Annotated in this window: 37 protein-coding genes and 1 riboswitch (1 of these 38 running past the window's edge); of the genes, 20 read left to right on the plus strand and 17 right to left on the minus strand. The window is 62.5% G+C overall.

Features of this window, described 5'->3' with window-relative positions; all coding sequences use genetic code 11:
• From O3299_RS27675 to rpsL, 4 genes are all read right to left on the minus strand, one after another.
• Positions 1-120 (minus strand): GTP-binding protein (locus O3299_RS27675; RefSeq protein WP_017452634.1); only part of this gene is annotated, 120 nt, incomplete at its 3' end.
• Between the two features lie 72 nt (positions 121-192).
• On the minus strand, positions 193-2,298 hold the full coding sequence (fusA, locus tag O3299_RS27680) for an elongation factor G (protein ID WP_077398827.1): 2,106 nt from the start codon (positions 2,296-2,298) through the stop codon (positions 193-195).
• A 108-nt stretch (positions 2,299-2,406) separates the two neighbouring features.
• Positions 2,407-2,877, minus strand: coding sequence for a 30S ribosomal protein S7 (gene rpsG, locus O3299_RS27685; protein WP_010394377.1), 471 nt, complete (start codon positions 2,875-2,877; stop codon positions 2,407-2,409).
• A 152-nt stretch (positions 2,878-3,029) separates the two neighbouring features.
• Positions 3,030-3,413 carry a 30S ribosomal protein S12 gene (gene rpsL / locus O3299_RS27690; protein ID WP_010394376.1) on the minus strand — a complete coding sequence of 128 codons (384 nt, stop codon included), beginning with the start codon at positions 3,411-3,413 and terminating at the stop codon, positions 3,030-3,032.
• Positions 3,414-3,838: 425 nt separating this feature from the next.
• On the opposite strand from rpsL, the gene O3299_RS27695 reads away from it, so the two are divergent.
• Positions 3,839-5,764, plus strand: a complete 1,926-nt coding sequence (locus O3299_RS27695) for a phosphoethanolamine transferase (protein ID WP_305063655.1) — start codon at positions 3,839-3,841, stop codon at positions 5,762-5,764.
• A gap of 9 nt (positions 5,765-5,773) precedes the next feature.
• Here O3299_RS27695 and O3299_RS27700 read toward each other — a convergent pair whose 3' ends face one another.
• Positions 5,774-7,339 (minus strand): DNA mismatch repair protein MutS, encoded by a 1,566-nt coding sequence (locus tag O3299_RS27700; RefSeq protein ID WP_305063656.1) that lies wholly within the window; start codon positions 7,337-7,339, stop codon positions 5,774-5,776.
• Positions 7,340-7,546: 207 nt separating this feature from the next.
• Here O3299_RS27700 and O3299_RS27705 point away from each other — a divergent pair, with 207 nt between their 5' ends.
• The 8 genes from O3299_RS27705 (at position 7,547) to O3299_RS27740 (ending at position 16,462) form a co-directional block, all read left to right on the plus strand.
• Positions 7,547-8,812, plus strand: a complete 1,266-nt coding sequence (locus tag O3299_RS27705; protein ID WP_305063657.1) for an efflux RND transporter periplasmic adaptor subunit — start codon at positions 7,547-7,549, stop codon at positions 8,810-8,812.
• Between the two features lie 24 nt (positions 8,813-8,836).
• Entirely contained in the window at positions 8,837-9,550 is a 714-nt protein-coding gene (locus O3299_RS27710) for an ABC transporter ATP-binding protein (RefSeq protein ID WP_099665745.1), read from the plus strand.
• Between the two features lie 8 nt (positions 9,551-9,558).
• Positions 9,559-10,881, plus strand: coding sequence for an ABC transporter permease (locus tag O3299_RS27715; RefSeq protein ID WP_099665746.1), 1,323 nt, complete (start codon positions 9,559-9,561; stop codon positions 10,879-10,881).
• Positions 10,882-10,909: 28 nt separating this feature from the next.
• The gene (locus O3299_RS27720; protein WP_099665747.1) at positions 10,910-12,148 is read left to right on the plus strand and encodes an ABC transporter permease; all 1,239 of its coding nucleotides are present in this window, start codon (positions 10,910-10,912) and stop codon (positions 12,146-12,148) included.
• A 28-nt stretch (positions 12,149-12,176) separates the two neighbouring features.
• Positions 12,177-13,529, plus strand: coding sequence for a sigma-54 dependent transcriptional regulator (locus O3299_RS27725; protein WP_099665748.1), 1,353 nt, complete (start codon positions 12,177-12,179; stop codon positions 13,527-13,529).
• Positions 13,529-14,860 (plus strand): PAS domain-containing sensor histidine kinase, encoded by a 1,332-nt coding sequence (locus tag O3299_RS27730; RefSeq protein WP_369812303.1) that lies wholly within the window; start codon positions 13,529-13,531, stop codon positions 14,858-14,860. The genes O3299_RS27725 and O3299_RS27730 overlap by 1 nt, the downstream gene beginning before the upstream one ends.
• Before the next feature lie 238 nt (positions 14,861-15,098).
• Positions 15,099-15,623 carry an FxDxF family PEP-CTERM protein gene (locus O3299_RS27735; protein WP_099665750.1) on the plus strand — a complete coding sequence of 175 codons (525 nt, stop codon included), beginning with the start codon at positions 15,099-15,101 and terminating at the stop codon, positions 15,621-15,623.
• A 59-nt stretch (positions 15,624-15,682) separates the two neighbouring features.
• Positions 15,683-16,462 carry a spermidine synthase gene (locus O3299_RS27740; protein ID WP_099665751.1) on the plus strand — a complete coding sequence of 260 codons (780 nt, stop codon included), beginning with the start codon at positions 15,683-15,685 and terminating at the stop codon, positions 16,460-16,462.
• 10 nt (positions 16,463-16,472) lie between these two features.
• Here O3299_RS27740 and O3299_RS27745 read toward each other — a convergent pair whose 3' ends face one another.
• Entirely contained in the window at positions 16,473-17,945 is a 1,473-nt protein-coding gene (locus O3299_RS27745) for a PLP-dependent aminotransferase family protein (protein ID WP_099665752.1), read from the minus strand.
• A 109-nt stretch (positions 17,946-18,054) separates the two neighbouring features.
• Here O3299_RS27745 and O3299_RS27750 point away from each other — a divergent pair, with 109 nt between their 5' ends.
• Both O3299_RS27750 and O3299_RS27755 read left to right on the plus strand, forming a co-directional pair.
• Positions 18,055-18,714, plus strand: a complete 660-nt coding sequence (locus O3299_RS27750) for a pyridoxamine 5'-phosphate oxidase family protein (protein ID WP_305063658.1) — start codon at positions 18,055-18,057, stop codon at positions 18,712-18,714.
• Between the two features lie 88 nt (positions 18,715-18,802).
• Positions 18,803-19,630 carry a class I SAM-dependent methyltransferase gene (locus O3299_RS27755; protein ID WP_305063659.1) on the plus strand — a complete coding sequence of 276 codons (828 nt, stop codon included), beginning with the start codon at positions 18,803-18,805 and terminating at the stop codon, positions 19,628-19,630.
• Between the two features lie 35 nt (positions 19,631-19,665).
• Here O3299_RS27755 and O3299_RS27760 read toward each other — a convergent pair whose 3' ends face one another.
• The 3 genes from O3299_RS27760 to O3299_RS27770 all read right to left on the minus strand — a co-directional run bounded on the left by O3299_RS27760 (position 19,666) and on the right by O3299_RS27770 (position 25,697).
• Complete coding sequence (locus tag O3299_RS27760; protein WP_305063660.1) at positions 19,666-21,303, minus strand: serine hydrolase; 1,638 nt, start codon at positions 21,301-21,303, stop codon at positions 19,666-19,668.
• Positions 21,304-21,325: 22 nt separating this feature from the next.
• Positions 21,326-23,185 (minus strand): M1 family metallopeptidase, encoded by a 1,860-nt coding sequence (locus O3299_RS27765; protein WP_305063661.1) that lies wholly within the window; start codon positions 23,183-23,185, stop codon positions 21,326-21,328.
• Between the two features lie 118 nt (positions 23,186-23,303).
• Positions 23,304-25,697, minus strand: a complete 2,394-nt coding sequence (locus O3299_RS27770; protein ID WP_099668276.1) for a M1 family aminopeptidase — start codon at positions 25,695-25,697, stop codon at positions 23,304-23,306.
• A 145-nt stretch (positions 25,698-25,842) separates the two neighbouring features.
• Positions 25,843-26,024: riboswitch (yybP-ykoY riboswitch) on the plus strand.
• 9 nt (positions 26,025-26,033) lie between these two features.
• On the opposite strand from O3299_RS27770, the gene O3299_RS27775 reads away from it, so the two are divergent.
• Both O3299_RS27775 and O3299_RS27780 read left to right on the plus strand, forming a co-directional pair.
• The gene (locus O3299_RS27775) at positions 26,034-26,609 is read left to right on the plus strand and encodes a TMEM165/GDT1 family protein (protein WP_099665756.1); all 576 of its coding nucleotides are present in this window, start codon (positions 26,034-26,036) and stop codon (positions 26,607-26,609) included.
• Between the two features lie 113 nt (positions 26,610-26,722).
• Positions 26,723-26,938, plus strand: coding sequence for a hypothetical protein (locus O3299_RS27780; RefSeq protein ID WP_305053821.1), 216 nt, complete (start codon positions 26,723-26,725; stop codon positions 26,936-26,938).
• Here the strand turns inward: O3299_RS27780 and O3299_RS27785 are convergent.
• Both O3299_RS27785 and O3299_RS27790 read right to left on the minus strand, forming a co-directional pair.
• Positions 26,935-35,562: a GH36-type glycosyl hydrolase domain-containing protein gene (locus tag O3299_RS27785; protein ID WP_370385317.1), complete on the minus strand. Its 8,628-nt coding sequence runs from the start codon at positions 35,560-35,562 to the stop codon at positions 26,935-26,937. The genes O3299_RS27780 and O3299_RS27785 overlap by 4 nt on opposite strands.
• A gap of 405 nt (positions 35,563-35,967) precedes the next feature.
• The gene (locus tag O3299_RS27790; protein WP_305063662.1) at positions 35,968-37,995 is read right to left on the minus strand and encodes an aminotransferase class V-fold PLP-dependent enzyme; all 2,028 of its coding nucleotides are present in this window, start codon (positions 37,993-37,995) and stop codon (positions 35,968-35,970) included.
• Between the two features lie 154 nt (positions 37,996-38,149).
• On the opposite strand from O3299_RS27790, the gene O3299_RS27795 reads away from it, so the two are divergent.
• Entirely contained in the window at positions 38,150-38,647 is a 498-nt protein-coding gene (locus O3299_RS27795) for an Lrp/AsnC family transcriptional regulator (RefSeq protein WP_099665758.1), read from the plus strand.
• 197 nt (positions 38,648-38,844) lie between these two features.
• Positions 38,845-40,839, plus strand: a complete 1,995-nt coding sequence (locus O3299_RS27800; RefSeq protein ID WP_305063663.1) for a methyl-accepting chemotaxis protein — start codon at positions 38,845-38,847, stop codon at positions 40,837-40,839.
• 16 nt (positions 40,840-40,855) lie between these two features.
• On the opposite strand, the gene O3299_RS27805 is transcribed toward O3299_RS27800, so the two are convergent.
• Positions 40,856-41,368: a co-chaperone YbbN gene (locus tag O3299_RS27805; RefSeq protein WP_289905824.1), complete on the minus strand. Its 513-nt coding sequence runs from the start codon at positions 41,366-41,368 to the stop codon at positions 40,856-40,858.
• Between the two features lie 148 nt (positions 41,369-41,516).
• Here O3299_RS27805 and O3299_RS27810 point away from each other — a divergent pair, with 148 nt between their 5' ends.
• The 4 genes from O3299_RS27810 (at position 41,517) to O3299_RS27825 (ending at position 46,150) form a co-directional block, all read left to right on the plus strand.
• Complete coding sequence (locus O3299_RS27810) at positions 41,517-41,738, plus strand: DUF3349 domain-containing protein (RefSeq protein WP_251349418.1); 222 nt, start codon at positions 41,517-41,519, stop codon at positions 41,736-41,738.
• 79 nt (positions 41,739-41,817) lie between these two features.
• Positions 41,818-42,984, plus strand: coding sequence for an HPP family protein (locus O3299_RS27815; protein WP_305053818.1), 1,167 nt, complete (start codon positions 41,818-41,820; stop codon positions 42,982-42,984).
• Positions 42,981-44,078, plus strand: a complete 1,098-nt coding sequence (locus O3299_RS27820) for a M48 family metallopeptidase (RefSeq protein WP_305053817.1) — start codon at positions 42,981-42,983, stop codon at positions 44,076-44,078. Before O3299_RS27815 ends, O3299_RS27820 begins: the two co-directional genes overlap by 4 nt.
• Positions 44,079-44,338: 260 nt before the next feature.
• Positions 44,339-46,150: a DUF885 family protein gene (locus O3299_RS27825; protein ID WP_305063664.1), complete on the plus strand. Its 1,812-nt coding sequence runs from the start codon at positions 44,339-44,341 to the stop codon at positions 46,148-46,150.
• A 73-nt stretch (positions 46,151-46,223) separates the two neighbouring features.
• Here the strand turns inward: O3299_RS27825 and O3299_RS27830 are convergent, their stop codons facing one another.
• From O3299_RS27830 to O3299_RS27840, 3 genes are all read right to left on the minus strand, one after another.
• Positions 46,224-47,063, minus strand: coding sequence for an HDOD domain-containing protein (locus tag O3299_RS27830; RefSeq protein WP_099668278.1), 840 nt, complete (start codon positions 47,061-47,063; stop codon positions 46,224-46,226).
• Positions 47,064-47,139: 76 nt separating this feature from the next.
• Positions 47,140-47,841: an ArsR family transcriptional regulator gene (locus tag O3299_RS27835; protein ID WP_305063665.1), complete on the minus strand. Its 702-nt coding sequence runs from the start codon at positions 47,839-47,841 to the stop codon at positions 47,140-47,142.
• Between the two features lie 204 nt (positions 47,842-48,045).
• Positions 48,046-48,696: a TetR/AcrR family transcriptional regulator C-terminal domain-containing protein gene (locus tag O3299_RS27840; protein ID WP_289899545.1), complete on the minus strand. Its 651-nt coding sequence runs from the start codon at positions 48,694-48,696 to the stop codon at positions 48,046-48,048.
• A gap of 80 nt (positions 48,697-48,776) precedes the next feature.
• Here O3299_RS27840 and O3299_RS27845 point away from each other — a divergent pair, with 80 nt between their 5' ends.
• Positions 48,777-50,222 carry an FAD-dependent monooxygenase gene (locus O3299_RS27845; RefSeq protein ID WP_305053814.1) on the plus strand — a complete coding sequence of 482 codons (1,446 nt, stop codon included), beginning with the start codon at positions 48,777-48,779 and terminating at the stop codon, positions 50,220-50,222.
• Positions 50,223-50,289: 67 nt separating this feature from the next.
• Here the strand turns inward: O3299_RS27845 and rpoC are convergent, their stop codons facing one another.
• Entirely contained in the window at positions 50,290-54,531 is a 4,242-nt protein-coding gene (rpoC, locus tag O3299_RS27850; RefSeq protein ID WP_034753138.1) for a DNA-directed RNA polymerase subunit beta', read from the minus strand.
• Positions 54,532-54,640: 109 nt separating this feature from the next.
• A protein-coding gene (gene rpoB / locus O3299_RS27855) for a DNA-directed RNA polymerase subunit beta (RefSeq protein WP_077398780.1) crosses the window boundary here: on the minus strand, positions 54,641-57,671 show its 3' portion. Its footprint extends 1,076 nt past the window's final position; only the last 3,031 of its 4,107 coding nucleotides appear in the window; its start codon lies beyond the right edge, outside the window; its stop codon occupies positions 54,641-54,643.

Raw genomic sequence — 57,671 nt, forward strand, 5'->3', positions numbered from 1 at the left:
GAATTTCTTCGACAGAACCGTTGCGATTGCAGCGGTCAGCGTGGTTTTACCGTGGTCGACGTGGCCGATGGTGCCGACGTTGACGTGCGGCTTGGTCCGTTCGAATTTACCTTTTGCCATTTTATTCTTCCTTAGAACAATGATTTAAATGTAGGGACCGGCATTCTCGTGAAAGCCGGCCCGGAACTTCTATTACTTAGCTTTCGAGCTTACGATTGCTTCAGTCACATGCTTAGGTGCTTCAGCATAGTGCTTGAATTCCATCGTGTAAGTCGCACGACCTTGGGTCGACGAACGCAACGACGTAGCGTAGCCGAACATTTCCGACAGAGGCACTTCGGCCTTGATGATCTTGCCGCCACCGCCAGCAATTTCATCCATACCTTGCACCATGCCGCGACGCGACGACAGATCGCCCATCACGGTACCGGCGTAGTCTTCCGGCGTTTCCACTTCCACGGCCATCATCGGCTCCAGGATGACTGGCGATGCTTTGCGGCAGCCATCTTTGAATGCCATCGAAGCGGCCATGCGGAATGCATTTTCGTTCGAGTCAACATCATGGTACGAACCGAAGAACAGCGTGACTTTAACGTCAACGACTGGGTAGCCAGCCATCACGCCCGAAGTCAGCGTGTCGCGCACACCTTTTTCAACTGCAGGGATGTATTCGCGAGGAACGGTACCGCCCTTGATCGCGTCAACGAATTCAAAGCCCTTGCCCGGTTCTTGCGGTTCGATCTTCAGAACCACGTGACCGTATTGACCACGACCACCCGATTGCTTGACGAATTTGCCTTCCGACTCTTCGCACACTTTACGGATCGTTTCGCGGTAAGCCACTTGTGGCTTGCCGACGGTGGCTTCAACGTTGAATTCGCGCTTCATGCGGTCAACGATGATGTCCAGATGCAACTCGCCCATACCGGCGATGATGGTCTGGCCCGATTCTTCATCGGTACGCACGCGGAACGATGGATCTTCTGCTGCCAGACGGTTCAGCGCCAAGCCCATTTTTTCCTGATCGGCCTTGGTTTTTGGCTCAACCGCTTGCGAAATCACTGGCTCAGGGAAGACCATGCGCTCCAGAACCACGCTTGCCTTGTCGTCGCAAAGCGTATCGCCAGTGGTGGTGTCTTTCAGACCCACAACGGCGGCGATGTCGCCAGCGCGCATTTCCTTGATTTCTTCGCGTTCGTTCGCTTGCATCTGCACGATACGGCCGATACGCTCTTTCTTCTGCTTCACGGAGTTCAACACCGAGTCGCCCGAATTCAGGGTACCCGAGTAGCAACGGATGAAGCACAGCTGACCCACGAACGGATCGGTTGCGATCTTGAACGCCAGCGCCGAGAATTTCTCGTCGTCGTCAGCTTTACGCTCGACAGGCTGTTCATCTTCATCCAGACCAGGTACTGGCGGAATGTCGATTGGCGATGGCAGGTACTCGATGACCGCGTCCAACATGGCTTGTACGCCCTTGTTTTTAAAGGCGGTACCGCACAGCATTGGAACGATTTCGCTGGCAATGGTACGTTGACGCAGAGCAGCCTTGATCTCGGCTTCCGACAGGTCGCCTTCTTCCAGGTACTTGTTCATCAGGTCTTCCGACGCTTCAGCAGCGGCTTCAACCATGTTCTCGCGCCACTTGGCAGCATCAGCGGCCAGGTGTGCAGGGATGTCTTCGTATTCAAACTTCATGCCTTGCGAAGCGTCGTCCCAGATAACCGCTTTCATCTTGACCAGATCGATAACACCGGTGAAGACGTCTTCAGCGCCGATAGGCATCTGAATAGGTACTGGGTTGGCTTTCAGACGCGAACGCATCTGATCGTAGACCTTGAAGAAGTTGGCGCCGGTACGGTCCATCTTGTTCACGAAGGCCAGACGTGGCACTTTGTACTTGTTAGCCTGACGCCATACCGTTTCCGATTGTGGCTGCACGCCGCCGACTGCACAGTAAACCATGCAGGCGCCATCCAACACGCGCATCGAACGTTCCACTTCAATGGTGAAGTCAACGTGGCCTGGGGTGTCGATGATGTTGATGTGGTGAGCTGGGAAGTTGTTAGCCATGCCTTTCCAGAAGCACGTAACAGCAGCCGAGGTAATCGTGATACCGCGCTCTTGCTCTTGTGCCATCCAGTCGGTGGTGGCAGCGCCATCATGGACTTCGCCCAGCTTGTGGTTCACGCCTGTGTAGAACAGGACGCGCTCGGTCGTGGTCGTCTTACCTGCATCGATGTGAGCGGAGATACCGATATTACGATAGCGCTCAATGGGGGTCTTGCGGGCCATAATTAATCCTAAATGAATGGACAAAACCGAGCAGCATTTTTTTGCAAAAATGAGCCCGGCCTCGAACAACAGATGCTTGACAGCCGCCTTGCGGTAGCTGGCTTTATATTAGAAGCGGAAATGCGAGAACGCTTTGTTCGCTTCAGCCATACGATGGACTTCGTCGCGTTTTTTCATCGCGCCGCCGCGGCTTTCAGCCGCTTCCATCAGCTCACCGCCGAGGCGTTGTGGCATCGATTTTTCGCTGCGCTTGTTAGCAGCTTCACGCAACCAACGCATGGACAGAGCCATACGACGGACTGGGCGAACTTCGACCGGCACCTGGTAGTTTGCACCACCGACGCGACGGGATTTCACCTCAACCAACGGCTTGGCGTTGTTGATTGCGGTAGCAAAAACTTCGAGTGGATCTTTACCCGATTTTGCTGCGATGTGCTCGAAAGCACCGTAGATGATGTTTTCTGCAACCGATTTCTTACCGGACAGCATCAGCACGTTTACAAATTTAGCGACATCAGTGTTGCCGAATTTTGGATCTGGCAAAATTTCGCGCTTGGGTACTTCACGACGACGTGGCATATCAATTCCTTTCAATCTTCAGTTGAGCGCGCGTTCTTCGCACACTCGCGGACGACCATCATAGTCCTCCACTTACTCGACCAGATGCGGTCGACTACATTCACTTAGCTAGTTGCCACTGAGCGAAACTTGGGTTTGCTGCGTACAACCTATTACTTCTTGCCTGCTTTAGCGCGCTTGGTACCGTACTTCGAACGCGATTGCTTACGGTCTTTAACGCCTTGGGTATCCAGGGCACCGCGAACCATGTGGTAACGCACACCCGGCAAATCCTTAACGCGACCGCCGCGCAACAGCACAACACTATGCTCTTGCAGGTTATGGCCTTCACCGCCAATGTACGAAATGACTTCGAAACCATTGGTCAGACGAACTTTAGCGACTTTACGCAGAGCCGAGTTAGGCTTCTTTGGAGTCGTGGTGTAAACACGTGTGCAGACGCCACGTTTTTGCGGGCTGTTTTCCAGCGCCGGCGATTTGCTCTTCACGGTCAAAGCGACGCGTGGATTGCGAATCAATTGATTGATGGTTGGCATCGTTATAAATCCAACAAAAAACTACGATTAATAACCCGGGCAAGATGCCCGGCGACTAAAACCTCGTCCCGCTTTCATCTACTGCGCACCGGAGGCGCCCGCAGCCACTCGATAAGGAGCGGCCATGAAATGCCAAGCAATACGTAAACGATGAGCAGAATAAAATCGAGAACTCGCTAGTTTAGACCTTGTGTTACAGGGGGTCAATCAGTTTACCGCTTTTTGCTATAAAAAAAGGCAAAAAAGCGGCACTTTTGTGGCATTTTGACTAATCTTTGGGGGCGGCGCGCGGGCGCCGGCACCTCGCAGCGCTTGATGATTTGGCATTCTTTCTCTACAACCAAGCATCGGGGCCACACATTCTTGTATGACCGCAAGACAACAAAAGGATTGATAATAGCGGACATTTTTCGCTGCCCTCCTTTATGCGCCCCTTGCTTCGCCCCGCCAATCTGTTCCTGCTGCTGACCTACGCCTTGCTGACGGCCGTGCCCTTCATCCCCGCGCTGCTGGGACGTGCGCCCGAGCATCCCTGGCAGATGCTCACGTTCGAACTGCTGGCCTGGCTGGCCGTCTGGAGCGTGTTCAAGCGCCCCGCATATTTCCACTGGCTGCTGGTGCCCGCCTTCCTGGCCCTGCCGACGGAAATCTACCTGTTCATCTTCTATGGCCAGGGCATTTCCACGCACCACCTGGGTATCATCTTCGAAACCAGCCCCAAGGAAGCGATGGAATTCCTCGGGCAAAAAGTATGGCTGATGGGCGCCGTCATGCTGAGCGTGATCGCCTGGTGCGCTGCCAGTTGGTTTGCGGCCGCGCGCACGCGCGACCTCGACTGGCGCGGCAAGACGCGCCCGGCCGCCTTCGTGCTGTTGCTCCTGCTGGGCGGCTTCTGGTGGTATGGCTACGAATTCGGTTTCGACGCCAAAGTCCTGCACAGCGCCCCAGCATCGGCCAAGGCCGGCAACTCGGCGGCCAGCGGCAAGGCGGGCGCCTCCGGCTTCGGCGACGCCAGCTCGGCCGATGACGAAACGGCCGAGGAAGACGAGGAAAGCAGCAAGCCGGAGAACGCCAGCATCGCCGGCGCCGACGAGACGGGCCTGGGTTGGCCCAGCCTGCCTCACTGGGCGCGCCTGCCCTACGCCTTCGACACCGTCAGCAATTCCTGGCCCTTCGGCCTGGCCGCGCGCGGCTTCGATTTCTACAAGGAACGCAAATACCTGGCCGAACTGGGACAGAAAAGCAGCAGCTTCCGTTTCGGCGCGCACCAGCAACAGCCCGATCCCCATCCGGAAGTGGTGGTCATGGTGATCGGCGAATCGTCGCGCTACGACCGCTGGAGCCTGAACGGTTACGAGCGCGACACCAATCCCCTGCTGAAGCAGGAAGCCAACCTGGTGCCGCTGGCCGACGTCATCACGGCCGTTTCCGCCACGCGCCTGTCCGTGCCCGTCATCATCTCGCGCAAGCCGGCCACGCAAAGCCTCAAGGATGGCTTCTCGGAGAAATCCTTCCTCACCGCCTACAAGGAAGCGGGCTTCAAGACCTACTGGCTGTCGAACCAGATTTCGTTCGGCCAGTTCGACACGCCCGTGTCCGTCTTTGCCAAGGAAGCGGACGTAGTGCAATTCCTGAACCTGGGCGGCTTTACCAACAATTCAAACTTCGACCAGATCCTGTTCGACCCGTTCAAGAACGCGCTGGCCGACCCGGCGCCGAAAAAACTCATCGTGCTGCACACCCTGGGCAGCCACTGGAACTACAGCCAGCGCTATCCGAAAGCGTTCGACAAGTGGCAACCGTCGCTGTTCGGCGTCGACAAGCCCGTCTACACGGACACGGCCATCAAGCCGCAGCTGAACAACAGCTACGACAGTTCCATCCTGTACACGGACTGGTTCCTGTCGAACGTGATCGGCATGCTGAAGGACGATGGCCAGCGCACCGCCCTGCGCAGCTCTCTCGTCTATGTGGCCGACCATGGCCAGACCCTGTACGACGGCACCTGCCGCCTGGCCTTCCACGGCCACAACACACAGTTCGAATTCCACGTGCCCGCCTTCGTCTGGTACTCGCCGCAATTCCAGCGGCACTATCCGGACAAGGTGACACAGCTGCAGCGCCATCAAAAGGCGCGCCTGTCGACGGAAAACATGTTCCATACGCTGCTCGACCTGGGCGACATCCGCTTCGCCGGCGAACAGCCAGAGTGGAGCATCGCCAGCCCCCGCTTCAAGCAGCACAAGCGCTACGTCGACAGCTACGGCTGGACCAACTACGACAACGCCATCATCCGCGGCGATTGCCGCGAAGTGATCGACAAGAGCACGCCGGAAAAGCAGGACAAATAAGCGCGGCCATCAGGCCCGTTCGAGCACGCCGCCGCAATCGGCCGGCTGCGCCATGTGCGTGCTGAGCCAGTCGAAGACGCGCCCGGCCTTGTCTGCGATACCGGCGTCAAAGCCGCGCTGCGCCAGCAGGGCGATGCCATTCGTGGCCTGCAGCACGCCCGGCGCCAGCAGCAGCGCGCCGGCGTCATCGCGGCCCACGCACCACGGCGCCAGACAGTCTTCCAGCAGCGGCCCCAATACCAGATTGTGCGACGAGACGATCACCAGGTGGCGCGCGGCCAGGGAATGCAGCACGGCAGCGGCCGCCGCCACGGATTCGAGGTGGTTCGTGCCGCGGAAGATTTCATCGATCAGGAACAGCGCCGGCGCGCCCTCCCCGGCCAGCGCCAGCAATTCGCGCGCGCGCCGCAATTCGGCAATGTACAAACTTTCACCGCCATCGAGCGAGTCTTCATTCTGCATGCTCGAATACAGGGGCAGCATGGGCACCCGGGCCGCCTGCGCATAGCAAAAGCCGAAGGCGCGCGCACTGATCAGATTGAGCCCCACGCCACGCAGCAGGGTACTTTTGCCCACCGCATTCTGCCCCGAAATGAAGGCGCCGCGGCCATCGAGCCGCAGCGACAGCGGCTTGGCGCCGTCCAGCAGCGGATGCACCATCGCGTCGAGCGACAATTGGCGCGCATCGCTTTCCTGCGCCCAGCAAAACTGCGCGCGGCCGCGCAGGTGGCGCGCCAGGGCCAGGTCTGCTTCCAGCTGGGCCACCCGGGTAAAGCTGTCGCGCAAAAAGGGCAGCTGCTGCGCCACCAGCTGGCGCGTGCGGAAATAGCGCTTGACGTTTTTCAGCAGGAGCCAGTCGCCATATTCGACCAGCAGCGTATCGATGAAGGGCACGTAATGCAGCAGCGAGCGCTCGATGGCGCGCGTCAGCTTGGCCGCCTGCGCGCTGCCGGCAGCCAATGGCAAGGCTGCCGGTACATCGAGCCGCACCAGCGCGGCACGGGTTTTCAGCAGATGGCGCAAGGTATCGAGCGTGCGTTCCCATAGCTTGGCGCTTTCGTAAAAACGCACCTGCACGGTCATCAGCGCAACACAGGCGGCCAGCACGCCGAACAGGGCCGGCCACCCCATCAGCCAGGTAGCGGCGATGGCCAGCAACAAGGCCAGCGGCACCAGCCAGAGCCAGGCGCGCCACCAGGGCGCCGGCGCCAGCGCCGCACCAAACAGGGTTGCGCACACTTCCTTATCAGCCTGACGCAAGGGCAGGCAGGCGCGCTGCAGGCTGGCCGCCTGGGCCGGATCGTCCAGCAATCGCCGGACGCGCGCAATGGAGGCAGGATCAGCCTGGCCGCCGCTCAGACGCCGGTGCAGCTCCTGCTGGCCGAAGATACTGGTCTCGCGCGCCAACTGCGCCGCATACTGGTCGAGCAGCAGCTCGTTCCAGGTCTGCTCATCCAGCGCTGGCGCCTCGCCCGCCAGCCGCTGCAGCATTGCCACGTCGCTGCGCGCAAAAGGATAATCGAGCGCCGGCGCGAAGACACGGGCAGGGAAAAGTTGCTGGAGGAACGGATGCATGGCGCCTGTGGAGGAGTCTATGAAAGGTATGTTCCCGCAGATGCAGGCGATTGCCAATTTATCAAGTGCAACCTGCGCGGACGGACATGCTGGACAACGCGGACACGGCGGACAGCCGGACGCCAAATATTTTCCCCATTCAAATCAACGACTTAACAACTGGCACGGATCGTGCATTGAGAAAGGTATCCTTCACGAGACCTGACCATGATCCGCGATACTTCCTCCCAAGACGCCGTCCTGTCCGCCCCGCCGGGCCAGCGCCACAAGAAACGCGCCCTGCTGCTGGCCGCCGCCGCCGTCGTCATCGGCGCCGCCATCGCTGCCGTAGCCGGCTGGCGCAACAGCGAACATTCCGTCAATGCCGACCGCCTGCGCATCGCCGACGTCACGCGCGGCACCCTGATCCGCGACGCCGCCGTGAACGGACGCGTGGTGGCCGCCATCAGCCCCACGCTGTATTCGACCACCGTGGCCACCGTCACGCTGAAAGCGAAGGCCGGCGACACCGTCAAGAAGGGCGACATCCTGGCCGTGCTGGAGTCGCCCGACCTGTCGGACGCGCTGAAACGCGAGCAGTCGAGCGTGCAGCAGCTGGAAGCGGAAGTGGCGCGCCAGCAGATCCTGGCCAAGAAACAGAAACTGCTGGCCCGGCGCGAAGCGGACACGGCGGAAATCGAGCGCCTGTCCGCCCAGCGCACGCTGGAGCGCTATGAAAGCGTGGCGCAGGTGGGCATCATCGCCAAGATCGATTACCAGAAGGCCAAGGATGCCTTGAATTCCGCCGAGATCCGCAGCAAGCACGCTTCGCAGGCGGCGGGCCTGGAAGGCGAGGACGTGACCCTGGCGCTGAAGACCCGGGTCAACGAACTGGAACGCCAGCGCCTGAGCCGCGACAACGCCCAGCGCAGGGTCGACGAGCTGACCGTGCGCGCGCCCGTCAATGGCTTCATCGGCACGCTGTCGGTGGCCAACCGCAGCGTGGTGCAGGCCAACACGGCCCTGATGACCCTGGTCGACCTGTCGCAGCTGGAAGTGGAGCTGGAAGTACCGGAAACGTATGTGGCCGACATCGGCCTGGGCATGAGCGCCGAGATCGAAACGGGCGCCATCCGCGCCTCCGGCAAGCTGTCGGCGCTGTCGCCCGAAGTGGTCAAGAACCAGGTGCTGGCGCGCGTGCGCTTCAACGGCGAACAGCCGGCCGGCCTGCGCCAGAACCAGCGCGTCTCGGCACGCCTGTTGATCGACGAGCGGCCCAATGTGCTGATGCTGGCGCGCGGGTCCTTCGTCGAAGCCGAAGGCGGACGCTTTGCCTACGTGGTGCGCGATGGCGTGGCCGTGCGCACGCCCATCAAGCTGGGCGCCACCAGCATCTCGGCCGTCGAGATTCTGGGGGGCCTGAAGCTGGGCGACAAGGTGGTGGTCGCCGGTACGGAAAATTTCGCGAACGCGGCCCGCGTCGCACTCAATTAATTTCAGTCAACAAGGAGGCTTCCCATGCTGCGCATGCAAAACCTGAGCAAGATCTACCGCACCCACATGATCGAAACGCACGCGCTGCGCGGCTTCGAGATCCACGTTCGCCAGGGCGAATTCGTCACCGTCACGGGACCATCCGGCTCCGGCAAGACAAGCTTCCTGAACATCGCCGGGCTGCTCGAGGAATTCACCGATGGCGAATACATCCTCGACGGCGTCAACGTCAAGGGCATGGACGATAATGCCCGCTCGCGCCTGCGCAATGAAAAACTGGGCTTCATCTTCCAGGGTTTCAACCTGATTCCCGACCTGTCGCTGTTCGACAATGTCGACGTGCCGCTGCGCTACCGGGGCTTCAACAGCGCCGAGCGCCGCGAACGCATCGAGGATGCGCTGGCCAAGGTGGGACTGGCCTCGCGCATGAAGCATTATCCGGCCGAACTGTCGGGCGGGCAGCAACAACGCGTGGCGATCGCACGCGCGCTGGCCGGCTCGCCGAAACTGCTGCTGGCCGATGAACCGACGGGCAACCTGGACACGCAGATGGCGCGCGGCGTGATGGAACTGCTGGAGGACATCAACGCGCAAGGCACGACCATCCTGATGGTGACGCACGATCCGGAACTGGCGCTGCGTTCGCAACGCAACGTGCACATCATCGACGGCCAGGTGTCGGACCTGGTGCAGCATGGCGCCACGCTGTCGGCCAGGCCACAGCACGCGACCGCCTAGGAGCCGCCATGTTCCACTACTATTTCAAGCTGGGCCTGCGCAACCTGCGCCGCAATCCCGCCCTGACGGCATTGATGGTGCTGACCCTGGCTGTCGGCGTGGCCGCCAGCGTGGCCACCGTGACCATCCTGCACGCCATGTCGGGCGACCCCTTGCCGCACAAGAGCGACCGCATGTTCGTGCCGATGATCGACGTAGTTCCCTTGAAAGGCTATACGCCGGGCACCAAGCCCAGCTTCGGCCAGGCACAACTCGCCTATACCGATGCGAAGAACTTCATGGCCAGCAAGATAGGCATCCGCCGCAGCGTCATGTACGGCGTGGCCGGCCCCGTGGAACCGGCGCGCAGGGACCTCGGCGCCTTCCGGGCCCAGGGCCTGGCTCCCACACGCGATTTCTTTGCCATGTTTGAAGTGCCCTTCCTGTATGGCCAGCCATGGAGCGAAGCCGACGACGACAGCGGCGCCGACGTCATCGTCCTGAGCCGCGCCCTGGCGGAAAAGCTGCTGGGCACAGTCAATCCCGTGGGCCAGCGCGTGACGGTGCTGGGACGTCCCTATCTGGTCAGCGGCGTGCTCGCTCAGTGGGACCCCGTGCCGCGCGTGCACCGCATCATCGGCAGCAAGGGTGCTTTCGGCACGGAGGATGAATTCTTCATTCCGTTTGCCAGCGCCATTCGCCACGAAACGGGGCATGACGGCGGCATGGCCTGCAGCGGCGTCGAGCGCAGCCCCGGTTACCAGGGCATCCTGGCATCGGACTGCACCTGGCTGCAATTCTGGTTCGAAATGGCCAGCGCCGGCGAACGCAGCGACCTGCAGGCTTATCTCGACAGCTATGCGGCCGAACAGCGCAAGCTGGGCCGCATGCCGCGCCATGCTCCCAACATGCTGTACGACGTCAGGCAGTGGCTCGATTTCCTGAACGTTGTCGACAACGACAACAAGCTGGCCACCTGGCTGGCCTTCGGCTTCCTGCTGCTCTGCCTGGTCAACACCATCGGCCTGCTGCTGGCCAAGTTCTCCGTGCGGGCGGCGGAAGTCGGCATCCGCCGTGCGCTGGGCGCCACGCAGCGCGACATCTTCCGCCAGTTCCTCATTGAGACAGGCGTCATCGGGCTGGCCGGCGGCGTGCTGGGCCTGTTGCTGGCCTATGCCGCCCTGGCCGTGGTGAGTTCGCAGTCGAAAGAGCTGGGCACCGTGGCGCACCTGGATGTCCCGATGCTACTGCTGACGTTTGCCGTTTCCGTACTGGCGGCCTTGCTCGCAGGGCTGTTGCCCACCTGGCGCGCCTGCCAGGTCACGCCGGCCATGCAGCTCAAATCCCAATGACACCCACCTTTTCACAATGAGGCCCAACATGGAAATCCGCCCCATCCTGTCGGCGCTGATGCGCAACAAGACCGGCGCCGTGCTCGTCGCCGTGCAAGTCGCCATCAGCCTCGCCATCCTGGCCAACGCCTTGTACATCGTCAACCTGCGCCAGGCCATCGCCGCCCGTCCCACCGGCGTGGTAGCCGAAAACGACATCTTCTATGTCAAAGTCCAGAGCATGGACAAAGGCAGCCCGCAACGCCAGATAGCCGAGCAGAAGCGCCAGGCCGCGATACTGCGCGCCCTGCCGGGCGTGGTCTCCGTGGCGCAAACCACGCAGGCGGTTCTGTCGCGCTCCGGCAGCAGCACCAACGTCGCGGCCAAACGCGGACAGGCCGCGGCCAGCGCCAGCACCTCGATGTACGTCACGCCCGATTCGCTGGTCAAGACATATGGATTGAAGCTGGTGGAAGGGCGCGATTTCCATGCCGACGAGGTCCCGGAAATCAATGAAGACGTCGATGAAAGCTTCCCCAAGGTGGTGATCGTGACGCGCGCCGCGGCGCAAAAGATCTGGCCCGGCGAAACCAGCTTTGTCGGCAAACCCCTGTTCAATGGCACCGGCGACAACGATGACGAGATGCGCGTGATCGGCGTGGTGGAACGGCTGCAGACCCAGGTCGGCCAGGTCGGCGCCCAGGGCGAGTATTCGATCATCCTGCCGGCGCGCCTGACGGGCGGGCGCGATTCGCTGCTATTTGCCGTGCGGGCAGAACCAGGCCAGCGCGACCGCCTGATGAAAGAGGCGGAACAAGCGATCCGCAAGTCCAGCAGCGAGCGCCTGCTGGTGCGCACGGATACCCTGGAACAGCACCGCAAAGCACGTTATCTGGCCGACCGGGGCTTGTCCTGGATGCTCATCGCCGTCAGCACCCTGCTGCTGCTGGTGACGGCCAGCGGCATCGTCGGCATCGCCAGCCTGTGGGTCTCGCAGCGGCGCAAGCAGATCGGCGTGCGGCGCGCGCTCGGCGCGCGCCGCATCGACATCCTGCGCTATTTCCTGACCGAGAATTTCATGATCACCAGCGTCGGCGTGGCATGCGGCGTGCTGCTGGCATTGGGCTTGAACCAGCTGCTGGTAAGCCAGCTGGAAATGGCGCGCCTGCCGCCCGGCTATCTGCTGGCCGGTGCGCTGGTGTTCTGGCTGCTGGGCGTGGGCGCCGTGTACGGTCCGGCATGGCGCGCGGCCAGTATTTCGCCGGCCACTGCCACCCGCAGTACCTGAGCCGGCACCTGAGTGATATGCTGCGCGCATGCCTACCGTACTGATTATTGACGACAATGCCGCCGTGGCCATCGCACTCGACGTGCTGTTCTCCCTGCACGAGATCGACGCCGTGCGCGCCGCCTCGCCCGAGGAAGGCCTGCAGCTGCTCGAGCGCCACGCCATCGACCTGGTGGTGCAGGACATGAACTTCACGGCCGACACCACCTCGGGCGAGGAAGGCAGCGCGCTGTTCCACGCCATCCGCGCGCGCTACCCGGACCTGCCCGTGGTCCTGCTGACAGCCTGGACGCAGCTCGACGCGGCCGTTGACCTGATCAAGTCCGGCGCGGCCGACTACCTGGCCAAGCCATGGGACGACCGGCGCCTGATCGCCAGCGTGCAAAACCTGCTGGAGCTGGGACAAGCCAACCGCGCGCTGCGCCAGCGCGTGGTGGCCGAGCAGCGCCAGCGCCACGCGCTGGAACACGACTTCGACTTGCGCGGCATGGTGTGGCAAGACCCGGCCACCGAACGCGTGGTGCACCTGGCGTGCCAGGTGGCGCGCGCCGACGTGCCCGTGCTCATTTCGGGGCCGAACGGCAGCGGCAAGGAACGCATCGCCGCCATCGTGCAAGCCAATTCCCAGGTCGCCAGCGGTCCTTTCGTGGTGCTCAATTGCGGTGCCGTGCCGGTGGACCTGATCGAGGCGGAACTGTTCGGTGCCGAGGCCGGCGCGTACACGGGCATCACCCGCGCGCGCGACGGCAAGTTCGATGCGGCCGACGGCGGCACGCTGTTCCTCGACGAGATAGGCAACCTGCCGCTGGCCGGGCAAATGAAGCTGCTGCGCGTGCTGGAAACGGGACGCTTCGAGCGCCTCGGTTCGAACCGCGAGCGGCAGGTGAAAGTGCGCGTCATCAGCGCCAGTAACGCCGACCTGCCGGCGATGATCAAGGCCGGCACGTTCCGCGAAGACCTGTTTTACCGCCTGAACGTGATCGAACTGCGCCTGCCGCCGCTGGCCCAGCGCCCGCTTGACATCCTGGTACTGGCGCGGCATTTCCTGGGCAGCGAGAAAACGCTCGATGCGCAGGCGCAGGCGACCCTGCTGGCCCATGGCTGGCCGGGCAATGTGCGCGAACTGAAAAACGTCATGCAGCGCGCCAGCCTGCTGACGGCAGGTCCAGTGATCCGCGCGCAGGAGACGGGCTTGCCGCTGGCAGGCGTGCCATCGCTGCGCGCGCCGCAGGATGGCGCCGCGACGGAGCCAGACCGCGACAGCGTCACCGCGGCGCTGGCGCGCGCGCAAGGCGTGGTGGCGCAGGCGGCGCAGGAACTGGGGCTGTCGCGCCAGGCGCTGTACCGGCGCATGGAACGCCTGGGCATCGCGCGCGGCTGATGGCAAACCGCCCCATGCGCCTCTCCCTGCTCACGCGCTGGACGGCGCTGATCGTTACCTTGCTGGTGCTGGGCATCGTCATCGCCCTGCTGCTCGCGCATTTTTTACCCGACCAGCCGCTGCTGGTGCTGGCAGGTACCCTGCTGTGCGTGTTGCCGGTCGCCGTCATTACCATCCGCGCGCAGCTGCAGGCGATGCTGTCGCTGTTTCGCGCCCTGAGCGGCACGGTCGCCAGCTACCAGGACGGCGACTTCGGCTTCAGCTTGCGCTGGCCGCAAAACGATGAACTGGCCGACCTGGTGGCGGCCCACAATGCGCTCGGCGACGTGCTGCGCAAGCAGCGCCTGGACCTGGTGCAGCGCGAACTGCTGCTCGACACCATGGTGCAAAACACGCCGGTGGCCATGCTGCTGGTGGCCGAGGGCAGCGCCATCGTCTACGCCAACCTGGCCGCGCGCCAGCTGCTGCACCATGGCCGCCGGCTCGAAGGGCATCACCTGGCCGACATCGTGCAGCAGGCGGCACCGGCCCTGGCCGAGGCGCTCGCGCGCCGCAACGACGGCCTGTTTACCAGCGGCGAGGGGGAACAGGAAGAGGTGTATCACCTGGCGCGGCGCAGCTTCAGCCTGAACGGGCGCAAGCACGAACTGCTGCTGTTGCGCCAGCTGACACTGGAACTGCGCCGCCAGGAAGTGCAGACCTGGAAAAAAGTCATCCGCGTCATCAGCCATGAACTCAACAACTCGCTGGCGCCGCTGGCCTCGCTGGCCCATTCCGGTGCCGAACTGGTACGCCGCGGCCAGACGGAACGCCTGCCGCAAATCCTCGCCACCATCGAAGAGCGCACGCGCCACCTGGAAACCTTCATCCTCGGCTATGCGCGCTTTGCCAAGATGCCCGCGCCGCGCCTTGCGCCGTGCGAGTGGCAGCCTTTCCTCGATGGCCTGGCCTCGCAGGCGGCCTTCAGGCTCGACTGCCCGCCGCCCGCGCAGGCGGCCGTGTTCGATGCGGCGCAAATGCAGCAGGCACTGCTCAACCTGCTCAAGAATGCGCTGGAATCGGGCTCGCGGGAAGAGCACATCGGCCTGCACGTCAGCCTGGCGCAAGGGCAGTTGCGCATCGAAGTGCGCGACCGCGGCCCGGGCATGAGCGGCGCCGTGCTGGAAAACGCGCTGGTGCCGTTTTATTCCACCAAGCGCAGCGGCACGGGACTTGGCCTGGCGCTGGCGCGCGAAATCGCCGAAGCCCATGGCGGGCGCATCACGCTGGCCAACCGCGAGGACGGCGGCCTGGCGGTAACTCTAATTCTTCCCTTGCTGGACAGAAATTAGTTACTGGCGCAACGATTTTTCCATCACATGCTGCGCAATTATTTTTCAGTATTATATTGACAATTAGAGTTTTTAATATTGCAACATAACGAGCGCCATGCCCGTGTATTAGAAATAAGCTATTTAAGTTTGCATAATGATATAAAAATAGCTCATTGACAATGAAATGTCCTGGCGATAATTTATCTGAGCGGTACGGTTTTTTTGAAACATTAATCGTTTTTTCGCGGGGATAAAAATGAAACTGAAATCACTCATCGCAGTAGCACTCTTGAGCGCGGCTTCCATCGGCGTAGCGCAGGCGACAGCGTACAACGTGGACCTGATCAACACCACCGGCAACCTGTGGACGGGCGGCTTCAACGCCACGCCCGATCCGCTCGGCGCCTTTACCGACACCTTCACCTTCACGCCCGACGCCACGTTCGGTTCGACCGCGCAAGCCTTCCTGGCCAACCTGTCGGTCACGGGCAGCGATGCTTCGTCCATCAACTTCAGCAGTGCCAACCTGAACGGCATCGCCCTGACGGGCTTTGGCGGACCCACCGTCTTCGGCTATGCCCAGGGCGAAGTGCTAGCGCCAACCAACCTGCTGTTCAACGGCCCGATGGTCCTCACCGTGATGGGCAACAGCAATGGCGGCAGCTATGGCGGCACCTTCAACCTGAACCTGGCTCCCGTTCCTGAACCAGAAACCTATGGCATGCTGCTGGCCGGCCTGGGCGTACTGGGCTTCCTGGCACGACGCCGCAAGCAATCTTGAGCTCCCCACCAAAAAGACGCTGCGGCGTCTTTTTTTCAGCCGGCTGCTAAACTGGCGCCATGACGACCGACTTCACCTCCACCAGCCATACCGCTTTCAGCCACCCGGGCCACCCGCCTGCCACCACCACCGAACACCGCGGCATCCGCTACCTGCACCTGGGGACCAAGTGGGTGCAGGGCGCCATGCGCCTGGACAAACCCGACGCCATCGAGCTCGAATACGTGCAGATGATGATGATGTGGATGCTGTTCAAGACGCAGCCCAAACGCATCGTGCAGCTGGGCCTGGGCAGCGCCGCGCTGACCAAATTCAGCTACCGCCGCTTCCCCGACGCCACGGTCACGGCCATCGAACTCAATCCGAACGTGATCGCCATCTGCGGCGCCCAGTTCGCGCTGCCGCCGAACGACGCGCGCCTCGACGTGCGCGAAATGAATGCGCTCGACTTCGTGCTTGATCCGGCCAACCACGGCACCGTCGATGCGCTGCAAGTGGACCTGTACGACGAAGACGCGCGCGGCCCCGTGCTCGACACGCCCGAGTTCTACCAGGCTTGCTTCGACTGCCTGACGGACGACGGCATCATGTGCACGAATGTCTTCGGCGACTTCCCCAACTACGACAAGAATCTGCAGGCGATGGAGCTGGTTTTCGACGCCGTCGTCTGGGTACCGGAAATGGAAGATGAAAACATCGTCGTGCTGGCCTTCAAAAAATCGCCGTCGCTCGACTTCAGCGATTTATACGAACGCGCCGGCACCATCAAGAAGCAGTTCAACCTGCCCGCCAAGAACTGGGTCAACGGCCTAAAGCAGTGGATGCAGGACCAGCAATAAGGTAGCTGCATCACGCCGGCAGCAGTCCACCCAGGCGGCGCGCCAGGCCATCCATGTTCTCGGCCGGCACCTGGGCATAACCGAGCAGGAAACCGTTCCAGCCCCCCGCATCTCCCGTGCCATGCGCGGACAGGGCCAGAGCCACGATGCCGTCCTGCGCGGCGCTGCGGCTCAGCGCCAGGTCATCCCATGCGCGATCATGGAAACGCAGCGCCAGGTGCATGCCGGCCGTGCCGCCATGGATGGATGCGCCCGCGCACGCATGGCGCTGCAGCGCCTCGCTCAAGGCATCGCGGCGCTGGCGATACAGCCGGCGCATGCGCCGCACGTGGCGCGCAAACAGGCCGCTGCGCAGGAACTCGGCCAGCGCCAGCTGTTCCGCCACCCTCCCCCGCGCGGCGCCCTGCGCCTGCATCTGTGCGAAGGCCCCTGCCAGCGCGGCCGGCACGACGACAAAGGCGATGCGCAAGGCGGGAAACATGGTCTTGCTGAAGGTCCCCAGGTACACGACGGGCGCGTCGGCCACCAGTCCATGCATCGCGGCCAGGGGTGGGCCGCCATGGCGAAACTCGCTGTCGTAATCGTCTTCGATAATCAGGGCGCCGGCCGCGCGGGCGCGTTCGAGCAGCGCCATGCGGCGCGCGGGACTGAGCACGCTGCCCGTCGGATACTGGTGCGACGGCGTGGTGTAGATGAGGCGCGGCGGCGTGTCGCGCCAGTCGTCATCCGTCGGTGCGATGCCATCCATGTCGACCGCGATACCGGTCACCTGCAAGCCCGCGCCACGGCCCGCCGCCAGCGCGCCGCCATAGCCTGGATGCTCGATCCACAAGGTGTCGCCCTGGTCGGCAAAGGCGCGCAGGCAGACATCGAGGCTGCTTTGCGTGCCGTCCGTGATGAACACCTGGCCCGCATCGCAGACGACGCCGCGCGCGGCGCGCAAATGCTCGGCAATGGCCATGCGCAACGACGGCTCGCCGGCCGGGTCGCCGTAATTGAGCTGGCGCGGCGTCAGCGCGCGCCAGGCGCGGTCCAACATGCGCCGCCACTGCGCCAGCGGAAACTCATCGAGCGCCGGTACGCCAGGCGCAAACGCGCCCATGGCGTCAGCGGGAAACACGACCGACGCATTCACATCCTGTCCCGCCACGCCGCGCAAATGCCGCGCGCGGCGGGACAAGCCACCGTTGCCCCCTGCCGCAGGCGCGGCCGCCGGCACACCGGCGCTGCCGGCGACGACGGTGCCGCGCCGGTCCGGCAAGACAAATCCTTCGCTGGCCAGCTGCTCGTAGGCGTACAGCACCGTATTGCGCGCCAGTCCCAGTTCGGCCGCCAGCACGCGCGTGGCGGCCAGCCGCGTGCCGGGCGCCAGCTGGCCGCCGCGGATCGCCGCGCGCAGGCATTCATGCAGCAGGCGCTGGCGCGACCAGCCCCGCCCGCGGTGCGTGCGCTCGAACGCATTCAGCAGCAAAGCGAAGTCCATGCTTCCCCTTTCATTGTGGCTCTAAATTATTTGTCGGTTCTGGATCTTTTTTCAGGGCCAGATGCCGATTATAGTGCGGCCTGCTTCTTCAACCAACGGGACTTCCACCATGACCGCTACCGCCCTACCCCCCAGCCCCCGTACCCGCGTGCGCCGCGTCGCCGAACTGGCCAGCTATGAACAGGCCACCCTGCACGCCATCCTCGATGCCGCCTATCTGTGCCATATCGCTTTTCGCGACGACAATGGCAGCCATTGCATCCCGACCGCCTGCTGGCGCATCGACGGCCACCTGTACATCCATGGCTCAAACGGCAGCCGCATGCTCAAGCAGCTCTTGCTCGACAGCGACGCGTGCGTGACGGTCAGCCATCTCGACGGCCTGGTGCTGGCGCGCTCCGCCTTCAATCACACCATGAACTACCGCTCGGCGATGGTGTATGGGCAGTTTGAGAAAGTCAGCGACGTCGGCCAGCAACATGCGGCCATGGATGCGCTGATGGAGAAGCTGGCGCCGGGACGCCTGACACAGGTGCGCGGTGGCAGCGCCAAGGAATACGCGGCCACCACCGTGCTGCGCATCGCGCTCGACGAATGCGCCGTCAAGCAGCGCACGGGCGGCCCGCTCGACGATGCGGGCGATATGGCACATGCCGTCTGGACCGGCGAACTGCCCTTTACGCACGGCCGTGGCGCGGCCATCGCCGATGCGCTCAACACCTGCGACATACCCGCGTATGCCGCCGCCTGGGGTACGGAATCCGCTTGACCGGCCAGCGCGCTTGCCCGATGATCAGCGTTGATGGCGATCGCCACCAATTGACCAACCGATCCAATCACGCATGGAGCATATGATGATGAAGCGAGTATCCCTGGCCGCGGCCCTGACGGTCATGCTGACCTGTGGCGGCAGCGGCGCGGCGCTGGCTGCCGATGCGGGCGACGCGGCCCTGAAGGCCGCCATCGCCGGCAGTGCGCGCACGCCGGCCAACGCGCTGCGCGACAGCGCCCGCCACCCGTATGAAACGCTGGCGTTTTTCGGCATCAAGCCGACCATGACGGTGGTGGAGCTGGCACCCGGCGGCGGCTGGTACACGGAAATCCTGGCGCCCTACCTGCGCGACCACGGCAAGCTGATCGCCGCCGGCAACGACCCGCAGTCAAGCAGCGAAGGCGCACGCCGTGGCGCGGCGCGCTTCCAGCAAAAACTCGACGCCAACCCGAGCGCTTTCGGCAAGGTGGAACTCGGCGCCTTCGCGCCCCCCACCACCTACCGCATCGCGCCCAAGGGCACGGCCGACATGGTGCTCACCTTCCGCAATATCCACAACTGGATACCGATCGGCGAAGAGGGCATGAAAAACCTGTTCAAGGAAGTGTATGACAGCCTGAAACCGGGCGGCGTGTTCGGCGTCGTCGAACACCGCCTGCCGGCGAACAAGGCGCAGGATGCCACGGCCAGCAGCGGCTACATGCACGAAGCGTATGTGATCAAGCTGGCCGAAAGCGCAGGCTTCAAACTGGCGGCCAAATCGGAAATCAACGCCAATCCCAAGGATACGGCGGACCATGAGGGCGGCGTCTGGGCACTGCCGCCCACCTACGCCAACAAGGATGTGGAGCGCGCCAAGTACACGGCCATCGGCGAGAGCGACCGCATGACCCTGAAGTTCGTCAAGCCATAGCGTAAAAAAGGCCACCTTGCGGTGGCCTTCTGCTTTTACTTCTTGCCTTCCTTCGCCTTCACCGGCACCAGGCTCAAGTCCTGGAAGTCATAGCTGAAATCCGTCTCGGCCGACACGGGCGCCATCTTCACGCGGTCGATGCTGCCATCGGGATTGAGCGAAAACGTCACGTACGCATCGGCGTTGAAATTGCGCTCTTTCCAGCGCACGATGAAGGTGTCGTGCTGCCAGTGTTCCAGCTCGCCCGTCAGGTCCGGCGTGCGCGTGAAGCTGAGGATGTGTTTTTTTCCTTCCGGCTTGATCACGACCTTGCCATACCAGGCATCCTCGTACTCGCCGTCGTACGCCGCCAGCGGCAGCGACGGCTGCGATTTGGCTGCGCGCGCGCTCGACGCCTTGCCCTGCTTCTTGACTTCCTCGGCATGCTGCTCCTGCTCCACCTTGGCCACCAGCGCCAGCCAGTCCGACGGCGCCGCCTGCAGGTAATGGTCGAGGATGCGCCATTGCAGCGCCGTCATGGAACCGCCATTTTCCGCATTGGTCAGAATGGCCACGCCCAGCTTTGCTTCCGGCACCATCACCACGCGCGAATAAAATCCCTGCAGCGCGCCACCGTGCATGGCCACTTTCATGCCCTTGTAGTCGCGCAACTGGAAGCCCAGGCCATATGCGCTGAAGTTCGGTTTCGTCGCGGCCAGCGCCGGCTTCGGCTCGGCAATCTTGATCGGCGTTTGCGCCGTCCACATTTCGCGGCCCTGCTTTTCGCTGAACAAACGCGCTTCCTTGCCGTCCTTGTCCTTCACGCCGGCGATCTTGCCGCCGTCGAGCAGCACCATCATCCACTTGGCGATATCTTCCGCATTCGTGTTGATGCCGACGGCGCCCACGGCGTTCGGCACGGGCATGGACTTGACGGCGGTGATCTTGCCGTCGATCTTGCTGTGCGCACTGGCGACGTCGGGCTTGCCCGCGTTTTCAAGCAGGCTGGTGGTGGTGCCCGTCATGCCCAGCGGCGCCAGGATGCGCTCATGCATGGCCTCGCCCCAGCTCTTGCCCGCCTTGTCGGCGATGATCTTCCCGGCCACGATATACAGCAGGTTATCGTAGGCATAGCTGTTGCGAAAACTCGTGGCCGGGCGGATGTAGCGCAGCTTCTCGATGATCTCGTCGGTGCTGAAGGTGGTGGTCGGCCACCACAGCAAGTCGCCCGCGCCCAGACCCAGGCCGCTGCGGTGCGTCAGCAGGTCGCGCACGGTCATGGCGCCCGTCACGTAGGAATCGTGCATCTGGAAGCCGGGCAGGTGCTTGGTGACGGGATCGTCCCAGGCCAGCTTGCCATCGTCGACCAGCATGGCCAGCGCGGCGGCCGTGAAGCCCTTCGAGTTCGATGCTACCTCGAACAGGGTCTGCGCATCGACAGCGGCCGGCTCGCCGAGTTTACGCACGCCAAAGCCCCTGGCGGTGACGACCTTGCCGTCCTTGACGATGGCGATCGCCATGCCGGGCACGTCGAACACTTTCAAGGCGGTGGCGACGTCGCGGTCAAGGTCGAAGGCGGGCGCCGGCGCGGATGCGGCGGCAGCGACAGGTACGGCATCGGCTGCCAGCACCGGCACGGTGATGCTGGAAAACGCCAGCACGATGGCGGCGGCGAGACGATTCATGGTATGCATAGTCAGGATGTCCAAAGAAGGTTCAATGCGCTTGCGCGGCCATCAATTTATCGACGCTTTCCTGCGTCACCGGGTGGTAGCGTTCGCGCGCCTGCGCATACACGTCCTTGGCCCAGGCATGGCCCTGCGGCGTCTTCATCAAGGCGCTGTACAGGGGCACGACGAACTTCTGGCGGCCTACGCTCATGAGGAACGCCTGCAAGGGCTGGCGCACATCGTAGCCGGCGTTCACGGAGGCCAGATAGAAGCGGTACGCCACTTCATTGTTGCCGCTCTTGCCCACGCCGTAGACCTGATCCAGCTCACGCAATTGCGCCGCGCTGGCCTTGTTGTTGATATCGTTCAGGAAGTGCATCGATTCGATGGCGATCCACTTGTCCATGCCCAGGTCCTTCGTCGCCAGCTCGCCTTTCAGCCAGGCGTCGCGGTGCTGGTCGAGCAGCGCCAGGCGCGGCGAGACGACGTGCTGCGCGCTGGCCGGCACGCCGGTGCCATACAGCCATTCATCGAGTTCCGCTTCCGGCATGACGTCCGGATGCTGCGCCAGCAGGTTCTTGCGCAGGTAGGCGATGAACTGCTCCGTCGTCACGCTCTGGAACGCGTGCTGGTCGAACCAGCCGCGCAGGAAAGGATCGAATACTGCGCGGCCGGCACGGCGCTCCATGGTGGCCAGGAACCAGGCGCCTTTCGGGTAGATGATGCCGTCGTCCGTGTACGTTTCCGCCGGATTGGCGTCCGCATCGCGCGTGATCAATGCCGTTTTCGCTGCCGGCAATTCCTTGATCGAGGCCGCCAGTTCTTCCTGGTCGACCTGCACGCCCATCTGCGCCACTTCGCTGCCATACAGCTGTTCGACGATGCGCGTCGTGACGTAGGTGGTAAAGCCTTCGTTGAGCCACATGTGCTTCCACGACGCGTTGGTGACCAGATTGCCCGACCACGAGTGGGCCAGTTCATGCGCGATCAGGTCGACCAGGCTGCGGTCGCCCGCGATCATGGTCGGTGTGAGGAAGGTCAGGCGCGGGTTTTCCATGCCGCCGTAGGGGAACGATGGCGGCAGCACGATCATGTCGTAGCGGCCCCAGCCATACGGACCGTACAGTGCTTCGGCTGCCTGGATCATCTTTTCCGTGTCGGCCAGCTCGTATTCGGCGGCCTTGATGCGCGGAGGTTCCGCATACACGGCCGAGCGGGGGCCGAGTTTACGCACTTCCAGTTCGCCGATGGCGATAGCCAGCAGGTACGAAGGAATCGGCTGCGGCATCCTGAATTTCCAGCCGCCCTTGCCCGTCGCCTTTTCATCATTCTCGGCGCTCATCACGACGCGCATGCCCGCTGGCGCATCGATGCGCGCGCTATAGGTAAAACGCACGGCCGGCGTATCCTGCGACGGCACCCACGAACGGGCATTGATACTTTGCGACTGGCTGAACATGAAAGGCAGCTTGCCCGACATGGTCTGCTGCGGCGTGAGCCACTGCAGCGCGATGGCATTGGGGGCCGTGTGATAGTAGACGCGCACTTTGCCCGGCTGGCCCGAGGTGGTGATGCGCAGCGCCTGGCCTTTTTCCGGGTCGGCCTTGTCCAGCTGGTACGGCGCCATCTGCCATGCGCCGCGCTTGTCCTGTACCTGCACCTTCGCGATCGACAGGTCGCGCGTATCGAGCACCAGGGTGCGCGCCGCCGGGTCGATCCAGTTCAAGGACAGCTCGGCATAGCCGCTCAAGGTCTTTTGCTTGAAATCCGCTTTCAGGTCCAGCTGCAGGTCGCGCGTGCGCACCTGGTCGTAGCGCGCGTAGCTGAGGGGGTCGGCGTGCGCGGCCAGGGTCACCTGGCAAAGTAGCGCACAGCCCAGCGCGCGCAGGAAGGTCAAAGTTTGCATGGTCGTCTTTTGAATGATTTGCGAAAGCCCCGGTCCGTGTGCGCCGGGGCGTCGCGCAGAATAGCACTTCCAGCGCGGACCTGGCAGAAAAAGCGCCGGACTGGCCGGCGCTGTTTCCCTATTTTGCTTCCGGCCTGGCTTCGGCCTTGGCCTCGGGTGCCTTCAGCGGCACATTAACATCCTTCATCAAGTTGTTCTTGTCGCGGTCCTGCTTGAACAGCTCCAGGCGCGATGGCGTGATTTTTCTCGGCCAGGCGTTATTGCTGATGTCGATGTCGGCCGTCTCCCAGTACGGGTCCTGCACCAGCCCCACCATCGGCTCGTCCGTGATGATGACCTTGCTGATCTTGTGCGGCGAGTAGCGCCACACTTCGGCCGGCACCCGCTCGATGATCTTCTTGCCGCTTTTCAGTTCGATTTCCAGGATCAGCGGCATCACCAGGCCGCCGAGATTCGAAAAATCGACCAGGTACAGATGCTTGCCCATGTTGTGCTGTTCCAGCAGCTTTCTCTCCCATGGCTCCAGCGTTTCCTGCTCCTCCGCATAGCTGTTGCGGTCCTTGTTGGTGACCGTGAATTCATCGTGCCGGTTATAGAAATCCTTCAGCGCAGGATCGAGGTCGACCTTCTTCGGCAGCGCCTTGTTGCGCTGGTCCGAGATCGATATGGGCTGCGCGGCCTTCTGCGCCTTCTTCCACGCTTTTTCGATTTCCGGATTCTTCGTGCTCACGCCATATTCGCTGATGCCGTCGATGCTGATGTCGACCGCGTCAGTGGTATAAAACCAGCCGCGCCAGAACCAGTCCAGATCCGTGCCGGACGCGTCTTCCATGGTGCGAAAAAAGTCGGCGGGCGTGGGGCGCTTGAACTTCCAGCGCAAGGCGTACTGCTTGAAGGCGAAGTCGAACAGCTCGCGCCCTAAAATGGTTTCGCGCAGGATGTTGAGGGCGGTGGCCGGCTTGTCGTAGGCATTCGCCGTGAACTGCAGCAAGGACTCGGAATTGGTCATGATGGGCACTTGGTTCTGGCTGCGCATGTAGTCGACGATCTTGCGCGGCTCGCCATTCCAGGACGGAAAATGCTCTTCCCACGCCTGCTCGGCCAGGTACTGCAGGAAGGAATTCAAACCCTCGTCCATCCACGTCCACTGGCGCTCGTCCGAGTTGACGATCATGGGAAAATAATTATGGCCCACTTCGTGGATGATCACGCCGATCAAGTCATATTTGGTCGTCTTTGAATACGTGCGTTCCCCCGTTTTCTTGTCCTTCACGGGGCGCCCACCATTGAACGAAATCATCGGATACTCCATGCCGCCCACGGCGCCGTTGACGGACATCGCGTTCGGATACGGATAGTCGAAACTGTACTTGTTGTACTGCTCGATCGCGTGCACGACGGCGCGCGTGCTGTACTGCTGCCACAGCGGATTGCCCTCGTTCGGATAGTAGGACATGGCCATCACGCGCTTGCCGCCGCTATTCAAACCCTGCGCATCCCAGATGAACTTGCGGCTCGACGCCCACGCCACGTCGCGCACATTGGCCGCCTTGAAGTGCCAGGTTTTCATGCCCGTGGCTTTGCCCTTTTCCGCCGCCATCGCCTCTTCCGGCGTGATCACCAGCAGCGGCGTATCGCTGTTTTTCGCCCGCGCCAGGCGCTCGCGCTGCGCCGCGCTCAACACGGCGGCAGGATTTTGCAGCTCGCCCGTGGCGGCCACCACATGGTCGCCCGGCACCGTCAGATACAGCTCGTAATCGCCAAACTCCAGCGTGAATTCCCCTGAGCCGAGGAATTGCTTGTGCTGCCAGCCGACGGCGTCGTAATACGCGGCCATGCGCGGAAACCACTGCGCGATCTGGAAAATCGCGTTCTTGTCGTCCTCAAAATACTCGTAGCCGGAGCGTTCGACCAGCACCTTCTGGTCATTGATCTGATACGACCAGTCGATGTTGAACGTGATGCTCTGGCCGGGCGCCAGCGCCACCGGCAAATCGATACGCAGCATGGTCTGGTTGACCACATACGGCAGCGGCTTGCCACTGGCCGCTTTCACGGCGGTGAGCTTGAAGCCGCCGTCAAATTCGCGGCCCGCATGGATGGCGCGCAAGTCCTCGAATTTCAGCGCCTCCTCTTCACTGCTGCTGAGCCAGGCCTGGCGCGACGGCGCGCTCAGGACGCGGCGCTGGTCGGCGTCCTTGCGCAAGCCATTCTGGTCCAGCTGCAGCCACAGATACGCAAGGCTGTCGGGCGAGCGGTTGTGATAGGTGATCTGCTCGCTGGCCGTGATTTCGCGGCGCGCTTCGTCCAGGGTAGCGCGGATTACGTAATCGGCGCGCTGCTGCCAGTAGGCGTGGCCCGGCGCGCCGGACGCCGTGCGGTAGCTATTCGGCGTGGGCAGCAATTCTTCGAGCTGGCGGAACTTGTCGTCGAAAGGCGCGGCGGCGCACAGGCCGGACAAGGGAGCAAACAAGGTCAAACACAAGGCAAGCAAGCGGACAAGGACCGGCATGGCGCATTCCATCTGGGAGTCGTGGACAGACTGCATTCTAAGTCGAGTCTGTTTGCAAATCGATCATTGTTGTCGAAGTCCCACACACCAGGCCGCAACATCCCCCGCCGGCACTGGCGCCGACGCAGGCATTGGCGTATGATGCGCCTCGAACATTGGGGAGTAGTCGTCCTGCGGTCCTGCCGCGGGAACCTGTATCAACATAATTGGCCCGCAGGCCATGGTGCAGGTGGTTGCAAAACTTGACGAGACCATTGATCCAGGGCGGCCGCATGGGCCGGAGTCGCCCGTGGATCATTGGTTAATTCGTCCGGCCCGCGTACCTCTTGCAATCTCATGGAAGCATTCCTCATCTCCACCGGCATCGTCGGTCTCGCTGAAATCGGCGACAAAACCCAACTCCTGGCCTTTTTGCTGGCCGCCAAATTCCGCAAGCCCTTGCCCATCGTGCTGGCGATTTTCGTCGCCACCATCGCCAACCACGCGTTTGCCGCCGCCGTCGGCGCCTGGATCACCAGCATGCTGGGGCCCGACGTGCTGCGCTGGGTACTGGGCGTCTCCTTCCTGGCGATGGCTGCCTGGACCCTGATCCCCGACAAGCTCGATGAAGACGAAACCAAATTGGCCAAGTACGGCGTCTTCCTGACCACCCTGATCGCCTTCTTCATGGCGGAAATGGGAGACAAGACGCAGGTCGCCACGGTGGCGCTGGCGGCGCGCTATCACGACATTGTTTCCGTCGTGCTGGGCACCACCTTCGGCATGATGCTGGCCAACGTGCCGGCCGTCTACCTGGGTGACAAGATCGCCAACCGCGTCCCGCTGCGCCTCGTGCATGGCATCGCGGCGCTGGTGTTTGCCGTGCTGGGCGTGGCGACCCTGCTGGGCGCGGGAGCGGCGCTGGGTTTTTGACTCAGTCTTAAATAATTTCTCATTTACAATGTTCATGTCTATAATTACAATGTCGCTGACATGAATACTGGCGCGGTGCCACCTGGTGGTCACCGCGCTTTCTTGAGGAATCTATGCATTTGAATGGAAAGATGGCGGCGCTGTGCCTGGTCGCCTGCGCAAGCCAGTTCCCCGCTGCCATGGCGGCACCTACGCCCCCTCAGTCAGCAACGCAATCCGAGCCCGCCGTACGCACGCGCGACCTGCTGTTGCTGGGCGCCGGCCTGATCCTGCTGCTTGGCAGGCGCCGGCCCGAATACGATACGTGGCAGGTACGGCGGCTAGACTAAACCAGCAGTAGCACCACGTACTCGCGGCTCTCGTCGCGCAGGGCGATGCTGTTGCCCCCCTGCGCCACGCCATCGAGCAACAAGCCCGCAGGCCGCCCCTGCGCCTGTTCCACCGTGATGGCATAGCTGCTGGCGCCGAAGCGGTAATGCAGCTTGAAGCTGTTCCACTCTGCCGGCATGACCGGCACCACGCGCAGCACGTCCGCTTCGCGCGTCAAACCGAGCAGGGATTCGACGATCAGCCGGTACAGCCAGCCCGACGATCCCGTGTACCAGCTCCAGCCACCGCGTCCCACGTGGGGCGCCACGGCATACACGTCGGCCGTCACCACGTAGGGCTCGACCTTGTAGCGCTGCACCGCCTGCGCGTCAACGCCGTGGCGCACGGGATTGATCATGCGCAGCAGTTCCCACGCTTTTTCGCCATCGCCCAGGCGGGCAAACGCCATCGCCGTCCAGATGGCCGCATGCGTGTACTGGCCGCCGTTCTCGCGCACGCCCGGCACGTAGCCGCGGATGTAGCCGGGGTTCAGGCTGGATTTGTCGAATGGTGGATCGAGCAGCTGGATCACGCCGGAATCACGGCGCACCAGGCGTGCATCGACCTGGCGCATGGCGCCGGCGACCCGTTCCCTGTTGGCCGCGCCCGACAGTACACCCCAGCTCTGCGAAATCGAATCGATCTGGCATTCCTCGTTCATGTGCGAGCCAAGTGGCGTGCCGTCGTCGAAATACGCGCGCCGGTACCACTCGCCATCCCACGCATGCTCCTCGACATTCGCCGCCAGTTTCGCCGCTTCATCGCGGCAGAACTGGGCAAACGCGGCATCGCCGCGCAGCACGGCCACTTCGGCGAAACGCTGCAGCACTTCGTACAGGAAGAACGCCAGCCACACGCTCTCGCCCTTGCCATGTTCGCCCACCTTGTCCATGCCGTCGTTCCAGTCGCAGGAGCCCATCAGAGGCAAGCCGTGCACACCCAGGCGCAAGCCATGGCGGATGGCGCGCACGCAGTGCTCGTACAGGTCGGCCGACTCGCCCGAACGCACGGGCAGGTCGTAATACGAATCCTCTTCCAGCTTGACGGCGCGCCCCTCGATGAAGGGCGCCACTTCCGACAGCACGTTGACGTCGCCCGTGGCGATCACGTAACGGCAAGTAGCCAGCGGCAGCCACAGATAGTCGTCGGAACAGTGCGTGCGCACGCCCCGGTCCGACGGTGGATGCCACCAGTGCTGCACGTCGCCCTCGACAAACTGGTGCGCCGCGCACAGCAGCAAGTGCTTGCGCAGCAGCTGCGGCGCCGTATGGATCATGGCCATCGCATCTTGCAGCTGGTCGCGGAAGCCGTAGGCGCCACCCGACTGGTAATAGCCGCTGCGCGCCCACAGGCGGCAGGCGATGGTCTGGTACATCAGCCAACCATTGGCGATCACATCGAGCGATGGATCGGGCGTCTCGATGCGCACGGCGCCCAGGGTGTTTTCCCAGTGCGCACGCACCGCGTCGAGCGCCATGCGGGCCGCTTCCTTGCCTGCATGGCGCTGCACCATGGTGCTGGCGTCCGCATTGCGGCGCCCGCCCACGCCGAGCAGGAAGACAATTTCGCGCTCCTGCCCCGGCTGCAGCTCGAACGGCACCTGGATCGCCGCGCACGGGTCCAATCCCGTGCCCGCCTTGCCGGACAGGCGCACGCGGCGCAAGGCGGCTGGCTGCGCCAGACTGCCATTGCGGCCGATGAATTCATTGCGGTCGCAAGTGATGGAACGGATGCTGGCATCCGTATTGAAAAAGCCGACCCGGCCCGAAAACTCCGTGTTGTAGTTATTGCGCGCAAACAGGGCGCCGCTGATCGTGTCGACTTCGGTGGCCACGTGCATGCCGGACTTGGCGCGCAGGTCGGCCATCACCCATTCCACATAGCCCGTGACGGACAGGCGGCGCGGCACGCCGCTGTCGTTACGCACCTTGATGACAGAGTATTTGACGGCCGCATCGAGCGCCACATAGGTGCACAATTCGGTGGCGATGCCCCCTTCGCTGTGCTCGAACACGCTATAGCCGAAGCCGTGGCGCGTGACGTAGTCGCCGCTGCCGCGCGCGGGCAGGGACGACGGCGACCAGAACTGGCCGCTCTGCTCATCGCGCACATAGAATGCTTCGCCGGACAGGTCGGAGACTGGGTCGTTCTGCCATGGCGTGAGGCGGAATTCATGCGCATTTTCGCTCCACGTATACGCCTGGCCGGCTTCGGACACCACGGTGCCGAATTGCGCATTGGCCAGCACGTTCGACCAGGGCGCCGGCGTCTGTTTATTCTCTCCCGTGGTGATCACATATTCGCGCCCGTCGGGCGTGAAACCGCCCAGGCCATTTTCCAGGATCAGCTCGCGCCTTGGCGCCCGGTGCGGCACGCCGCCGTGGTCGCGGGCCGGGTCCTGCAGCAGCGGCGGCATGCGCAGCACGGGGCTTGACGGACGCTTGACCTGCTCGGCCAGGGTGCCGCGCAAGTCGCTGATGATGGCGCGCGCCACCGATTGCAGCAAGATGCGGTCTTCATTGGCGATCTGCTCGGCCAGGCGCACGAAAATGCCGCCCGGGCGGTCGATCGCCTGCGCATCGATGCCCGAGGCGATCAGGCCCATGATCTGGTCGTGCAGCAGCTGCCGGTAGCCCGACTGCTCCTCGTACCAGATCACCAGGTCCACCACCAGCCCTTTCAGGCGCCAGTAGGCATGCGCCTGCACCATCTGGCGCGCCAGTTCGATATTGGCCGAATCGCGTATCTGCAGCAGCACGATGGGCAGGTCGCCCGAGATGGCATACGCCCACAGGCCGGATTGGCCGCGCTGGTTCTTGATCAGGATGCTGGCCTCGGCGCGCAGGGCCGCATTCGGATAGATCACGGCATTGGCCAGGCGCGCATACAGCTGCGCATCGGCTTCGCTGGCATTCAGCTGGCGCAGCACCACCTGGCTGTGCGTCCAGGCCAGTTCGAACACGCGGTCGGCCAGATGGCGGTCCTGGTATTTGTCGATCAGGTGCAGCGCCGCGTCGCGCTGCTCGACCATGCCCGTCACGCTGTCGACCGTCACGGCCTGGTCGGGGGCCAAGGTGATGACGTAGCGGATGGCCACGATGGGGTCGAGTACGGAACCCTGGCCGCCACTGAGCGGCCCGCTTTCCTGCAGCGCCAGCGGCAATTGCGCCGTGTTGCCACGGCCGATGAAGCGCGCACGGTCTGTCTCGAACGAGACTTCGTAGCGCTCGATATCGTGCACGGTCATCACATGCAGCAGCCACGGCATCTGCTCATCCTTCGAGCGGGGCCGGCGCGTACATAAAATCGCATTTTCATGCGCGAGGATTTCCGTCTGTACGAACAGCTTGCTGAATGCCGGATGAGCCGCATCGGCCGCCGCCGGCGCCATCACCACTTCGGCAAAACTGGTGATCTCGATGCGCCGCTGGCGGTTCGAATTATTGCTGATGCGCGTGCGCCGGATTTCAATGTCGTCCTCGGGCGAGACGACGATTTCCGTGTACAGGTCCAGGCCATGGTCGGCGCGGCGGAACTCGGCCCGCCCTTCCGAAAAAATCACTTCGTATTTCTTCGGCTCGGCCAGGGTCGGCTGGTACATGGTGGACCAGACGGCACCGTCGTCGAGGTCGCGCAGATAGCAGAAATTGCCCCAGTTATCGCGCGTGCTGTCTTCGCGCCAGCGCGTCACGGACAGGTCTTTCCAGCGGCTGTAGCTGCCGCCCGCATTGCTCACCATGACGTGGTAGCGGCCATTCGACAGCAGCTGCGTTTCCGGCACGGCGCTGTTGGCTTGCGTAAGGATGCGCATCGGCATGGCCTGTTCGGGGACGCCGCTGCGCAGCACCGCCAGTTCGGCCGTGTTCGAGTAAAACGCACCGGCCTGCGGCGTGCGTTCCTGCAGCACCAGCAAGGCCGATTGCAGCAGCGGATCGGACTCGAAACGGCGCTGCATCGGGCGGTCGTGCAGCAGGTAACTGAGGGCCAAAAAGCCCATGCCCTGGTGGTGCACCATGAAGGAGCGGATGATGGCGCTGCCCTGCCCGCGCGGCAGGCGCGCCGTGGTGAAATCGATGGCTTCAAAGAAGCCGTAGCGGCCCATATAGCCGGCCGCCTGCATCCGCTGCAGGTTCTGGCACGACGCCTCCGGCTGCACCATCAGGCCCATCATGCTGGCGTACGGCGCCACCACCAAGTCGTCGGCCAGGCCCCGCTTCAAGCCCAGCCCTGGCACGCCAAACGCGCGGTACTGGTAATTCAGGCTGGCGTCGACCGTGTTGTAGCCGGACTCGGAAATCCCCCACGGCACATCGCGCTGGCGTCCGTAATCGATCTGCGCCTCGATGACGGAGTGGTACGTCTGGTCGAGCAGGGTGTTCGGATAATTCGGCATCACCAGCAGCGGCATCAGGTACTCGAACATCGAGCCGCTCCACGACAGCAGCACAGGTTGCCCCGCCACCATGCACAGCTGGCGGCCCAGGGCGAACCAGTGCTCCTGCGGCAGCTGCCCCTGGGCGATGGCGATGAAGCTGGCCAGGCGCACTTCGGAGGCCAATAAATCGTAGTAGCTGGGGTCCAGGCGCCGTTCGCTGACGTTGTAGCCGATGGCCAGCAGTTTTGTCGACGGGTTGTACAGGAACGCGTATTCGATCTGCGCAAAGTCGCGCGCCTGGCCCGCCGCGTGGGCGATGTCGCGCATGTGGCGTCCCGCCTGGTCGCGGCCCTGCGCCAGCAAGGCGGCCAGCTCGGCAGGCAGGCCTTCCGGTGTTTCCAGGTTGGCCAGTTCGCGCAATGTCAGCACGCGCATCAGCACCGCATCGACATCCACCTGCCCCGCCCACGGTGCCAGTTGCAGCAATTCGGCCAGCGCCGCGCGGCACTGGCGCGCCAGCGCACCCGCCCACATGGCCAGTTCGCCATCCCCGCTTTGCAGTGTCAGCGATAGCAACGCGTCGGCGGCGCCATTCACCGCGCCCAGGTAGGCATGCCATTCGCCCAGGGTGGCGGGATTTGCCGCTGCCTGCAGCAGGCTCATGCTGTCGCGCATGGCCTTGCCCTCGCCTTCGGCGGCGATGAATTCCTGCAGTACCTGCGCCGTCGTGCGGATGCCCTGCACCACCTGCGCGCCGATGATGGGCGCGTCGTACAGTTCCACCAGTCCCGGCTGCAAGGTCAGCAGATGGCCGGCCAGGTTGCCGCTGTCGACCGTCGAAATGTACATCGGTTGCAGCGCCTTGAGCGTTTGCGTGTCGTACCAGTTATAGAAATGGCCCTGGAAGCGTTCCAGTTCGCCCATGCTGTGCAGGGTGGCGCGGCTGCGCTCGATCAACTGGCCCAGGGTGAGGTAACCGAAATCGTAGGCCGTCAAATTCGCCAGCAGCGCCAGGCCGATATTCGTCGGCGAGGTGCGGTGCGCCACCACCAGGTTCGGATGCTCCTGCATATTATCGGGCGGCAGCCAGTGGTCATCGGGACCGACGAAGGTATCGAAATACGCCCAGGTCTTGCGCGCCACGCCGTGCAGGAAGCGTCCCTGCTCGGCCGACAGGCGCGCCACGGCCCGCTCGATGGGGCGGCTGATCCACCAGGCGATGGCGGGTGCGACGAGCCACAACAGCAGTACCACGGCGGCGGCCGGCAAGGCTTGCGGGCGCCAGGCCAGCAAGCCGCCAAAGGCAGCCAGCGCCAGCGCGGGCGAGCACCACATGGCGCGCCAGCTGTCGGCCTGCGAACCTGACGATGTGTGCAGGTTCGAGGCGCGCCAGTCGAGCAAGTGCTTGTGCGAGACGCCCAGGCGCCACAGGGTGCGCGCGATGGCGTCCAGGCTGATCCACGCTTCGTACGGCAGGAAGACGAGCGTCAGCATGGCGTGCGAAAACTGCACGCCGCAGCGCCGCTCGAAGGCGGCCAGATGCTGGCGCCACAGGGTGTCGCGCGGTTTGCGCAGCAAATCGTACAGGGCGGAAAACACGGGCGGCAGGAAGATGATGGCCAGGACCGCTGCACTCCAGAAGGCCACGTGCGGCAGGAAGCCCCACACCAGCAGCAGCGACAAGGTGGTGGCCGGCGCCACGACGCTGCGGCGCAGGTTGTCGAACAGCTTCCAGCGCGACAGCATCGACAGGGGATTGCGTTCGCGCTTGCCGGCGCGGCCCGGCACCCGGCCCAGCAGCCAGCCGAGCAGCTGCCAGTCGCCGCGTATCCAGCGCTGGCGCCGGCTCACGTCGGCGTCATAGCGGGCCGGATATTCCTCGTACAGTTGCGAGTCGCTGAGCAGCCCGGCGCGCAGGTAGCAGCCTTCCAATAAATCGTGGCTGAGGATCTTATTGTCGGGCAGGCGCTGGCCCAGCACGCGCTCGAACATGTCGAGATCGTAGATGCCCTTGCCGATGAAGGAGCCTTCATAAAACACGTCCTGGTACAGGTCCGACACGGTGCGCGTGTAGGGGTCGATGCCCGGCTCGCCACCGCACAGCAGCTCGTAGCGCGACGCGTTCGCGCTGGGCAACGCCACGGCCACGCGCGGCTGCAGGATGCCGTAGCCGGCCACCACGCGCGTGCCGGCCGCATCCAGCACGGGACGGTTCAACGGGTGCATCATGGTGGCGATGAATTCGCGCGCCGCATCGCGCGGCAGCTGCGTATCCGTGTCGAGCGTGATCACGTATTTGATCGTGCGCAGGCCGCGCAACTCGCCTTCCACCAGCGAGAATTTGTCGCGCGCGCCGCCGCGCAAAAACGCGTGCAGGTCGGACAATTTACCGCGCTTGCGCTCCTGTCCCATCCACGCATTCTGCTGCGAATTCCACAGGCGCGGACGGTGCAGCAGCAGGAACGGCCCCACATGGCCCAGCTCTTCGGGGCCGGCCGGATCGCCGTTTTCCTTGAACGCGACACCCTCCACGCGGTATTTCTCGTTCAGGCCGCGGATGATGTCCTGCGCCTGGCGCAGCAGGGCTTCGTCGCCCGGCATCGTTTGCGCCTGCGCGTCGACAAAGTCCGTCAGCAGGCAAAAGCGCAGGTTCGGGTCGCGGTTGGCGAGATAACGCACTTCCAGCGCCTCGCACAGAGCCGCCACGTTGTCCTCGCTGTAGATCAGGGTCGGCACGACGACGATGCCGCGCGCATCCGATGGAATGCCGGCCTGGTAATCCATGCGCGGCAGCGGATGCGGCGACGTCATCAGGGTCGCCAGCCAGTTCACCACGGCCACGGCCAGCTGGCTGCTGCCCAGCAGTGCCAGCACGCCCAGCGCCGTCAGGGGCCAGCCCTGCACGCCATGGCGCACGGCGCGCTCAAGCAGCAAGGCGCTCGTCGCCAGGGTCAGGAACGAGATCGCGCCCAGGTAGACGGCCAGCGGCGCCGCGCGCGCCGTATGCTGCAGCGCCTCGATGAAGGGCAGTTTCGCGCCGGCCTGCTTTTCCAGCACCAGCACGCCGCGCCCCACCAGGTAAAAGCCGATGTGGCCGCGGCGCGCATCATTGCCGTTGCCGTGCGTGTGCGCCAGCTGTACCACCATCTCGGCCACTTCCACTTCGCTGCGCGCGCTGCGCCTGGCGATGCGTTCGATGGCGTGGCGGTAGCTGTCGCGCGTGGCGAAATCCATCAAGCCATAGGTGCCGGCCGGATCGAGGCGCAGGGTCTGCTCGACGACGCTCATGGTCTCGACGAATTCCTGCCAATCCATGGTGCCGAGAAAACGCAGGCTGCCGATGCTGTTGGCGATCGACACCTGGTCGGCCGCCTGCTGCCCGATTTCGGACTGGATCTGCTGCTCGATGGTGAGGCCCGACTCGGCCAGCTTGTGCGTCAGCCACGACAGCGCCAGGGTCAGTGACGAACTTTGTCCCTGCAGGCGGCGCGACAATTCGGCCACGAAGGCGCTGGTCATCGGCGGATTCGAGCGGGCCATGTCGGCCACCAGCAGGATCAAGCCGCTGGGATTGCGCTCGGCGATCTCCGTCATCTGGTCGGCCCAGGTATTGGCCAGGTCGCGCTGCATGCGGTCGTCGGCCACGCGCGCGGCGACGCGGCGCAGGTTTTCGATCAGGGCCAGGCGCAGCATGATGGGCACGGCCCACAGTTCACCCAGGGTCAAGGTGGCCACGTCCTGATAAGCCTCGACGAAGTGGCACAGGTTTTCCAGGTCGACGCGGCCATCGCCGTGCGAGATGATTTCCAACGCGATCTTGTACACGCGCGGGCAGCCCGCGTCCGCGCCGGACGTCAGCCGTGGCAACTCCTTGCTGTAGTTCTTCGGCAGGTGGCGCCGCGTGGTGCGGATCTGCTCTTCGATCAGATAGAAATTATCGAGCAGCCATTCCGAGGCGGGCGTGACCTGGCGCCCGCTTTTGACGGTCGCCGTCAGCTCGTTGACGGTGGCCGTGATCAGGGCCGCATTGTCGGCCAGGCGCGCCAGCAGGCGGTCGCGCCCATGATGCCGTCCCACCGCATGGCCGGCAGCCACGTGCTTGCCGTGGACGGCCATCTGCATGGCGCTGAATAATTCGGAACGCAAGGGCAAGGCATCGTCGCGCGCGGCGTCGAAGGTTTCCGGTGCAAGGGAATGGTCGCGGAAGATTTCTTTAACTTTTGAAATCTGTTCCTTGATCTGCTGCGTGACAACTGCTGTGTACTCTTTCAACTTGGCCTCGCTAGGTGCGCGCAGGCAGCCAGCGGCCGCCGTCACGCTGGCCCAGTCTGGAAGAACACGATCGGACACTGGCGAAGACGGAAAGCGAAGCGCCGGAGCGTTGCGACGAATCTCAGGGTGTAGGGAGATTTTCTCAACTTCATCGTAGGGGCGCCCTGCGCGCAAGACCGTGCGCTAGCGTACATACCCGGCGCTTTAGGGGCGTGCCGGCAAAGAAATCAGCGAGTGAAACGGGAGAAAGATTCCTGGAGGAAATGAATAGAGGGAAAGGAGTAGCGGCACCGTGCCAATGATGACACGGTGCAATATTTCAAGGAGGAAAGTTCAAGCCGCTCAGGCAGCGATGGCCAGCGGGTGACGCATCGCCTCCGCCATCGCCATGCCGCCGTTGAGCTGCCATGCCGCGCCGTGACCGAGGCGGCGCAGGCAGACGGCGGCGCGCGCGCTGCGGTTGCCGCTGCGGCAGAAAAAGACCAACGGACGCTGCGGCTGCTGCAACCATTCAGCCACCTGTCCCGCCAGGCGGCTCAGCGGTACGCTGCGCACGGCGCAACCCTCGAATACCGTGCCGGCGCACGCCGCGTGTTCATACGCTTCGCGCACGTCGACGAGGATGGCGTCGGGATGCTGGCGCAGGAAGGCGGGCAAAACGGCCGCATCGAGCTGCAGTTCGCTCGTGGACGCTTCGCCTTCGCCGGCGACGCGCACGGTGCTGCAGAGGCGGCCGTCGTCGCTTGAGCTGCACAGCACGGTGTCTTGCGTCACCAGCGCAGCATCCAGCAAGGGCCTCAACGTCTCGGGCGCCAGGGCGCCGATGAAGGCAAAGCGCTGCTCCAGCAGATACGCATGGTTTTCGCCACACTCGACGCGTCGCAGGCGCTGCTGGCCCAGTGCCAGCTCACCGTCGATATCGATGCGGCCCACCTGTTCGATGGCGAGTTCCTGCAGCAAGGCCAGGCGCGCCACGCCATGGTCGGCCGGGGCGGCCGTGTGCACGATGGCGCGCAAGGCCAGGTGCTGGCAGCGGATGTAGGCGGCCAGGCGCGGCACCAGGGCGGCGACGGGATCAATGACAACGCAACTGGCGCTGGCAGCGTCGCTGAGCAGCCAGGTGCACTGGCCATCGACGCTCAACTGGATCACGCCGTCCTGCGGCGATGGCGCCAGCGCCGATGGCAGCAAACAGCTGCTGCGCAGCGCTTCGCCGCAACGCTCGATGCGCGCGCAGGCGGCCGTCACCGTCGCCGCGTCGATCAGGGGGCCGAACGACAAACGGATGGCCGAGCTGGCGCGCCATTGCGGCACGCGCATCGCTTCCAGCACATAGCTGGGGAGCGCCTTGGCGGCGGAACAGGCGCTGCCCGAGCTGACGCGCACGCGCGCCGCATCGAACAGGTCCAGCAATTCTTTCGACGACAAGCCGGGCACGGAAAAATTGAGCGTCGTCGGCAGCGACAAGTCGAACGGCATATTGAACACGATGCCGGGGAAAGCGCGTTCCAGGCTGGCCACCAGCTGCTCGCGGAAAGCAGCCAGGTCGGCGTGGCTGCGGAAGGTCTTGCCATCGTCGAGCGCGGCCAGCACGGCGCCCAGCGCGGCGATGCCGGCCATGTTTTCCGTGCCCGAGCGCAGGCCCGCTTCCTGGCCGCCGCCCATCATCAGAGGGGTGAACGGCGCGCCAGCGCGCACATACAGCATGCCGATGCCCTTGGGCGCATACAGCTTGTGGCCGGAAAACGGCGCGTAATCGATGCGCGTGGCGGCCAGGTTCAGCTTCAGCTTGCCCAGCGCCTGCACGCAATCGACCATCCAGTAGGCATCGGCGCCCCGTTCCTGCAGCAGCTGGGCGATGGCGGACAAGTCGCTGACGACGCCCGTTTCATTATTCGCCGCCATCGTGCACAGCATGGCCGCGTCGCCGATCAGCGCATCGAGCGCCTGCAAATCGTGGCGTCCCTGCGCATCGACGGGCAGCTTGCGCACTTCCAGGTTCAGGCCCAGGAGCCGGTTCCAGTGCGCCAGGCTTTCCGGCACGGCCTTGTGCTCGGTCGCGCCATACAGCAGCAGGCTGCCGATGCGCTTGCCCGCGTCGCGCCGTTCGCGCAGCGCGCACAGGGCCGACAACACGGCCGTCTGAATGCCTTCGGTGGCGCCGCTGTTGAACATCAACCGGCCGTCGCCCACGCCCAGCAGACCGCTGGCGCGCTGGCGCACGCCATCCATCATGGCCTTGGCCTGCAATCCCGTGGCGTGGGTGCTGCTGGGATTGCCATAGCCCTGCTCCATCGCTTGCCGGGCGGCGGCAACGGCGGCGGGCAGCACGCAGGTGGTGGCATTGCTGTCGAGGTAGATTTCTTTCATGATGGCAGTCCGGGGATTCTATAAATAAAGGGGCAGCACTGGCGGCTGGAACGTATGAACAGTCTACCGGCACCCGCCCGTGAAGATATGCCAAAAGACACTGCAAATACGGTAATATGCAGCATGTTCATGCTATAAAAACAGGAATAGTAAAATGCATTCACCAAACACTCCGCTCGACAAATTCGACTGCGCCATCCTGGCCGCCCTGCAGCAGGATGGCACCTTGTCGATCGCCGCCCTCAGCGAGAAGATCGGCTTGTCGAGCACGCCGTGCTGGAAGCGGGTCAAGCGCCTGGAGGAAGAGGGCTATATCGAGAGCCGCGTGGCCATCGTCAACCGGCAAAAAGTGGGTTTGCCCGTGACCGTCTTCGTCAGCGTGCGCACCGGTCAGCACGATGAAAAATGGCTGCGCCGCTTCGCCGCCGCCGTCATCGTCTTGCCCGAGGTGCAGGAATTTCACCGCATGAGCGGCGATATCGACTACCTGCTGAAAGTCGTTACCACCGACATCAAGGGCTACGACACCTTCTATAAAAAGCTCATCAAGGCGGTGCAGCTGACGGGCGTGTCGTCCGCCTTCTCCATGGAACAAATCAAGTGCAGCACGGAATTGCCTCTGGAATTGATCGCCCACGGCTTGCCTGCCTGAACGTTTTTCCGCGCAGCATGGGGGTACATGAAAACTGCACATGTTGACACCGCACAATCGTTGCCATACGGCAACACATCTGCATCAAATACGGCATTCCTCCCCTATATTTCCCCTATCCGTCGCTATACTGCGCACTTGCCTGTGCATGTTTGGCAACCTCTGCCAGTCGCGCAGGCCCATTCCCAGGGTCGTCCATGCATCTGCTTCGCCACCTTTCCATCCAGAAAAAATTGATGTTCAGCATGGGTTTGTGCCTGCTGCTGTTCATGGGCATTTCATCGTTCCTCAGCGTGCGCATGAGCAGCGATTATGTGCGCGAGCGCGTCGTCGGCCAGGAGCTGCCGGCCCAGGTGGGCGAAATCCGCAACGACGTGCTGCGACAGATCAGCCAGCCGCTGTCCGTGGTACAGACGATGGCGAATGATGTCTTTCTGCAAGATTGGGAAGACGCGGAGTTGGCCGACAGCGGCATGGCCACTTTCCAGCGCTACGCCAGGATGCTCAAGGAAAAAAACAAGGCGGCCGTCGTCAGCTGGAGTTCACAAGCGGCATCCAGGTACATGACCGATGCGGGCCTGATCCGCACGCTGGACAAGCAGTTGCCAGCCGATCACTGGTTCTTCAGCATGCTCGGCGAAAACAAACAGCACACGATCAATCTGGATCGCGATCCGGCCTCGGGCAGTTTCATGCTGTTCCTGAATGCGCGCGGCCAGACAGCCGGTGGCAAGGCCGTCATTGCAGGCATGGGCTTGAGCGTCGACGCCATGGCCGAGACCATCCGCAGCTACAAGGTCGGCCAGACGGGCCATGTCTACCTGGTACGTGCCGACGGCAGCCTGCTGATCCACCGCGATCCGGCCTTGGCCGACGGCAAGCATCAATTGAAGGACTTGCCCGGCTTTAGCGCGGCACTGAGCAAGACTCTGCTGACGGGCAACAAGTACGCGTACGCCATCTACGACGCGCCGGCGGGACGCCAGTTCGTCGCCGCCTCCTTCGTGCCGGAATTGAATCTGTATGTGATGGCCGAAGTGCCGGAAGCGGAAGTGCTGGGCAACGTCACGCGTTCGGCCCTGATCGCTGCCCTGATCGCCGGCCTGGTGGGCGGCGGCATCGCCCTGCTCATCATTTATGTCATCAGCCGCGCCATCGCCGCCCCCGTCGCGCGCGCGGCCGACATGCTCAGCGAAATCGCCAGCGGGAACGGCGACTTGAGCCGCCGCATGCCCGTCGAATCCGAAGACGAGGTCGGCGCCCTGGCCGCCGCCTTCAACCGCTTCGTCGCGTCGCTGAACGTGACGATACGCGAAGTTAGCGACAGTACCGGGGCGATTACCAGCGCATCGAGCCAGATCGCGTCGGGCAACCTGGACCTGTCGGCGCGTACGGAAGCCCAGGCGTCAAGCCTGGAAGAGACGGCGGCGGCCATGGAAGAACTGACATCGACAGTGAAACAGAACGCGGATAACGCGCGTCAGGCAAACCAACTGGTGGTGTCGGCTTCAAGCCACGCCGTCAAGGGGGGCGAAGTAGTCGGACAAGTCGTGCAAACGATGGGCGCGATTACGGAGAGTTCCCGCAAGATCGCAGATATTATCGGCGTGATCGACGGCATTGCCTTCCAAACCAATATCCTCGCGCTGAACGCAGCGGTCGAGGCGGCGCGCGCGGGCGAACAGGGACGCGGCTTTGCCGTGGTGGCAACCGAGGTGCGCAACCTGGCGCAGAGGTCAAGCCAGGCGGCGAAGGAAATCAAGGACTTGATCGTCGACTCGGGCAGCAAGGTGAACGCGGGCAGCAAACTGGTCGACTCGGCCGGCGCTACCATGCAGGACATCGTCGTCTCCGTGCAAAGAGTCGCCGACCTGATGGGAGAAATCGCCTCGGCCAGCCAGGAGCAAAGCCAGGGCATCGCGCAAGTCAATGCCACGGTCACGCAGATGGATGACGCCACCCAGCAAAATGCGGCGCTGGTGGAAGAAGCGGCGGCGGCAGCCCAGTCCTTGCAGGATCAGGCTGGGCGGCTGGCGCAGGTGGTCAGCGTCTTCAAGCTGGAAGAAACCGGGCATGCCGCGCAGCAGCCGGCCGGCAAGCCGGCGCTGCCCAAGCCGGCCCGTCCAGCACTGGCCAAGGCAGCAGCAGCGCGCCCGACAGCGCCGGCCAGCGATGCGTGGGAAGAATTTTAAGGGTGCTGGAAAACGCTTAAATCGCCGGCGCTTTCACGCTTGCCGCTTGCTTGAAGAAATCATAAATGCCGCTCTCGCTCATGCGGCGGGCATTCGCCAGTTCGCCGCCCTTGGTGGCGTACAGCACCTGGTTGTTGTCGCTCGATACGAGCACGGCGGCGGGGATGCCTTTCTTGAGCGGATTGCCATAGGCTTGCGCCACGTCAAGGTTATGGTCGAAGTTACCCACGTCGACCTTGACGACCTTGAACTGCTGTTGCATCAGCTCGGCATTCTTGCCTTCCTTCAAGGCCTTGTCGAGCGCGCGGCAATCCTCGCACCAGTTGGCGCCAAAGATCAGCAGGACTGGCACGTGCGCCGCCTTGGCCTCGGCCAGCGCGCGGGCCACGTCGGCCTTGGCATCGGCCGCCGCGTTATACGGCAAATGCGGCGTGGCGACGGGGTTGGCCGGCGTCGGGGCGGCGGCAACGGCGGTGCCGGCAAGCAGCAGGCTGGCAAAGAAAAGGGAAACGAAACGGGAAACGCGCATGCGGGACTCCTGAGAGAGATCGTGAAGCCAGCTGAACAGCTGCCAGCGGGCGTGATTGTCTAGAATATGCGTACCTGTAGGAAATATCCACCATTTAATTGCACTGTGCTTATGCGAAAAACGTATAAGCACGCCAAGGATAAGCCACTTGAACATGCCAGACAGCCTGCCCCCAACGCTATCCGGCGCCGCGCGCATGCTGTGCAGCGCCTATCCCGGCGGCATGCCAGACTCGGCGTACTTCGCCGTGCTGGACCTGTTGTATGAACACTTTTCCGACCGCAACCTGGCCGAGCTGATGGCCGCCATCGCGGCCGTCGGGAACTTGCTGGCGCGGCACGGCCTGCACGCCGTCTGCGCCGGGGATTAATGCCCGCAGGCAGCGAAATGGAACGCATGGGATAATATCGGGCTCACACAGAGCAACGCGGCCCGAACGCGCCCTCCCCATGACGACTTCTTTCCTGGCACGCTGGCTGCCGCAACCAAACAACGGCAGCCGCCGCGAACAAGCGCGTGCCTGCGCGGGCGCCATCTGCGGTCTGTTGCTCACTGGACTCATCTGCCATTTCCTGCTGGCCCCCGACAGCGCCAGTGTCTACCTGATCGCGCCCATGGGCGCCTCTGCCGTGCTGCTGTTCTGCCTGCCGGCCAGCCCGCTGGCGCAACCGTGGTCCGTGGTGGGCGGCAACGTCGTCTCCGGCCTGGTGGGCATGGCTTGCGTGAAGTGGCTGGGATCGAGCGTAGGCGTGGCGGCCCTGGCCGCCTGCCTGGCCATCGGCGCCATGTTTGCCCTGCGCTGTTTGCATCCGCCGGGCGGGGCCGTGGCGCTCACCACCGTGGTCGGCGGCGCCAGCGTGCATGCGGCCGGCTTTGAGTTCGTCTTCATCACCGTGCTGTTCAATTCCGCCGTGCTGGTTGCTTGCGCCGTGCTGTACAACAACCTGACGGGGCGTCGCTACCCGCACATCCAGCAACTGGTGGCACCGCATCCGCACGCCACCCGGGATGACGTGCCCAGCAACCGCCTGGGCTTTTCGCCGGACGACCTCGATGCCGTCTTGCGCCAGCACAGCGAAGTGCTCGATATCAGCCGCGACGATTTGCAAGCCATCTTCCTGCAAACGGAAATGCGCGCCTACCAGCGCCGTTTCGGCGTCGTCACCTGCGCCGACATCATGTCAAAGGATGTGCTCAGCGTGGAATTCGGCACGCCGCTCGATGTTGCCTGGCGTACCATGCGCGAGCACCAGGTGGGCGCCCTGCCCGTGCTGAACCGGGCGCGCCGCGTCATCGGCATCATCACGCAGACGGATTTCCTGCGCCATGGCGGCCTCGACGATTATCAAGGCATGCGCCAGCGCCTGCGCGGCTTGCTGCAGCGCAGCGGCCTGTCCCACGGCGACAAGCCGGAAGTGGTGGGCCAGCTGATGACGCCGTCGCCGCACACGGCCCGCCTGGGCACGCCCATCATCGACCTCGTGCCCCTGATGGCCGACGCCGGCTACCACCATATTCCCATCCTCGACGAGGATGAACGCCTGGCCGGCATCATCAGCCAGTCCGACCTGATGGCGGCCCTGTACGAAAGCCGCTTTGCCGAGGCCGCCGCATGACGCCCTTCCAGGCACTGCTGACCGGTCCCGATGGCGGCCCGGCTGGCACGCCTGTCAGCGCACATTTCTTTGGCACCCAGCTCGCCATCGATGCGCCCGGCCATGGTGTCGACGTGGCGCAGCTGGTCGTCAGCGTGGGCGGCGTCGACGGGCCGGAACTGTTCCTGAACTGGCTCGACGAACAAGGACGACAAGCGTCGCTGAAACCGCTCGGCGCGGAGGACATCGCCATCGTCTTGCGCGAAGCGCCGGCGGCGCTGCAACCGCAACTGCAGCGTTTGTGGGGCGAGCGCCAGCGCAACCGGCGGCAGGTGTCGGGCTGGCTGCTCGGTTTGACGGGCGCCGCCGTCGTCGCCACGGCCCTGCTGTGGTGGCAAGGCGGCCATGCCGTCGGCGCGCTGGCGGGGCTGATTCCCCTGTCGACGGAAAAGCAGCTGGGCGAACTGGCCCTGGCGCAAGTACGCGCGCAAGGCAGCATCAGCGAGAGCGGCGTGGCGCAGCAAACAGTGCAGGAAATCGGCCGCCAGCTGACGACCGGTTCGCGCTACCAGTACCGCTGGCTCGTCAAGCAGGACGACACGGTCAACGCGTTTGCCATGCCGGGCGGCATCATCGTCGTGCATACGGGCTTGCTGCGCCAGGCGGGGGATCCGGGCGAGCTGGCCGGCGTGCTGGCGCATGAAGTGCAGCACGTGGAGCAGCGCCATTCGTTGCGACAAATGATCAGCAGCCTGGGCTGGGGCGCCCTGATGGGCGTGACCATCGGCGACATCAGCGCCGTGGCCGCCATGCTGGCGCACCAGGCCGGCACCCTGTATTTCAGCCGCGACATGGAAGAAGAGGCGGATCGCCTGGGTTTGCTGGCCTTGCAGCGCGCGCGAATCCGCCCGGACGGCATGCTGCGCTTTTTCCAGAAGCTCGACGACAAGGACAAGGCCAGCGTACCGGGATGGATTTCCTCACACCCGCAAACGGCGGCACGCGCGCAGCAGATCCGCAGCCTGATCGCTGCCACGCCCTGCCCTGCCTGCGCCCCCTTGGTCAGCCAGCACTGGCAGGCGATGAAAGCCCTGGTCGCGTCAGCGGACAAATAGCAACATTTCTCCCGCACAATTTGTCCAAACGCACTGGGCAATGGCGTATGCTTACGCCCCGGCTGTTCCATCTTGAACGGCCACCCCGACCCCGCCAAGAACGCCTATCAAAACCTACTGCGCGTCGTAATTTGCGGTCTGCGATGCTCACTGTACCTTCGTACAGTTGCGCTTCTCGACCACAACTTCCTTCCGCTCGCTACGGTTTTATTAGGCGTTGTAAGCCTCCGTTCATTCCCTCCTTACAAAGGATCTCGCGCATGAAGCATCGTTTTGCCGCCGGCACCCTCGGCACCCTGGCCATCTCCCTGTTGCTCGCCCATGCGCCCATGGCGCAAGCGGCCCAGCCCGCAGCCAAAACCGTGGCCGTCAGCGCACCCAAAGCGAAGCAGCAGCTGCAAGTGCTGGCCGACCAATACTATGATGCGCTGGCCCGTTTCGAGCCGATCAATGCCACCGAGAGCGGCGACAACCGTTTCGACGACCAGATCGGTTCAGCCATCGTGCCCGCCGCGCGCGCAAAACAATTCGCCCTGTACCGCCAGTACCAGAAGACCCTGCGCAGCATTGCCCGCGCGCAGCTGTCGCACCAGGACCAGATCAACTACGATATCCTCGACTATGAACTGGCCACGGCGCTGAGCTTCGAACGCTTCCCCGAATACCTATTGCCCCTGAACCAGATGGACAGCATGCCCGTCACCTTGGCCAATTATGCGGGCGGAGAGGCATCGCAGCCTTTGACCACGGTCAAGGAGTATGACGCTTACCTGAGCCGTATTGGCCAGTTGCCGGGCTGGATAGACCAGGCCATCGCCAATATGCGGGTCGGCATGCAAAAAAGCATCGTGCTGCCGAAGGCGCTGACGGAATCGGCATTGCCGCAATTCAAGAAACTCGTCAGCGCCACGCCGCAGGAGAGCGTCTATTACACGCCCATCAAGAACTTGCCGGCCAGCTTTTCCGACGCGGACAAGGCGCGCCTGACGCAAACCTACACCGTCATCATCGAGGCCAAGCTGATGCCTGCGCTGCAGCGCCTGTCCACCTTCATGGAACGCGATTACCTGCCGGCCGGCCGCACGAGCAGCGGCTGGAGCGCCCTGCCCGATGGCGCCAGCTGGTACCAGGCGCGCGTGGCCAGCAGCACCACCACGGATTTGAAGCCGGAGCAAATCCACGCCATCGGCTTGAAGGAAGTGGCGCGCATCCAGGAACAATACGCGATCGTGGGCCCGAAGATGGGCTACAACGGCCCTGCGGCCGGCTTGCCCGTGTGGGTGTCGGAACAGGCGAAATACCGCCCGTTCAAGACGGAGCAGGAAGTGCTCGACGTCTACCGCAAGCTGAACGTGCTGCTGGACAGCAAATTGCCAGCCCTGTTCACCCTGGTGCCGAAGGCGCCGCTGGACTTGCGCCTGGAACCCGAACTGAGCCGCGACACGGCCGCCGACCACTACACGGCGCCGGCCGCCGACGGTTCGCGCCCGGGCGTGTTCTGGTCCGTCGTCACGGATCCGAAACTGTATGGCGACACGGGCATGACCACCCTGTTCCTGCACGAAGGCAAGCCAGGCCACCATTTCCACCTGGCGCTGGTGCAAGAGATGGACTTGCCGAACTTCCGCCGTTTCGGCGGCAACAATGCCTTCACGGAAGGCTGGGCCCTGTATGCGGAAACCCTGGGCAAGGAAATGGGCCTGTTCGAGGATCCGGCCCAGTATTTCGGCCACTTGAACGACGAGATGCTGCGCGCCGTGCGCCTGGTGGTCGACACGGGCTTGCACACCAAGGGCTGGACGCGCGAGCAGACGATCAAGTACATGCGCGACACCCTCGGCTATGACGCCGTGGCGAAAAGCGAAACGGAACGCTACATGGCGTGGCCGGGCCAGGCGCTGGGCTACAAGATCGGTTCGCTGAAAATCGTCGAACTGCGCCAGCGCGCGCAGCAAGCGCTGGGCGACAAGTTCAGCCTGCCGAAGTTTCACGAAGTGGTACTCGGCGACGGCACCCTGCCCCTGAAGCTGCTGGAAGCCAAGGTCGACCGTTGGATCGCGCAGCAGAAGTAAGCGGCAGCGCCTGAAAACAAAACGGCAGCACCTCGATGGCGCTGCCGTTTTTTTTCGCCGCCGGCGTTTCCAGCTACACCAGCAGCGCGGCGCTCATCGAGTGTACTTCCTCGGCCGATTCGGCCAGGATGCTTTGCAGGGTCTCGTTGTCGATAATGAAATCTATGACGGAATCGGAGGGCGTGAGCATTTCCACGTACGTCAGCTGCAAGGGCGACGGCACGGGTGACAGTTGCTTGGCCAACAACAAGGTATCGAGCAGGGAGTCGGGCGGGATGGATAGCAAGCCATCGCGCAAGCCTTCGATGGCTTCGCTCACGGCCAGCGGGATCAGCAGCTTCTTCATGACTTCGCGGGAAATGATCTCTTCGGCGGACTCCATCCAGTGATCCGTATCGTCGTCGAGCAAGCCGGGGAACTCATCGGCACGCGACAGCAAATAAAAGCCTCCCACCTCATGCACGATACCGGCGAACAGCGCCGTGTCGGCATCGACGTGCGTCACGCGGCGGGCCAGCACGTGCGCCAGCGCCGCCACGTGGGCCGTGTGCTCCCACAGCTGGGTCGCCTTCTGGCGCAGGACGGGGTCGATGATCTTGCTGCCAAACTGGCGCACCACCATGGCCGCCACCAGCGCGTACAGATTGCGGTAACCCATGCGCATCACGGCGGCGCGCACGCTGGTCACGGGCGCCGCATCGCCGCGGCTGTACACGGCCGAATTGGCCAGCGCGACCGTGCGCGCCGCCAGCAAGGGTTCGCCCAGAACCAGCTTGATCGCATGATCGATATGGCAGTCCGGTTCAGCCAGGGCCAATTGCAATTGCAATGCGGAATTCACACTCGTGGGAAACGTTAATTCTCCCCGCACTGCCTGGGAAACAATTAAACCGAAAGCCTGTAGTTTATTCATCATACGATCAATCCGCCTCAGATATTTTTCCAGCCAAAAATTTCATATGTCAGAAATTGAATGCCAGGCCCGGCCTTTAGAATACAGATGGCGTGTCATTCGCCTGCATGGAAGAATCTGGCAATGCCAGCGCATGCAATTGTGATTCATCGCCGATGACAAACAACTTCGGCTGCTGTAATACCTGCAGCAGAAATGGCTGGCCTTCACGCAGACGCCGGCGATAATCGGCCAGCGTATATAAGTTGGGATTGATTTTACGCCTCAAGGTTCGCTCGGCCGGCGCCAATCCCGTCAACAGATCGCCATAATTGGCTTCTTCGCCCACCAGCAGCAAATCGATGGCGCTGCCAGGCATGTCCTGTCCCTTCGCCGTGGCACCCGACACGAATGCCAGGTGCAACTGGGCACGCAAGGGCGCCAGCGTCATGCTGAGGACGCCAACGATGCCAAAAGTTTTCTGCACCAGTCCGCTCAATTCCGGATACACGAGGCTTTCCTTGTTGGGCCAGAAGCGCCGCACATTGCCGATCCGCTCCGACGTGATCAGGCCGGACTCATGCAAGCGGCGCAGCTCCCGTTGCGCCGACGCGCTGCCAAGGCCGGTCAGGCGCATGATCTCGTTCAAGTGAAAGCCTTCATTCACGCGGACAAACAGCAATCCCAGCAGTTTCTGCTGGGCGGGAGTAAACAGGGCTTGGGCAATCATGCGCCAAATCTTAGCATGAATAAACTGATAATTGGCGTGGCCCGCTATCGACGGGGATTTGCGCAACATATATGCCGGCCGCGACCAGTGGCGGCCGTGCTGGCGGGTACTCGGCATCGCCGGACACGCCACGGCACGCCCCGTAACGGCGCCGAGGAGGAAAATCAATGTGAGCGCTCACTGCAAAGCGAACAAGGCAACAGTACAATGCGCGAAAAAAGAGAAAGATGATTGAATATGCCTGGCCATCAAAATATATGGATGCCGGACAGATCAATTATATATACCTTGATTCGTTTTAATTTTTTCCCGCAAGCCGATCATAATCAAATCGAGACCCGCATTAAAACGGTCGTCGATTTCCGCATTAAAGATGGCATCCATGGATGCGAGCACGTGCGGATAATGGTCGGCCGCCATGGCGGCGAAAGCGGCACGCCGGTTCGATAATGCATACATCGCGGCGCTTCCCGGTCCCGTGCCTTGCGCTTCCATGACAAAACCGAGCACATAATAGAGCAGCGTAAATGCGCTCCAGCTGGCCAGTTTCTCCGATGCCCCGGCTGCACGCATCGGGCCGATTAACGCTTCGGCGACGCGAAACACGTTTTCCGATATCACATAGGTACCGCCAAAGACGCGCACGCCATCGCGGCGGGCCGATAACGCCGCGCGCAGTTGCGCCGCCACCTGGCGCAACTGCGCTTCCCAGCCCGCATCCGCATCGACGTTCCTTGCCACGTCTTCGATCAGCACGTCGGCCATGCCATCAAGCAAAGCCTGCTTGTTCGCAAAATGCCAGTACAGCGAAGCGGCCTTGATGCCCATCGCGTCGGCCAGGCGACGCATGGTCAAGCCTTCGATACCCACTTCGTCCAGCAGCTCGAGCGCCCTGGCCACCACGGCTTCGCGTTGAATTTTCATTTTCCTGTCATTTCCCTTGAAACTCTAACGTCGTTAGTTTACCATTTTACACAGACTAACAACGTTAGATTGAGAGCGACATGCACAATAGCGATATCGAAGTCATCATCGTCGGCGCCGGCCCCGTCGGCCTGACCCTGGCCTGCGAATTGCGCCTGGCCGGCATCCGCGTGGCCATCCTGGAACGGCGGCCGCAGCGCAGCGCGCATTCGCGTGCGCTGACCATCCATGGCCGCACCCTGGAAATGCTGGGCTTGCGGGGCCTGGACCAGCGCTTTGTTGCGCTGGGCACGCCCTTGTCCAGCGGCCACTATGCGGGCCTCGATACCCGGCTCGATTTTTCCGGCTTCGACACGCCCCATCCCTACACCTTGTTCCTGCCGCAAAACACGACGGAACGCCTGCTGGAAGAGCAATTGCTGGAAGACGGCGTGGCAATTGTTCGCGGCGCGCTCGTGGAACAGACACAGCAGGATGACGATGGCGTCACGGTGGCCGGCACGCACGACGGCGCTCCATTCTGCCTGCGTGCCCGTTACCTGATCGGCACCGATGGCGCTCGCAGCCTCGTGCGCCAGCAGGCGGGCATCGCCTTCGACGGCGTGGCGGCCACGTGCAGCATGCTCATGGGAGATGTGCGGCTGCGCCATCCACCCGCGTCACCCATGCTGTCCCTGACGAACGCAGCGGGTAGCCTGATGATCGTGCCGCTGGGGCAAGGCCGCCACCGCGTCATCACCCTGAGTGCGCGCCGTCCCCAGGCTGCGGCGGCGGAAGCGGCCACCGTGGAGGAGTTGTCGCAGGCCAGCACGGCCATCGCGGACCACGATTTCGGCCTGCATGACGCCAGCTGGCTGTCGCGCTTCAACGACGAAACACGGTTGGCCCGGCGCTATCGCCAGGGACGCGTCTTCCTGGCCGGCGATGCCGCCCACATCCACATGCCGGCAGGCGGCCAGGGCATGAACGTGGGAATGCAGGACGCGATGAACCTGGGCTGGAAGCTAGCCGGCGTACTCAAGGGCTATGCGCCGGACAGCCTGCTCGACAGCTACCATGCGGAGCGCCATCCCGTTGGCGTGTCGTTGCAGCACAATACCCTCGCGCAAACGGCCATGCTGACGCGTTTTGACGCGCGCACCCTGGCCCTGCGCGCCACCATCAGCGACATGCTGGCGCAACCGGACGTCAACCGCGCGCTGGCCAGCGAGTTGTCCGGCTTTGGCGTGCGCTATCCCATCTCGCTGGGCTCTGACGCGAGCGCCGGCAGCGCAGACTGGATCGGCAGACGCGTGCCCGACTGGTTGCTGCGCCTAGCCGACGGCACGGCCGTGGGCATCCATGAACTGTTGCACGCGGGAAAATGGCTGCAGTTGGTCGTTGGCAATGCCGCGCACGCAGTACAACCGTATCGTTTCGATGCGGCCTGGCTCACCTCGCTGACCATCAAACCCGGCTGCCAGCCACTGGCCGGCATCAAAAGCCTGATGATCCGGCCCGATGGCTATGCGGACCATGCGGTCTGATTGACTTATCTCAAGACGAAAAAAAACGGCACCCGAAGGTGCCGTTCTTGTCAGCTAGCAGCGCAGATTACGCTTCGTCGCCGTGGTGTTGCTGGGTTTCGATGTCCTGCAGCGCTTCGGCAGCTTCGCCAGCCATCGAGGCTTTCTCGGCCAGCAGCAGCGCTTGACGCTCTTCCACTTCCCACGCTTCTTTCTCTTTGCGTGCGCGGTGGAAGGCCAGACCCGTACCGCCAGGAATCAGACGGCCGACGATGACGTTCTCTTTCAGGCCGCGCAGACCATCGCGCTTGCCCATGATCGCCGCTTCGGTCAGCACGCGGGTGGTTTCCTGGAACGATGCGGCCGAGATGAACGAATCGGTCGACAGCGATGCCTTGGTAATACCCAACAAGACGTTTTCGTAGGTCGCTGGAATCTTGTTCTCAACGGCCATGCGATCGTTCTCGTCCAACAGTTCCGAACGCTCTACCTGCTCGCCAACGATGTAGTTGGTGTCGCCGGCATTGACGATCTGAACGCGGCGCAGCATCTGACGCACGATCACTTCGATGTGCTTGTCATTGATCTTCACGCCTTGCAGACGGTACACGTCTTGCACTTCGTCAACGATGTAACGTGCCAGCGCTTCGATACCCAGCAGGCGCAGGATGTCTTGCGGATCGGCCGGGCCGTCCACGATCATCTCGCCCTTATTCACGACTTGGCCGTCATGCACCAGCACTTGTTTGTCCTTGGTAATCAAGAACTCATGCTTGTTGCCGTCCATGTCCGTGATTTCCAGACGCTGCTTGCCCTTGGTTTCTTTACCGAACGCAACCGTACCCGTGACTTCCGCCAGCATACCGGCATCTTTCGGCGAGCGCGCTTCGAACAGTTCCGCAACACGTGGCAGACCACCGGTAATATCGCGCGTTTTTTGCGATTCGGTAGGAATACGTGCCAGCACTTCACCCACCGATACCTGTTGACCGTCCTTGACCATGATCAGTGCGCCGACCTGGAAGCCGATCGCCACCGAGTGTTCGGTGCCGGCGATCTTGACTTCTTCGTTCGCGTCGTTGATCAGCTTGACTTGCGGACGCAACGTTTTCGTCAACGAACCGCGACGTTTCGCATCGATCGCCACCAGGGTGGACAGACCGGTCACTTCGTCGACCTGACGGGCTACGGTGACGCCTTCTTCGACGTTCTCGAAACGCACTTGACCGGCGTATTCGGTAATGATCGGACGGGTCAGCGGATCCCACGTTGCCAGGGCCGTACCGGCCTTGATGACCATGCCGTCCTTGACGATCAGGGTCGCGCCGTACGGTACTTTATGACGCTCACGCTCACGGCCATGGTCGTCGGTAATCAGCACTTCGCCGGAACGGGAAATGACGATTTGCGCGCCCTTGCCGTTCGTCACGTAACGCATGGTTGCCGTGAAGCGGATGGTACCGTTCGACTTGGCTTCCACCGACGATGCCACTGCTGCACGCGATGCCGCACCACCAATGTGGAACGTACGCATGGTCAGCTGGGTACCCGGCTCACCAATCGACTGCGCTGCCACCACACCGACGGCTTCGCCGGCGTTGACCAGCATGCCGCGGCCCAGGTCGCGGCCATAGCATTTGGCGCACAGGCCGAAGCGCGTGTCGCAAGTCAGTGGCGTGCGAACCTTGACTTCATCGATGGACAGACGTTCGATCTCTTCGACCATGTCTTCGTCCATCAAGGTGCCGGCTTCGTACAGCGTTTCCTGGGTTTCAGGATTGACGACGTCATGCACCACCACGCGGCCGAGGATACGGTCACGCAACGGTTCGATGACTTCACCACCTTCGACCAGTGCCTTCATGACGGCGCCGTTCATGGTGCCGCAATCGTCCTCGATCACCACCAAGTCTTGCGTCACGTCAACCAGACGACGCGTCAGGTAACCGGAGTTAGCCGTCTTCAACGCCGTATCGGCCAGACCTTTACGCGCACCGTGGGTCGAAATGAAGTACTGCAAAACGTTCAGACCTTCGCGGAAGTTCGCGGTAATCGGCGTTTCGATAATCGAGCCATCCGGTTTGGCCATCAGACCACGCATACCGGCCAACTGGCGAATCTGGGCTGCGGAACCGCGCGCGCCGGAGTCGGCCATCATGTAAATGGCGTTGAACGATTCTTGCGTCGACTTGGTGCCGTCGCGGCGGATCACGTCTTCGACTTTGAGCTGGTCCATCATGGCCTTGCCGACTTCATCCGAGGTCTTGCCCCAGATATCGACTACCTTGTTGTAACGCTCGCCGGCGGTCACGAGACCCGAGGCGTATTGCTGTTCGATCTGCTTGACTTCCGATTCGGCCGTCGCGATCAGGGTAACTTTTTGAGGCGGTACCAGCATGTCGTCGACGCAGATCGAGATACCGGCGCGTGTCGCCAGGCGGAAACCCGATTGCATCAGTTTGTCTGCGAACACCACGGTGGCGCGCAGGCCGCACTTGCGGAACGACGTGTTGATCAGCTTGGAAATTTCTTTCTTTTTCAGCGCGCGGTTCAGGACGGAGAACGGCAAGCCTTTAGGCAGAATTTCCGACAGGATCGCACGGCCGATCGTCGTTTCGTAGCGGGTAACCGTTTTCTCGAATTCGCCCGTTTCGGCGTTTTTCGGGTATTCGGTAATACGCACGGTAACGCGGGTCGTCAGTTCGACTTCCTTGTTGTCGTAGGCGCGGATCACTTCCGATACGTCAGGGAACATCATCCCTTCGTTCTTCGCATTGATCGCTTCGCGGGTCGCGTAGTACAGACCCAGCACGATATCCTGGGAAGGAACGATCGATGGTTCGCCGTTCGATGGGAACAGGATGTTGTTCGATGCCAGCATCAAAGTGCGTGCTTCCATCTGCGCTTCGATCGACAGAGGAACGTGGACCGCCATTTGGTCACCGTCAAAGTCGGCGTTGAATGCGGCGCAGACGAGCGGATGCAGCTGGATGGCCTTGCCTTCAATCAGGACTGGCTCGAACGCCTGGATACCCAGACGGTGCAAGGTAGGTGCGCGGTTCAACATGATCGGATGTTCACGGATCACGTCTTCCAGGATGTCCCACACGACCGGCTCTTGAATCTCGACCAGCTTTTTCGCAGCCTTGATCGTGGTAGCCAGACCCATCAGTTCCAGTTTATTGAAAATGAATGGTTTGAACAGTTCCAGCGCCATCAGTTTCGGCAAGCCGCACTGATGCAGTTTCAATTGCGGGCCCACGACGATGACCGAACGACCGGAGTAATCGACGCGTTTGCCCAGCAAGTTTTGACGGAAACGGCCGCCCTTGCCCTTGATCATCTCTGCCAGCGATTTCAGCGGACGCTTGTTGGCGCCGGTCATCGCTTTGCCGCGACGGCCGTTGTCCAGCAGCGAATCGACCGCTTCTTGCAGCATGCGCTTTTCGTTGCGCGTGATGATCTCTGGAGCACGCAGCTCCATCAGGCGTTTCAGACGGTTGTTACGGTTGATGACGCGGCGATACAGATCGTTCAGATCCGAGGTCGCGAAACGGCCGCCATCCAGCGGTACCAGCGGACGCAGTTCCGGCGGCAGCACTGGCAGCACTTCCATGATCATCCAGTCAGGCTTGATGCCCGAACGTTGGAACGCTTCCAGCACTTTCAGGCGCTTCGCGTATTTCTTGATCTTGGCTTCGGATTTCGACTCCTTCAGTTCCACGCGCAGGGTTTCGGCATCGCGGTGGATGTCGATCGAGCGCAGCAGTTCACGGATACCTTCGGCGCCCATGAAGGCGGTGAAGTCGTCGCCGTACTCTTCGTACTTGGCGGCGTAGTCGTCTTCCGACATGATCTGGCATTTTTTCAGCGGGGTCATGCCTGGATCGGTCACGACGTATGCTTCAAAGTACAGCACGCGTTCGATGTCCCGCAGGGTCATGTCCAGGACCATGCCCAGACGCGACGGCAGCGACTTCAGGAACCAGATGTGCGCGGTAGGCGAAGCCAGCTCGATGTGGCCCATGCGCTCGCGGCGCACCTTGGCCAGGGTGACTTCGACGCCGCACTTTTCGCAGATCACGCCGCGGTGTTTCAGGCGCTTGTACTTGCCGCACAGGCATTCGTAATCCTTGATCGGGCCAAAGATCTTGGCGCAGAACAGGCCGTCGCGCTCAGGCTTGAAGGTACGGTAGTTGATGGTTTCCGGCTTCTTGACTTCGCCGTAGGACCACGAACGGATTTTCTCAGGCGAAGCGAGACCGATCTTGATTGCATCGAAGGTCTCGTTGGTCTGTACTTGCTTGAATAGATCGAGCAGTGCTTTCATGTATCACTCCAGAGGTGATTAAATTTCTATATTCCTGAGACTACATTGCCCGGCGTGGTTTCCCAGCCGGGCTTTGTGTTTCCCAAACCAAATGACAGGTGGCTGTCTTTTAGTTGCGTTCGAGGTCGATATCGATACCCAGCGAACGGATTTCCTTGACCAGCACGTTGAACGATTCCGGCATGCCGGCGTCGATCACGTGGTCGCCCTTGACGAGGTTCTCGTACACTTTGGTACGGCCATTCACGTCATCGGACTTGACGGTCAACATCTCTTGCAAGACATACGACGCGCCATACGCTTCCAGTGCCCAGACTTCCATCTCACCGAAACGCTGACCACCGAACTGGGCTTTACCGCCCAGTGGCTGTTGCGTCACCAGCGAGTAAGGACCGGTCGAACGCGCATGCATCTTGTCATCAACCAAGTGATGCAGTTTCAGCATGTGCATGACGCCGACAGTAACCTTGCGCTCGAACGCTTCACCGGTGCGACCGTCATACATGGTCACCTGGTTTTTCGAAGCGGTCATGCCCAGGTTCTTGGCGATGTCGTCCGGATACGCCAGGTCCAGCATGCGGCGGATCTCTTCTTCATTGGCACCGTCGAACACTGGCGTGGCGAATGGAACACCTTTTTTCAGGTTTTCCGCCAGCTTCATGATCTCTTCGTCGTCGAAGTCGTTCAGCTCTTCGGCACGGCCGTTGTCGTTGTAGATCGTCGTCAGGTACTTGCGCACTTGCTCGACCTTGGTTTGCGCCTTCAGCATTTCGCCGATGCGGATACCCAGACCCTTGGCAGCCCAGCCCAAGTGAGTCTCGAGAATCTGACCAACGTTCATCCGCGAAGGAACGCCCAGTGGGTTCAGCACAACGTCGGCTGGCGTGCCGTCGGCCATGTATGGCATATCTTCCACAGGAACAATACGGGAAACCACACCCTTGTTACCGTGGCGACCTGCCATCTTGTCGCCCGACTGCAGGCGGCGTTTCACGGCCAGGTACACCTTGACCATTTTTTGCACGCCTGGTTGCAGCTCATCGCCTTGCGTCAGTTTCTTGCGCTTCTCTTCGAAGGCCAGATCGAACTGGTGACGCTTCTCGTTGATCGATTCCTTGATCGCTTCCAGCGCTACTGCTGCATCGTCGTCCGCAGGGCGGATGTCGAACCAGTGGTATTTGTCCAGATCGGCCAGGTATTCCTTGGTGATCTTGGCGCCTTTGGCCAGCTTTTTCGGGCCGCCGTTGACAACTTTGCCGATCAGCATTTTTTCCAGACGCTGGAAGGCATCGCCTTCAACGATACGCATCTGGTCGTTCAAATCCAGACGGAAGCGTTTCAGTTCGTCATCGATAATTTGCTGAGCACGCTTGTCGCGCACGATGCCTTCACGGGTGAAGACTTGCACATCGATCACGGTACCGATCATGCCCGAAGGCACGCGCAGCGAGGTGTCTTTCACGTCCGACGCTTTTTCGCCGAAGATCGCGCGCAGCAGCTTCTCTTCCGGGGTCAGCTGGGTTTCGCCTTTAGGCGTTACCTTACCGACCAGGGTGTCGCCGGCTTGTACTTCCGCACCGATGTAGACGATACCGGACTCATCAAGACGAGCCAGCTGGTTTTCAGCCAGGTTCGAAATGTCGCGCGTAATTTCTTCCGCGCCCAGTTTCGTGTCACGGGCGACTACCGACAACTCTTCGATGTGAATCGAGGTGTAGCGGTCGTCCTTGACGACGTTTTCCGAGATCAGGATCGAATCTTCGAAGTTCAGACCATTCCATGGCATGAAAGCCACGGTCATGTTCTGGCCCAGCGCCAATTCACCCAGGTCGGTCGATGCGCCGTCGGCGATCACGTCGCGCTTGGCAACACGGTCGCCCACCTGCACGATAGGACGCTGGTTGATGTTGGTGTTCTGGTTCGAACGGGTGTACTTGATCAGGTTGTAGATGTCGACGCCCACTTCACCAGCGGTTGCTTCGTCATCGTTGACGCGAATCACGACACGGCCCGCATCGATGTAATCGACGATACCGCCACGCAGCGCTTGCACGGTGGTGCCCGAGTCGACCGCAACGGTGCGTTCGATACCGGTACCGACCAGCGCTTTTTCCGGACGCAAGCAAGGCACAGCCTGGCGTTGCATGTTGGCGCCCATCAATGCACGGTTCGCATCATCGTGTTCGAGGAACGGAATCAGCGAAGCAGCGACGGAAACGATCTGGCCTGGCGCCACGTCCATGTACTGGATGCGCTCTGGAGAGACCAGGATGGTTTCGCCGGCTTCACGGGCCGAGACCAGTTCATCGGACAGCATGCCTTCGTCGTTGATGGTCGCATTCGCCTGAGCGATGATGTAGCGACCTTCTTCGATGGCGGACAGGTAGTCGATCTGATCGGTAATCTTGGAGCCTTCGACCTTGCGGTACGGGGTTTCCAGGAAGCCATATTCATTCAGGCGGGCATACAGAGCCAGCGAGTTGATCAGACCAATGTTCGGACCTTCCGGTGTCTCGATCGGGCAGACACGGCCGTAGTGGGTCGGATGCACGTCGCGCACTTCAAAGCCGGCGCGTTCGCGTGTCAGACCGCCGGGTCCCAGAGCCGATACGCGGCGCTTGTGGGTAATTTCCGACAGAGGATTGGTTTGGTCCATGAACTGCGACAGCTGGGACGAACCGAAGAACTCGCGAATCGCGGCCGAAATCGGCTTCGAGTTGATCAGGTCGTGCGGCATCAGGTTGTCTGCTTCGGCTTGGCCGAGGCGTTCCTTGACGGCGCGTTCAACACGCACCAGGCCGGCGCGGAATTGATTCTCGGCCAGTTCGCCCACGCAACGTACGCGACGGTTACCCAGGTGATCGATATCGTCGACTTCGCCGCGGCCATTGCGCAGTTCCACCAGGATCTTGATCACGGCCAGCACGTCTTCGTTCGACAGGGTCATGGCGCCGGTCAGTTCATCGCGGCCAATGCGGCGGTTGAACTTCATGCGGCCCACGGCCGACAGGTCGTAGCGGTCCGAGTTGTAGAACAGGCCATTGAACAGCGCTTCAACGGAATCTTCCGTTGGCGGTTCGCCTGGACGCATCATGCGGTAGATCGCCACTTTCGCAGCCATCTGGTCGGCGGTGTCGTCG

The sequence above is a fragment of the Janthinobacterium sp. SUN176 genome, assembly GCF_030587335.1.
Taxonomy (GTDB): Bacteria; Pseudomonadota; Gammaproteobacteria; order Burkholderiales; family Burkholderiaceae_D; genus Janthinobacterium; species Janthinobacterium kumbetense.

Excerpts from the sequence above, each read along its gene's own strand:
- fusA (WP_077398827.1), bottom strand. The coding sequence starts at position 2,298 with ATGGCCCGCAAGACCCCCATTGAGCGCTATCGTAATATCGGTATCTCC.
- rpsG (WP_010394377.1), bottom strand. The coding sequence starts at position 2,877 with ATGCCACGTCGTCGTGAAGTACCCAAGCGCGAAATTTTGCCAGATCCA.
- rpsL (WP_010394376.1), bottom strand. The coding sequence starts at position 3,413 with ATGCCAACCATCAATCAATTGATTCGCAATCCACGCGTCGCTTTGACC.
- O3299_RS27695 (WP_305063655.1), top strand. The coding sequence starts at position 3,839 with ATGCGCCCCTTGCTTCGCCCCGCCAATCTGTTCCTGCTGCTGACCTAC.
- O3299_RS27700 (WP_305063656.1), bottom strand. The coding sequence starts at position 7,339 with ATGCATCCGTTCCTCCAGCAACTTTTCCCTGCCCGTGTCTTCGCGCCG.
- O3299_RS27705 (WP_305063657.1), top strand. The coding sequence starts at position 7,547 with ATGATCCGCGATACTTCCTCCCAAGACGCCGTCCTGTCCGCCCCGCCG.
- O3299_RS27710 (WP_099665745.1), top strand. The coding sequence starts at position 8,837 with ATGCTGCGCATGCAAAACCTGAGCAAGATCTACCGCACCCACATGATC.
- O3299_RS27715 (WP_099665746.1), top strand. The coding sequence starts at position 9,559 with ATGTTCCACTACTATTTCAAGCTGGGCCTGCGCAACCTGCGCCGCAAT.
- O3299_RS27720 (WP_099665747.1), top strand. The coding sequence starts at position 10,910 with ATGGAAATCCGCCCCATCCTGTCGGCGCTGATGCGCAACAAGACCGGC.
- O3299_RS27725 (WP_099665748.1), top strand. The coding sequence starts at position 12,177 with ATGCCTACCGTACTGATTATTGACGACAATGCCGCCGTGGCCATCGCA.
- O3299_RS27730 (WP_369812303.1), top strand. The coding sequence starts at position 13,529 with ATGGCAAACCGCCCCATGCGCCTCTCCCTGCTCACGCGCTGGACGGCG.
- O3299_RS27735 (WP_099665750.1), top strand. The coding sequence starts at position 15,099 with ATGAAACTGAAATCACTCATCGCAGTAGCACTCTTGAGCGCGGCTTCC.
- O3299_RS27740 (WP_099665751.1), top strand. The coding sequence starts at position 15,683 with ATGACGACCGACTTCACCTCCACCAGCCATACCGCTTTCAGCCACCCG.
- O3299_RS27745 (WP_099665752.1), bottom strand. The coding sequence starts at position 17,945 with ATGGACTTCGCTTTGCTGCTGAATGCGTTCGAGCGCACGCACCGCGGG.
- O3299_RS27750 (WP_305063658.1), top strand. The coding sequence starts at position 18,055 with ATGACCGCTACCGCCCTACCCCCCAGCCCCCGTACCCGCGTGCGCCGC.
- O3299_RS27755 (WP_305063659.1), top strand. The coding sequence starts at position 18,803 with ATGAAGCGAGTATCCCTGGCCGCGGCCCTGACGGTCATGCTGACCTGT.
- O3299_RS27760 (WP_305063660.1), bottom strand. The coding sequence starts at position 21,303 with ATGCATACCATGAATCGTCTCGCCGCCGCCATCGTGCTGGCGTTTTCC.
- O3299_RS27765 (WP_305063661.1), bottom strand. The coding sequence starts at position 23,185 with ATGCAAACTTTGACCTTCCTGCGCGCGCTGGGCTGTGCGCTACTTTGC.
- O3299_RS27770 (WP_099668276.1), bottom strand. The coding sequence starts at position 25,697 with ATGCCGGTCCTTGTCCGCTTGCTTGCCTTGTGTTTGACCTTGTTTGCT.
- O3299_RS27775 (WP_099665756.1), top strand. The coding sequence starts at position 26,034 with ATGGAAGCATTCCTCATCTCCACCGGCATCGTCGGTCTCGCTGAAATC.
- O3299_RS27780 (WP_305053821.1), top strand. The coding sequence starts at position 26,723 with ATGCATTTGAATGGAAAGATGGCGGCGCTGTGCCTGGTCGCCTGCGCA.
- O3299_RS27790 (WP_305063662.1), bottom strand. The coding sequence starts at position 37,995 with ATGAAAGAAATCTACCTCGACAGCAATGCCACCACCTGCGTGCTGCCC.
- O3299_RS27795 (WP_099665758.1), top strand. The coding sequence starts at position 38,150 with ATGCATTCACCAAACACTCCGCTCGACAAATTCGACTGCGCCATCCTG.
- O3299_RS27800 (WP_305063663.1), top strand. The coding sequence starts at position 38,845 with ATGCATCTGCTTCGCCACCTTTCCATCCAGAAAAAATTGATGTTCAGC.
- O3299_RS27805 (WP_289905824.1), bottom strand. The coding sequence starts at position 41,368 with ATGCGCGTTTCCCGTTTCGTTTCCCTTTTCTTTGCCAGCCTGCTGCTT.
- O3299_RS27815 (WP_305053818.1), top strand. The coding sequence starts at position 41,818 with ATGACGACTTCTTTCCTGGCACGCTGGCTGCCGCAACCAAACAACGGC.
- O3299_RS27820 (WP_305053817.1), top strand. The coding sequence starts at position 42,981 with ATGACGCCCTTCCAGGCACTGCTGACCGGTCCCGATGGCGGCCCGGCT.
- O3299_RS27825 (WP_305063664.1), top strand. The coding sequence starts at position 44,339 with ATGAAGCATCGTTTTGCCGCCGGCACCCTCGGCACCCTGGCCATCTCC.
- O3299_RS27830 (WP_099668278.1), bottom strand. The coding sequence starts at position 47,063 with ATGAATAAACTACAGGCTTTCGGTTTAATTGTTTCCCAGGCAGTGCGG.
- O3299_RS27835 (WP_305063665.1), bottom strand. The coding sequence starts at position 47,841 with ATGTTGCGCAAATCCCCGTCGATAGCGGGCCACGCCAATTATCAGTTT.
- O3299_RS27840 (WP_289899545.1), bottom strand. The coding sequence starts at position 48,696 with ATGAAAATTCAACGCGAAGCCGTGGTGGCCAGGGCGCTCGAGCTGCTG.
- O3299_RS27845 (WP_305053814.1), top strand. The coding sequence starts at position 48,777 with ATGCACAATAGCGATATCGAAGTCATCATCGTCGGCGCCGGCCCCGTC.
- rpoC (WP_034753138.1), bottom strand. The coding sequence starts at position 54,531 with ATGAAAGCACTGCTCGATCTATTCAAGCAAGTACAGACCAACGAGACC.